This window comes from Bacillus sp. AR8-1 (genome assembly GCF_008042345.1).
GTDB lineage: Bacteria > Bacillota > Bacilli > Bacillales > Bacillaceae_G > Bacillus_A > Bacillus_A cereus.
Genome location: NZ_QNUB01000017.1, coordinates 56,446 through 114,116 on the forward strand (window position 1 = coordinate 56,446; position 57,671 = coordinate 114,116).

Consider the following 57,671-nt stretch of genomic DNA (forward strand, 5'->3'; position numbering starts at 1 on the left):
AGGACACGATGGAAAATGTGGATATTGATGGAGATTATATTAGTGATTTAGCGATGAGTAAAGAGATAATTGCTGAGTTAGAGGAACAAAAACAGCCAACATTTATTCATGCAGTTACGATGCAAAATCATTTTCCATTTACAGAAGGCCGATTTGGTGAAAACCTAATAGAAATTAGCGGTCTAGAAAATGAAGAATCAAAGGGAGAATTAGAGACGTATACAGAAGGATTAAGACGTTCAGATGAGGCCCTTCAATATTTAATAGAGCAACTAGATAATTTAGATAGACCTACATTATTAGTATTCTTTGGAGATCATCTTCCATCATTAGGAACAAATAAATCTTTTTATAAAGAAAATGGGTATATAACGAATGAAAAAACACCGAGCGAACGTTTAGCGATGGCACAAACTCCGTTATTAATGTATGCAAACTTTGATATGCCAAATGATAATTTAGGTTTAGTAAGCCCAATTCATTTTTCTAATCTTATTTTTGATTATGCAGGATTAAATAAATCCTTATTTTATCAATTTTTATCGGAACTTTACAAGGAAATACCAGTGCTTAGAGATGAATTAAAAGTTGATAAAAATGGAGAAGTAATCAATGATTTAACAAAGAAACAAAAAGAAATGTTAGAGCAATATAAAATGCTTCAATATGATTTACTCGTTGGAAATCAATATAGTAAAGATATCCTCTTTAAATAAAAGAAACAAAAAGAACTTGTATAACGATACAAGTTCTTTTTTCATAGTATTTAACGGGGTAACCAGACAAGCTGGGTTTAGGGAGTATTACTTGTACATTTAGTATATATGAAAATATAATCGTTTTATTTGTGTATTTGTGAGAAATGTGTGAATTTTATGTTTTATAAAAAACGATTATGTTAACATTCATTCTTATATTGCAGTTGTTATGTTTGTAAAAATTTTATCAGTTCTTTATTTAATTCATCCGCTTGATCGATTGGTGAACCATGACCACTATTTGTAAGAGCATGTAACTGAGAATTTTTAATTCGTTGTTGCGTAAGCTCAGCACTTTTGTAAGGAATTAGTTGGTCGTGAACGCCGTGGAAGATTTTTGTTGGGACGTTAATTTTATTTAAATCTTTCATTATATCTTCATTTGCAGCTGCTTGTAAAATTTTGATAAGGGCATAAGAAGCGGACTGCATACCGAGATAAGAAAACCATTCAAGGGTTGCAGCTCCTAAGTTTCTATTGAAAAAGGATAAAGATACATCATTTAAAAATTTTGGTAAATTAGCATACATTTGATTAATGAGAGCATCTGCTTGTTCTTTCGGTACACCGTAAGGGGACTCTTGATTTTTAACGAAAGAGGGAGAGACAGCGTCAATTAATGCGAGCTTAGAAATGCGGCGCCCATTATAGCGAGACATATATCGAATAGAAAGAGCACCACCAACTGAGAAACCGACTAACGTAGCGTTCTCTACTTGGAGTGCTTCTAGAACAATTGCGATATCATCGGCTAATCGATCATACGTGTAACCAGTCCATGGCTTATCAGATTGTCCATTCCCTCGTATATCCATGGCGATACAGCGAAAGCCATGCTCTGGTAAAACATTGAGTTGATATTGATACATTTGATGATTTAAAGGCCATCCGTGAACGAAGAAAACAGTCTTACTACCTGGACCAGGATTAACGTCTTGCACAAAAATATGCACATCTTTCTCGACAGTAATAAACATAAATTTCCCCCTGTTCTATCAATAGGCTCCATTCTAAAAGCTTTGTTTTACTTTTTAGGCCGTCTATATAAAACATCCTCCATAATATACGTATTAATGATCATAGATTTTATGCTCTGTATATAGTCTAAATATATTGCGTTTTTGGTACGATTTTCCTCAAATGTTCGATTTATCTTTGTTTGTCTATGAAAATCATTTATTATAATAAATGGTATTCTTCGAGATATTATTTTGAAGGGGTGTTGAAGTGAAAGAAAGTTTTCTATCATATAAAGAAGAAGAAAAGAATGCAAAAATCCTTTTATGGGTGTTATATGTCATTGTTATTGTATATCAAATTTTCTATGCAATCGTATTAGAAGATAAATCAATAATGGATAAGGGATACAACATAATATGGCAAGTTATTTGCGGAGTAGCAATACTGTGCGTGAATATATATTTAATGAAAAAAGAGAAGGCAAACCTTGTTAAATATGCATGGATATTTGCATACATAGCGATAGAAATCGCTAATATATTTGCATATGTTTTTTATAATAAAGCGGCGTTTGATGCGACAAATATAATAGAAATTATTCTCATTTTCTTTGTACCTATATTTTTAAATAAAAAATTCTATGTGTTTTTACTTTCCTCTATTGTAGGAAAATATTTAATTTATTTATTTGTATTAGAGGAAGTAAAAGCATTTATGTTCCTTATTATGTGTACGCTTATGTTAATAGCTGCATATATCATTTTAAATCGATTTTTACAATATCTTTCAGCCGTAAAGGAAAGTATTGCGATTGCTAGCGAATCACAGAAATTAGCAGTAATCGGAAAAATGGCAGCGACGGTTGGACATGAAATTAAAAATCCACTCGCTTCATTAAAAGGATTTACGCAATTACAACGAGAGAAGCATGAAGAGGATCCTATTTATAAACGTATGATTTTTGAAATAGAAAATATGAATAATATGATAAGTGAGTTAATGGAAGTTGCTACATGCAAACCTTCTATTTATAAGAAACATGATGTAGGAAAAATTGTATTACAAGTAATAACAAGTCTTCGCGAAAAAATGAATGAATTAAACGTACAGTTTATTTCTAATGTGGAAGAAAAAACAATAGAAGTTGAATGTGATGAACGAAAAATAAGAGGAGTCTTTTTATATACGATAAAAAATGCTTTAGAGGCAATGGAACAAGGTGGCATATTACATTTGCAATTAGAGAATAAAGGGAAAGAATATGTAATAATCAGCGTAATCGATAATGGTTATGGTATTAAGCAAGAAAACTTAACCCGTGTTACAGAGGCCTTTTATACAACGAAACAAGATAAAATTGGTCTGGGACTTACGGTAGCGAATCGAATTGTCGCCGAGCACCTTGGTGAGCTGCATATTTCAAGTGAAAGAGATACTGGAACGAGAATAGACATCATTCTCCCAAGGGAGTGTGGAAATACTGAAATCCAAGTGGAAGAAAAGCTAGGAGTTACCATATGAATAAAGGCTATATATTTAAAAATGAAGAAATAAAGGCGTTGAAAGTATTTTTAAGTTTATTTTTTATTATATTTTTTGTGTATGATCTTGCCTATGAATTTATCGTACCTTTAATCGCGGGAGAGCAAGAAGGCGTAGGAAAGTTTGAAGATGGTTTAGGTTTATGGCTTTACTTTTTGACGGTAGTATTGTTTTGCATTGGAATATACTTTATGAAATGGAAGAATGTTTTTGTGGTAAAGTATATTATTCTAATTGGCTATAATGTATTAGATTGTATCCATAACATTATGATTTATTATGGTAGCGATGCGGAATTTGACGGTGGAAATATAGTAGAAGTATTTTTTATTTTGTTCGCACCAATTTTTGTGAACAAAAGATATTTCTGGTTAGTTCCAGCGATACTTGTCGGGAAGTACGCTCTTACAGGAATCATTATTCAATCTTCTCTCGTTTTAATCCCAATGGCATTATATAGTGTATTTACTATCATATGTTGGATTATATTTTTGAGGGTTCAGTCTTACGTTCGTACGCTTGAGATGATGGACAAAGAAATAAAACAGACAGAAAAACTAGCAGCTGTTGGAAAAATGGCGACGGTTATTGGTTATAAGATTAGAAGACCTTTAGCAAACTTAAAAAAACTTGTGAATAAACAAGCAGACAAGCATCCAGAGGATAAAATTTATAGTGATATTATGAAACAAGAAGTAGATCGGATTCATATAATTGCTACAGAACTTAGTGGATTTGAGAAATCTAAATCACTAGAATCAGAAACTCATAACATACAAGAAATTATCTCTTATGTTATTCGAGTTATGGAAAAGCCTGCTTTAAAACAAGGAGTCTACATACAAGGTATTTACAGTAAAGACTTACCATCAATTACATGTGATGAAAAACGATTAAAACAGGTCTTTTTTAATTTAATTAAAAATGCAATTGAAGCAATGTCAGTTGGCGGAACAATTACGATTAAAGTTACTGTAAAAGATGGAATCATCATTCAAGTGAAAGATGAGGGATGCGGCATTCCGAAAGATAAAATTCCAAAGTTAAATGAAGCCTTTTATACAACGAAAGAAACAGGAACTGGTCTAGGTTTAGTAGTTACAGAAAAAATTATTAAAGACCACAACGGTAAAATGAATTTTGAAAGTGAAGTTGGGGTTGGAACGACGGTTGAGGTTATGTTACCACTGCATTAAATAGAAAAAACATCACTTCCAAATAAGTGATGTTTTTCTATTTTATCTTGCTATTTGTGGATAGTAAAAATTTCATTTTATCGATAAAGAAATGTATGATGTATTTCTAAGATCAAAATGTTTTTTTTAGTTTTTATTATGGATTTTTCGGTGTAAAATTTAGACTATAAAAATTAATTGTTTTTTTCTAAAAAAACTATTTTCTTTTTTGGGTTTTAATGGTATATTCAAAACACGATAAATAAATACTTATTTTTGGCACACTATTCGAAAGGATAGGTCGCAAAGCTAAGAGTCTAAAGTAATGAAAATTACTATGATAGTCTGGTTGCAGTTTGGATTTTCACACATAGTTGTATGTATGAAAATCGAAGAGGCAACCGGATTTTTTATTGTCTCAAAAAGAAAAAATAAATGGGCACACTATTCGAAAGGATAGGTCGCAAAGCTAAGAGTCTAAGGTAATGAAAATTACTATGATAGTCTGGTTGCAGTTTGGATTTTTACACATAGTTGTATGTATGAAAATCGAAGAGGCAATCGGATTTTTTATTGTCTCAAAAAGAAAAAATAAATGGGCACACTGTTCGAAAGGATAGGTCGCAAAGCTAAGAGTCTAAGGTAATGAAAATTACTATGATAGTCTGGTTGCAGTTTGGATTTTCACACATGTTGTGATGTATGAAAATCGAAAAGGCAACCAGGCTTTTTATTTTCTAGGAATACACATTATGATTGTAAATTTAGCTGAATAATAAATTTAATGTTCGAAATATTCGGTTCATAAGAAGTGAGGGAGGGAAGTACATTGCAAAATCAAATAGGTAAATTTGGGCGTATACTTCTCGCTGGAGGAATATTATTTACGCAAGTTGGTGTGCTAGATTACTCTGCAACGAAAGTTTATGCGGTTACAAACGACGAGCAAGGACGTTTTATCGTTCATATGGATAAACAAGAAATAAAAGTTGATGAAAATATAGTATTAAAGATTACAAATACAAATAAACAAGATGCTAATATCGAGCTGAAATTATCTAATGAACAGCTGTTCAATGAAGCAGAAACGAAAAAAATGAACGAAAACAATAAAGCGATTCAAAACATTTCAGTAACAGAAGATCACATTGTAAAAATTGAAAAGAATGAACAAAGTAATTTTATCGGTGACGTATATGTAGTCATTCAAATGAAAAAAGCTGGAGAGTACAAATTTGAACCGATAGTGAAGTTTGAAGGGAATGAAAAGAAAATTGAATCTCCTTCTCTACATGTTGTAGAGAAAAAAGAGGCTTTAAATGTAGCCATTTCTGATGAAAATCCAAAGGCTTCAGAGGAAGTTATGAAAAAAGAAATAAGTGAAAAAGTGAAAGTATCGGAAGAAAATAAAAAACAAGAAATAAGTTCTACTAATGCTGAAGTTCCAAAAGAAACGAAGACTTTAGCGAAAGAAAAGGTTAATGAAGAACTCGTACCAAAGGAAAATGAATTAAAAGAGAGCAATAGGATAAACGAAAATAATCAGGAATTACCTGCTATTCAAGCTGAGAAGGTATTAAAGAGCCAATCTCTACTAACTGCTAGTCCTGTTACAAGTATTCTTAAATATCCAAATGTAAAGGTAATAAATAATAGAACAGGTGAAGGGCCTTCTATCTCGGGTAAATATGCTTTTAGATTTGTTTGGAGCCCACAAGTAACATATGAGGTAAAGGGTAGTAGCAATGACAGAACTGGTCAAAGTCAATATACATTTAGAAATTCAAATAGAGAACAGTACGTATTAGTAAAAAAAGCTGGTGAATATCAAGGGAAATGGATTGATGTCCGTATTAATATTCACTCTATGACAGCTTCATCTGTAGATGTTAAAACACCAATAACTAAAGGTGATGCAAAAAACTTTTTACAATTATATGGGAACGGAAGGTCAGGACAAACTTATAATGCTTCCTTTGAATTTTATGAACACGGAACAAGTAAAAAAGTACCATTAACGGCAATGTGGAATTTCAAAAGGATAAATAGTTATAAAAATGTAACGTTACGTAATGATGGTAGTCATTTAACGAATTTATACGTGTATGATACGAGTTCAATTAGGTATCAAGACAAAGGGAATAATAAAATCGAGTTTTCTGGAACAGCAGGTCCAGTAGCTACTCCAGAAGCAGATATGACAATTACATTTGATAATTTAACAGAATTACCGCTAGAAGTTAGATTAAATGCTTCAGGTGTTAATGTATCATACGACCAATTAGCGATTGCACAAATTGAAATTCCAGCTCCAAGTGTAATAGGAGATATTGTGGAAGATAATTCCCGTCAACTTTCTTATAAGGTATATCAAAATATGCCTGCTCAATCGAAAGAGATTCACTATGCGAAATCTTTTGTATTAGAAAGTGAAGTGAATAAGGATTTTACTGTGAATGATGTTTCCATTCAAGATGTGGAGAGTGGAGATGATGTAAGTAGCTTCTTTGATATTAGCAGGACAAACAATAAAGTCACTGCGGTTGCGAAAGTAAATGCGCTAAAAACAGAAGAATTCAACGGGAAAATTTATGAAATGACAATTACAGGTTCTCCTGTAAAAGGTGCTAATGTAATGAAATATTACAAAGATGGTTATCTTGAAATACCGGTGTCAGCTAAAAATTATTTAGATGGCGATAAGAATGGACAAGATAGTAATCGAGATGGAATCGCAAAAATAAGGTATAAAGGTATTCCAACTGGGAAACCAGTCCCACAAAAAGTAGTGCAAGGAACAGATTTAACAAAAATGGATATTTCTAAATTTGTGACAGATTTATCTGTAGATACGAATTTGGATGTAGATAAACCAATATCAGTAGTGAAGTTAATCAATATTCCAGATACCAAAACAATAGGGAATCATACTGTAACGGTTGTAATTGAAACGAAGCAAGGTGTACAAGCGGAGATTCAAGTGCCGGTTACTGTCGTTGATGGGACTTTAAAGTTAGTAGACGTACCAAAAGAAATTACATTTGGAGATTTAACAATTCCATCGAAAACAACGACATACGCACCGAAGACGATTTCAAATCCTTTAAAGGTAACCGATGATCGTGTTAAAAAGCAAAAATGGAGTGTATATGTAAAGGAAATCACACCATTAACTTCAGCGCAAAATGACACATTGACAGGAGCATTGATTTACAAACGAAATGGAAAGGATACACCTTTAAGTACCTCTAGTATAGAAGCATTCTCGTATATTTCTAAAAACGACGAGGAGGTTTCACTAAATTGGAAGGAAAACGAAGGAATTCATTTACAAGTAAAACCAGGGCCGAATGTCAAAGCAAATACTAAATATGCTGGACAGCTAGAATGGACATTAACCGATGCTCCTCTCTAAAAATATATGAAATATATAAATTTTAGAAAGGAGAGAGTAATGAAAAAAATAGTTGGTATTATCGTTTCCACAGTTATATGTGTGCCGTTTCTTATGGCAAATGTAGTAACGGCTACAAGTACGAATTCAAAAGCGGGTATTACATTTTCGAATAGCTATACACCAAATACATCAACTGATCCGACAAAGATAAATACAAAAAAAGAGACAGTTGATAAAAATAAAAATGGAGATAAATATTTACCGAAAACAGGAGGCCAGACACGGGACTTCAAACAATATATAGGATTGTTTTCGATTGTTTTATCTCTATATGTATTCAAAAGAATTAGGGGAAAGCAAGTGTATTCAAAATAAAAAATAGATGAAAACAGAGAAAAGGGGAAGGTACATATGAAACTAGCAAAATTAGCATTAATCGGTGCAGTATCATTAACATCAGTTGCAGCAGTAGGAACTTCAGCATTTGCGGAAGAGAAAGCAAATATGAAATCAAAAACCGATGTAACGTTTATTGAAGATACAAGCACAACAGATCCAAACAATCCAGAAAATCCAAATGAAAAAGTTACACCAGAGAACCCTGGTGACCATGAAAAAGGAACAAAAGGTCCATTAAGTATTAACTACGTTTCTAACTTACACTTCGGCGAGCAAGTTATCTCTGGTAATGATCAAACATACTTTGCAAAATTGGATAAAGTGAAACAAGGGAGCAAAACAGTTGAAGTACCTAACTTCGTATCTGTAACAGATAACCGTGGTACAAATGCAGGATGGAAATTGAAAGTAAAGCAAAATGCACAATTTAAAAGTGGTAATAGTGAGTTAACAAATGCAGCTTTAAGCTTAAGTAACCCAGCTGTAAATTCTGTAACTGATGCACAATATGCACCTACAACATTTAAAAATAAAGTAACGCTAGCTCCAGGTGGAGATGCGGTGGAAATTACTACTGCCGCAAAGAATAAAGGTATGGGTGATTGGACGACTGCATTCGGTAAAGGAACAGAACAAGGTAAACAGAGTGTGAGCTTATTCGTACCAGGTACGACAGCGAAAGAAAAAGGTGCGAAATATTCAGCTGAGTTAACTTGGACTTTAGAAGATACACCAAACTAAGTTTATACAAGATTGAAAATTAAGAATGACTGAATTTTAAAAATGATCATAAAGGGGTATAAAACTATGAAACTAGCAAAAATAGCATTAATTGGAGCGGTAACATTATCATCAGTATCAGTAGGAACGTCTGCATTTGCAGCTGAGAAAGATGGCGGGAAATTAGACTCAAAAGCATTCATTAAATTCGAGAAAAATACAGATAAAATTGATGTTGTTAATCCAGAGAATCCAGATGAAACTGTAGATCCAGTTGATCCAGATAAAAAAGGTACAGATGGTCCACTAAGTATTGATTATGTATCTAACTTCAACTTTAAAACACAAAAAGCATCAGGGAATAACGAAATCTACTTTGCAGAATTAGATAAAGTAAAGAAAAAAGTAGACGGTTCTGTAATTGACGTGCCGAACTACGTTCAAGTAACAGATAATCGTGGTACAAATGCTGGATGGCATTTAACAGTAAAACAAAATGGTCAATTCAAAACTGCAGATGATAAAGCGTTGGATGGTGCGGCATTAACATTAAAAAATTCAGCTTTGAAATCAAATGCAGGTAGCGACGCACCAACAGCAGAACAATCTATCACATTAAATCCAAGTGGTGCAGCATCTGATTTAATCGATGCAAAAGAAAACCAAGGTATAGGTACATGGGTAAATACGTTTGGTAAAGATGCAACAGAAGCGAAACAAAGCGTAGAGTTATCTGTACCAGGTAAAACGAAAAAAGAACAAACACAATACACAACTTCACTAACTTGGGAACTAACAGACGCTCCTATGTAAGTAAGAGGAATTTTAAGATAAAAGAGGAAAATGAGAAGAGATAAGGGAATGGCTTTAACCTTGTCTCTTTCTTGTCTATAAAATGGATATGAAGGGGATTACATAAGAGATGGTAAAAAAACTATTTACTAGCTTACTATTAATTACATTCTTCATGGTAAACGCTTTTTCAGTATATGCAGCTGAAATGAAATTCGCTGTGACAGCAGTTATACCAGAAAATCAAATTGATAAAAATCAAACGTATTTTGATTTGAAAATGCAACCTGGACAAAAGCAAACAATTCAAGTCCAAATGAAAAATGATACGAATAAAGAAGTTGTGGTAGAATCGTTTGCTAATACAGCAATTACGAATAGCAATGGTATTACAGATTATAGTACAGTAGAACCAAAAACGGATTCTACTTTGAAATATCCGTTTTCTAAAATTGCTAAAATGCCAAAAGAAACGAAAGTCCCAGCTAACAGCATAGTGACAGTTGATATAAACCTAGAAATGCCAAGTGAGTCGTTTGATGGTGTTATTTTAGGTGGTTTATACTTTAAAGAAAAAGAAGATGAGAATGCAAAGAAAAAAGATGAAGGTGTGCAAATTGAAAATAAATATGCATACGCAATTGGTGTTGTTTTAAAAGAGACGGATGCTGAAGTAAAACCAGACATGAAATTAAACGAAGTAAAGCCAACACAAATTAACGGGCGTAACGTTGTTACTGCAAATTTACAAAACGTAAAGCCAGCAATGTTAAAAAATTTAAGTGTTGATGCAAAAGTATATAAAGAAAAAGGTAGAGACGTTTTATTTGAAGCGAAAAAAGAAAATTTAAGAATGGCGCCAAACTCAAACTTTGATTATGCTATTAGCTGGGAAAACAAAGCATTTGATCCAGGAACGTACCGAGTAGAAGTGAAAGCCACTGATGGCGATCAAAAATGGGAATGGACGAAGAAATTTACAATTGAAGGAAAGACAGCTGATAAGTTAAATGATACAGCGGTAGAAGCGAAAAAAGACTACACATTATATTACATTATCGGCGGAGTACTACTGTTAATTATATTATTAGTTCTTGTATTCTTCTTAGGTAGACGTTCTAAAAAAGAGGACGATAACGAAAAATAATATATTGATAGTGTAAAAAGAAATTAATGGATGTTTTACTACGAAAAATATATAATGGCTTTGTCTGTTATTTGTTGTAGTTCATTTATATTTCTATTTGTTGACCCGAATCTCGGGTCTTTTTTTATGAAATGAATTGCTATATGTTAGTAATTAGAAAAATAGAATATACAGCACTTGCAGTAATTCCAGGGGTAATATAAAGGGATATAGCATCTCCTCTTGCAACTGGGTTTCCAGTTGTAATGCTAGTCCAAGTTACAGTAGCGGGACCTACTGCCGGAGTAGGATTAAATACTTGAATTTGTTCTGATCCGCTATCCGTTGGTTTAATGGAAAATACCATAGTTCCGGTAATTTTGTCAGTAGTAGTTAAGGTAATAGTAGATAGGATGTAGCTAGAAGAAGGGGTTGTGAGGTTTGTTGGGACATTTCTGCAAATATTAATCGTATAAATAGCAGCAGGTAAATTATTTATATTTATAGACGCAGAAAAGCCGACAATACTACCGGCTCCAGCAGTGACATATGGAATAACATTGGAGTCAATTCCAGGAGAACCCGCTATACGTTGAAAACCAGCATTTGTTCCTTGAAAAACAATACTTTTTGCTGAAGCACTATCGGCAGATCCCGTAGGTCCAGTAATGCCAGTAGGCCCGGTGTTCCCCGTAGGGCCCCAGTAGGTCCGGTATTCCCCGTAGGGCCAGTGATGCCAGTAGGTCCGGTATTCCCCGTAGGGCCAGTGATGCCAGTAGGTCCGGTATTCCCCGCAGGCCCACAAATCCCACGGAAGGTCCAGTGTTCCCCGTAGGCCCAGTAATGCCAGTAGGTCCGGTGTTCCCTGTAGGCCCAGTAATGCCGGTAGGCCCAGTAATGCCAGTAGGTCCGGTGTTCCCCGTAGGGCCAGTGATGCCGGAAGGTCCGGTACTACCGGTAGGTCCACTTTCTACTAATACGATATAATCTGGAGATATATTAGGAAACCCTTGAGGTGCATCTTTTTTTACAACATAGCCGCTGCCCGTATAAGTGACAACTTGTCCTTTTTTATAGTTGGGAGCCGCTGCTAGACTGAAGGTGGTAGTACTTTGGAAACCCGCTCCGGAAGGTCCAGCATTACCAGTAGGTCCGGTGTTCCCCGTGGGCCCAGTGTTTCCGTTAGAACCGCTGTTGCGCCTGCCGTCGCAACTAAAATAATTACGTGGGTACATATATGTTCTCCTTTCTATATTTTCAAAATCTAGTTTTTAAAATAGAACTACTATATATATATTATGAATTCTATAATTTTGTGTGGCAGATCGTATTTTGTGTCTAGATTTCAAAAGATAGCGGGAGGAGAATTAAGTAGTGTTAGAGCCACCATTTCTTCTGCGGAAGCAAAATAACATCCACATCAAAATTCTCTTTAAACCAATCATACATCAATGTCTCTTTTACTAAATATTCAGAGGCAGAGTGTGACACGCCAATTAGAGACATATTCGTTTCTTTTACATAATCCATAATGAGCGAGTATTTATGTCGGCCGTAATCATTGTCGATATGGCAATGGATTTCTCCTGTAATATATGCTTCAGCACCTTTTTCTTCTGCTTCCTTCATTAAAGATACAACATCGCCACATCCAGCGATAATTGCGATTTTTTTGATGGAATCATGTCGTTTACCTTCGAAGTCTGTGTAAGGAATCTGGAAGAGTTGTTTTAGATGTTTTTGGAGTGCTTCTGTTGATGTTTCATCTATTTCACAAATAAGGCCAAATGGTTCTTGTTCTGGACCTCCATATGCAAAGTCGTCCACTACAGTAGCGTTTAATGCTTTTGCAATTGAAATACTCGTTCCATGTGTTTGATGAAAATCCATTGGTACGTGACATGTATATATAGAAAGTTGTTTTTCTTTTATTCCTTGCAAATATTTTTCAGGAATTGGTATGAAACCGCGGCCTGATCTTCCAAGCGGATCACCACACTCCATTACAAGGGGATGGTGCATAAAGAGTAAATCACCAGGTGTGGATTGTGAAATGAATGTTTCAAGAACGTCATCTGTAGGGAATACAGCTAAAAATACTTTGTTTACATTTTCAGATCCGTGCATCATAAGGCCGTTAAATAAATCTACAAAATTTGCTTCAAAAAATTGTTGCCAAGGAAATTTGATAGGATCATATACGGCTGGGATAAATCGACTAAAGGCACTATCTTTCCCGTATTTTTCAATTTGAAATAAGTAATCGAGTGATTGCTCTATTTTTTTTAAGGCTGGCATGTTTAATAATCCTCCTTAAGATGATTCTTGCTTTATGAGTTGTTTGTATTCTTCGTAGCAAAATAAGAAGCGGATAGGAAACAAATAAAACCTAGAATCCAGCCAATAGAAGGAGAATAGGGAAGTACATGCTGTAATAGCATTCCGCTAGAAATGAAGAAACTACTAAATAGACCTAATAACATAGGATATCGTTGTAGTTTGAACACAGATAGTAAACATCCTTTCTCCTGCATGAACTACTCATAAAAGCTCGATTGCTGAAACTTTATCACATACATTGTATATTAGTCTTAATTTTCTGTATATAACTTTTAAGAAAAATGGTGATACAATATATGAATGATAAGAGAAGAGAGGATGAAGATTAACATATGTACGTTACTGTAACAGAAGCAGCATATAAAAAGATTATGGATACGATTCCAAGCGAAGCGAAATATATAAAGTTATTTTACGATAATGAGGGTTGCGGTTGTGTCATGAGCGGAATCATCGATTTAGTAGCTGTAGCAGAAAAAGATGAGCGCGATGTGGATATTGAATCAAGCACAATGAATTTTATCGCTGATCGTACAAAGCTTGTATTTATGGACGATAAGTTAACGGTTGATTGGCATGAAGGTGGAGGAACTTTTCAGTTGAAGAGCCCAAGCCAGTTTTATAATCCAAATATGAAATTACACGTTCGAGTATAGTAAAGGAAATGTGAGTCCAAAATGTATTTTGGACTCACATTTTTTTATTTTATAAGTCGCTATTATTGTCGATATATTGAAAAAATCGCTGATATAAATGGAGTTGCGCCGATATATTCAGAAAATCGCCGATATAATTTCATTTACCAAAACGTCCCAATAGTAAAAAGATTTTTTCACATAATGAAATGTACATGTGATTGAATTTTCTGTATAATCTTCTTTGCGGAGGGGATACGCATGAGAAGATGGGGAATTGAGTTATTAATTTTAAGTGTTGTTATTATTTGGGGGATTAACTATACGATTGCAAAGTATGGATTTTTAGAATTTACAGCAATTGAATTTACTGCACTTCGTATGATGGCGGCGGCACCGCTCCTGTTACTTCTTACCTTTTTTATTGAAAAGTCGGTTTATATGGAGCGAAAGGATATACCTAGACTAATCATCGTTAGCGTTGTAGGTATTGTACTGTATCAAACGTTATTTATGGAAACTGTCAAATATACATCCGCTACAAATGCCTCTTTACTCATTTCTATTTCACCTATTTTTACAACTGTATTTGCGATTTTTCTGAAACAAGAAAATTTTTCTTCTCGAAAGTTAATCGGTTCTATGATTGCTTTTGTTGGTGCAGCATTAGTTTTAGTAGCAGGACATTCACTTACTAGTTCTTTTTATGGCAATGGAATTGGACTTATTACATCCATATGCTGGGGGCTTTATCCTGTTTTAGCAGGACCATTAATTAAAAAATATTCAGCATTACGTGTTACAGCATGGTCTGCATTAGTGGGTGCGATTCCGCTATTATTGTTAAGTGGTCCGTATGTGTTTGTCAGGCCATTTCACATTACTCACGGAATGACACTATTTGCTTTACTATATTCTATTTTCTTTGTCACAGTATTTGGTCTAGTAATGTGGTATGTTGGTGTTCAAAAAATTGGGGCGTCACATACGATGGTATATATGTATATAACGCCGCTTGTAGCTGTTTTATTTGCAGCTGTCTGGGCAAATGAATATGTATCGTTTCAACAAATCATCGGTGGAATTATCATTTTTGTCGGTCTATGGTTTGTGAAATCGGAGAAAGTAAAAGTTCATTCTATTGCAGGGGAACCTATATCAAAATAGGAAAACAGATCACCTATGATCTGCTTTCCTATTTTTTTATTTTTGGTAAGAAGATGAGAAATAAGATAGCAGTAATAAGTGGAATTAAGTTTAAAAATGGAATACGGAAGAGTGTAATAAGAATAATACCTGGAAGAAGAACACCGAGGACAGCGTAAAAAATGCTATGGTTTTTCGTGTACCAATACAATGAAAGTCCGATAAGTGCAGGGATAATGAGGTGAATGAGAGCCATTAAAAAATAAATCATTAGACGCCCCCTTTATTTGTGTGCTTATTACATCATATCCGTATGTTCATAGATTGATATCATTTTTTTCATAAATGGACGAAAAAAGTTTGAAAAACCGTCACAAAATATGAGAATATAATGTTTGAAATCTTGTATAATATTATTTTCTAAAAACATTTAAACAACATAAACATACTGTTTATGTTGTTTTTAATTTGAGTGAAATGGATGTAGGGAATATGAATTTGAAAGAAATTTTTTGTTGGATAGATAAGAACGAATGAAGAGAGGTACAGCATGATTAGTATGTCACTAAGATCATTTAAAATCCAATCGTATTATATACTAGGTATTTTGTTACTAGGTTGGATGTTAACACCGTTTTCAGCACACTTTTTAGGCGCTGGAATTGGGCTTATTGTAAGTATGTATTGCGTTTGGCTTCTAGGGAGAAGAATTGAGAAGCTTGGAGATAGTATTGTAAAGAAGACGAAAGCACCGACACTCGGTATGTTTAACCGTTTTGCAGCTGCCATTTTGGGTGCTATTATTATGTACGAAATTGAGCACCACATGGTTATGTGGGCATTTGCAGTAGGGATTATGGGTGGTTATTTCTTAATCGTTGTGAATTTAGGATACTATAGCATGAAAGATGAGAAAGAACTAACAAAGAGCTAAAAGAGATAAAAAGATAAAAGACTTCTTTTTAGATGGAATAGATGATCCAGCCACGAATAGAAGCGGTCAGGGCCTTTTTTAACCCCATACGATGTGAAACCCGAGAGATGTAGCGAGTAGGGATATAATGTATATATTCGAAGCTGTAATTTTATAATCTAGATCACAGATGAAGAGATTAGCATTTCACTTTATATAAGATATAGAAAGAAGCTTACGTTTTCACGTAAGCTTCTTTTTTATGTAAGTGTGTGTAACCGTTAAGCCGCATTGGGTTTTGTCGGTGAGTACGCGAAACTTTACGGTTACACACACTTATTCATATGAGTAAAGGGTTATTCCAACAGAAAGTTTTAATTTAAGCGATTGGACCGCCTAAGTTAATGATATCTTCAGAAACGCTTTCGAACTTTTTGAAGTTCTCTTTGAATTCATTTGCAAGCTCGATTGCTTTTGCTTTGTAAGCAGCTTTATCAGCCCAAGTTTGTTCAGGCATTAACACTTCGTCAGGTACACCTGGTACGTGAAGTGGAACTTCAAGACCGAAGATGTCATGTTTAGCTGTTTCAGTTTTTGCAAGTTCGCCGCTTAATGCTGCTTGAATCATTGCACGAGTATAACCTAAGTTCATACGTTTACCAACTCCGTACTCGCCGCCGGTCCAGCCAGTGTTTACTAGGAATACTTTCGCATCGTGTTTCTCGATTTTTTCACCAAGCATTTCAGCGTAGCGAGATGCATCAAGTGGTAAGAATGGTGAACCGAAGCAAGTTGAGAATGTAGCTTGCGGAGATGTAACGCCGCGCTCTGTTCCTGCTAGTTTACTAGTGTAACCACTTAAGAAATGATACATAGCTTGCTCTTTTGATAACTTACTGATTGGAGGCAATACGCCAGATGCATCAGCAGTTAAGAAAATAATTGTATTTGGGTGTCCAGCAACACTTGGCAGTACGATATTGTCGATCGCATGCATAGGGTATGCAGCACGAGTATTTTCTGTTAAAGTAGTATCGTTGTAGTCGGCGATACGCGTTTGGTCATTAATGATAACGTTTTCTAAAACAGATCCAAATTTGATTGCATCGAAAATTTGTGGTTCTTTCTCGTGAGAAAGGTTTACACATTTTGCATAGCAACCGCCTTCAATATTGAATACACCGTTATCAGACCAACCGTGCTCATCATCACCGATTAATTTACGGTTTGGATCAGCAGATAATGTTGTTTTACCTGTTCCAGATAAACCGAAGAATAGTGCTACGTCGCCTTCTTCACCTACGTTTGCAGAGCAATGCATAGAAAGGATATCTTGTTCAGGTAATAAGAAGTTCATAATAGAGAAGATTGATTTTTTCATTTCTCCAGCGTATTCTGTACCACCAATTAGTACGATACGTTTTTCGAATGAAACCATAATGAATGCTTCAGAGTTTGTACCGTCAACAGCTGGATCAGCTTTGAAATTCGGTGCAGAAACAATTGTGAACTCTGATTCATGAATTGTTAATTCTTCTTCAGTTGGACGAATGAATAATTGATGTACAAATAAATTGTGCCATGCATATTCGTTAATAACTTGAATTGGTAGGCGGTAATTGCGGTCAGCGCCTGCAAATCCTTTGAAGACGAATAACTCTTCTTTTTCTTTTAAGTATTCTAAAACTTTAGTATATAATTTATTAAAATGTTCTTCAGAAATCGGTTGGTTCACAGCTCCCCAAGCAATTTTGTCAGCAACCGATGCTTCTTTCACAATAAATTTATCTTTAGGAGAACGTCCTGTATATTTTCCAGTTGAAGCAGAAACGGCACCAGTCGAAGTTAATTTCCCTTCATTTCGCATTAATACTTTTTCCACTAATTGCGGAACACTTAGTTGAATCTGTGCATTGCTTCCGTTCAATAATTCGTGTAAACCAATTTGGACATTCACAGTACTCATATTTATATACCATCCTTTTCATTTAATGAAATATTTCTCGTAATCCCCAACAAGAGTATAACACAATTATATAAATAATGTATACTATTTATTTCTTTTTGTTTGTGTGAATGCATTATTTCCCTATTAATATTTCATTTCAGGCGTATTGAGAAAAACTTTCAGGAAAATGTGAATATTAATTGACAAATGAATATCATTTCTTTAGTATAGGTTGGGACGGATACTCTCTTATCCCGAGCTGGCGGAGGGACAGGCCCGATGAAGCCCAGCAACCTCACTTGTATTGATAAATGCAGGTGAATAGGTGCTAAAACCTGTGCGAGGCTACAGGTCTCGAACGATAAGAGCGAAGGGCAAAAAGCAGTATGCAAGTAGCAAATTAAACCTTTCCTCTATGTAAAGTAGGAAAGGTTTTTCTGTATGCTTGTGTGGGAGAATAAATGTATGTCGCAGTTTGTGGCAAATTAAGGATGAGTTCCGTACAATATATACAATTACTGTAGGGAGGTTTACCACATGACAAAAAAACGTCATCTGTTCACATCTGAGTCTGTAACTGAAGGACATCCAGATAAAATTTGTGACCAAATTTCTGATTCAATTTTAGATGCGATCTTATCAAAAGACGCAAATGCACGTGTAGCTTGTGAAACAACTGTAACAACTGGTTTAGTATTGGTAGCGGGGGAAATTACGACTTCTACTTACGTAGATATTCCAAAAATCGTTCGTGAAACAATTCAAGGCATTGGTTACACACGCGCAAAATACGGATTCGATGCAGAAACTTGTGCTGTTTTAACATCTATCGATGAGCAGTCTGCTGACATCGCTATGGGTGTTGACCAAGCGCTAGAAGCACGCGAAGGTCAAATGACTGACGCTGAGATTGAGGCAATTGGTGCAGGAGACCAAGGTTTAATGTTTGGTTTCGCATGTAATGAAACACAAGAGTTAATGCCACTTCCAATCTCGCTTGCTCACAAATTAGCTCGCCGTTTAACTGAAGTACGTAAAGATGATACATTATCATACTTACGTCCAGATGGAAAAACGCAAGTTACAGTTGAGTATGATGAAAATGGTAAACCAGTACGTGTTGATACTATCGTAATTTCTACACAACATCACCCAGATGTTACATGGGAAGAAATCGATCGCGACTTAAAAGAGCACGTAATTAAAGCTGTAGTACCAGCAGAATTAATGGATGGAGAAACGAAATTCTTCATTAATCCAACTGGCCGCTTCGTAATTGGTGGACCACAAGGTGATGCTGGTTTAACAGGACGTAAAATCATCGTTGATACTTACGGTGGATACGCTCGCCATGGCGGCGGTGCATTCTCTGGTAAAGATGCAACAAAAGTTGACCGTTCTGCAGCATATGCAGCTCGTTATGTTGCGAAAAACATCGTAGCAGCTGGTCTTGCTGACAAAGCAGAAGTACAACTTGCATACGCAATCGGTGTAGCACAACCAGTATCAATTTCAGTTGATACATTCGGCACAGGTAAAGTATCTGAAGACGTACTAGTAGAACTAGTTCGTAACAACTTCGATCTTCGCCCAGCTGGTATTATTAAAATGCTAGACTTACGTCGCCCAATTTACAAACAAACAGCAGCTTACGGCCACTTCGGACGTACTGATGTAGATCTTTCATGGGAACGTACAGACAAAGCTGCAGCTTTAAAAGAGCAAGCTGGTCTATAATATATGAAAAAAAGCTTTGCGCGGTGAGCGCAAAGCTTTTTTTATTTCGTTTTACTTACAATTTGAATGCATGATTTGCAATATACTTCGCCTTCTAGCTCAATATACTTTTTCGTATTAGTCATGCCTTTTCATACGTTTGTATTTCCTTTTTACATGATTTACAAAGGGGGGGTTTCTACTGGAACATATGCAATCAACCTTTCATTTGACGTGCTTTACCTGCGCAAAAGGCACTGCTTAGTAAAAATAGTGTCGCGAATATAATGCTTACTAATGTAGCGTATGGAATTGCACCTTTTAAGGAAAAGCCGACAGTGATTGAAGCGATGAATAAGAGGATGAATGTTGTTGTTAATTTTTTATAAAGTTCCATACTATGTAGACCTCCAATTTATTTTTTAGTACAAGTTTTAAAATTGAATTCTATTATGTAGAAAATATAAAGAGTAGCTAAAGATGTGTAGTCTAGGAGTATAAGAAAGTGCACTTTCCTTTTTGTGGGTTAGTATACTTATATTGTATCATGGCGCATTATTGGCTTCATACATAATTGTGTAAAGATATGTATGATAAAATGAAGAAAAGTCTTTAAGAAAGGAAAGATAAAAAATGAGTGTAACTGAACATAAAAAACAAGCTCCAAAAGAAGTGCGTTGCAAGATTGTTACGATTTCCGATACACGTACGGAAGAAACGGATAAGAGCGGACAACTATTACATGAATTGTTAAAAGAAGCGGGCCATATAGTAACCTCTTATGAAATTGTAAAAGATGATAAAGAAAGTATTCAGCAAGCAGTGTTAGCTGGTTATCATAGGGAAGATGTAGATGTTGTATTAACAAATGGCGGTACTGGTATTACGAAGCGTGATGTAACAATCGAAGCAGTGTCAGCTCTATTAGATAAAGAGATTGTCGGGTTTGGTGAGCTGTTCCGCATGATTAGTTATTTAGAAGATATCGGAAGCAGCGCAATGTTAAGTAGAGCAATTGGCGGTACAATTGGACGCAAAGTAGTTTTCTCGATGCCAGGGTCGAGCGGAGCGGTTCGTCTTGCGATGAATAAATTAATTTTACCGGAATTAGGCCATATTACATTTGAGCTGCATCGCCAATGAGTAAGTGGGCTGGAATTGTATTAGCGGGCGGTATGTCGAGTAGATTCGGTGAGCCAAAAGCTTTAGCGAGCTGGAAAAATAGTACTTTTATTGAGCATATTTTGAAAGAGATGACAAGTGCGCTCCAAGAAGTTGTAGTCATCAGTCACTCTGATATAAAAGAGCGAGTAGAGCAATTCGTACAAGTTCCTGTTATAGAAGATATTCCGCACTATAAAGGAAATGGACCGCTTGCCGGCATTGTATCAGGTATGGAATACATAGAAGCAGATTGGTACGCTATTATGCCTTGCGATGCGCCAAACGTTTCGCATGAATGGTTTACCATTTTACTAGAGCAAACGAGCAATGAATATGATGCGGTTGTACCTATTATTAATGGAAGAAAACAAACGCTACTTGCAGCGTATCATAACCGCGTGAAAGAAAAGATTTATGCTTTGCTTCAAGATGAAAAAAGAAGTATGGGGCAGCTTTTATCACAATGTAATGTGAAGTATGTTTCTGGAGAAGATGTACAAGCGAATGCGGATTGGTTTATAAATGTAAATACGAAAGAAGAATATGTGCAGGCTCAAAAAGACCTTTCAAATGAATGAAAGGTTTTTTGATATACAGAATTGGGGAACAATCGCTGTATAACCATATATTAATTTTTATGGGTTTTTATTACAAGTCTGTTTAGTTATGTTTATTTTTGTTATAATAAATATGGAAATAAATGATATTTCACCTTATGTATCATTCATTCAACTAAAATTTACAAGTGTGTAATAAACTCCCTTCGTTTTTTTGAAGGGAGTTTTTCTATTTAAGCAAGCAACTCTGATGCGTTATGCTGAAGTACTTCTTCATATTGGTTAAGCAAGCCACGAAAGATCTCATCCCAGCTCTTTGATTTCGCAAAAGATGAAGCTGCTATTCCCATCTGCTCAAGTTTTTCTTCATTTTGCAATAAAGAATAAATGGATGATAGAAATGCATCCTCATTTTTAGGGGGACAAAGAATTCCCGTTTTTCCATCTGTAATAATATTTTTAACCCCGCCACTATTTGCACCAATGACAGGTGTGCCACATGCGAGTGATTCAAGTACGACATTTCCGAATGTTTCAGTAGCTGATGGAAATACCATTATGTTAGAACAAGCATATGCTTCAGCTAAATCTGCACTTTGTAAATAGCCAGTAAAAGTGACATTTGTTTGTGGAACAGCTTCACGCAAATTTGTTGCTAGAGGTCCGTCTCCTGCGATGAGCCAATGAATGTCGTTTCGAGTATGCGATGTTTTAACGATAAGGTTTTGCAACGTATCAATATCTTTTTCAGGAGCAATTCGTCCTACATAGGAAAGAACGTACTTCGCTGTAATATTATATTTTTTTCGGAATAGGTCTGTATTGTAAGCTGGATGAAAGAGTGTGCAATCTACACCACGTCCCCAAATGGAGAGGGCCTGAAAGCCTTTATTTTTTAATTGATGTAATGTTTCAGAGGAGGGAACAAAATTTTTTTGCATATGACTATGAAACCATTTTAAATAGTTCCAAAGCATATTGGAGAGAAATTCAATTTTGTAATAGCGTAAATACGCATCGAAATCAGTATGATAAGAACCGACAACTGGGATGTTTAACTTTTTGGCGTAATACAGTCCACAAAGTCCCATGTTGAAAGGTGTGGCAATGTGAATAATGTCAGGTTTAAAGGAATGAAGTTCCCGTTTAATACGCGGAGTAGGAAAAGAAAAGCGACATTCTGGATATAATATTGTTAACGGGATACTTCTCATCTTGTTCACATTAGCTACGAAATTATCTTCAGCTGTATGCTGAGGGGCGAAAACAGAATAGGCGATCTGTTCTTTCTGAAAGTAACTTGTTAATCGTTCTAACGTTTTCGCAACCCCGTTAACTTGTGGCGTAAAAGTATCGGTAAAAATGGCGACTCTCATCATATCACTCCTTTATGTGAAAAGTGGGATGAATTGATAAAAAGAGATGATGCCAGAGCAAGTGCCAAGGCACATGCCGACGAACACATCTGACGGATAGTGAAGTCCTAAATAAATACGTGAAATACCGACGCATAATGCTAACGGTAATAGGAAAGCAAGTAAGCTTGGATTATAGCAAATAAATGGAATGAAGACAGAGAAAACGGCTGTTGTATGACCAGACGGGAAAGAGTGGTCTTTTAATGGATGGACTGGATATTTCGCATCCTGAATTGTTAAATAAGGACGTTTTCGTGGATACCACCTTTTTAATATTTGTACAGGAATATGGCTAATTGCTAAAGAAATAGCAGTAGCGATTGCTGCTTGGTGTAAAGTCCCTTTTGCAAAAATTAAAAAGAAAAGTGTAAGTGCAATGGAGAAAGTAGCACCACCGATATGGGTAATATTGCTGAAAAAGATGTTTAATGTTTTTTGATCAAAGTAGCGATTAATTCCTTTAAAAATGTAACATTCTATTTTATATAATCCACTGACCTTCATGAAAATTCTCCTCCCTCGTTTACATATATATGGAGATATTAGCTTTTATTTTAATAAGATTTTGTTGAGGGAGTAATAATGTTTTGTAAAGAAAAAGTTAGTTTTTATATAAAAAAGCTGCCAGTATTATGGCAGCAGTAAAATCATTTTTGTAGTGATTTATAATATTGACCTTTTTCAACATACTGCGTACGAATACGCTCCATATCTTTACGGTCTTCTTCTGTTAATTCACGAATGACTTTCGCGGGGCGACCGAAAGCTAACGTGTTTGGTGGAATTTTCTTTCCTTGTGAAACGAGGCTTCCAGCGCCGATAAAAGCTCCTTCGCCGATTTCAGCACCATCTAATATAATGGATCCCATTCCAATTAAAGCATCTTTTTTAATATGACAGCTATGTAAAATAACTTGATGCCCAACTGTAACATCATCTTCTAAAATAAGAGGATACTGAGGGCTTTGGTGGAGGGTACATTGGTCTTGTACATTTACTCGGTCTCCAATGATTGTTGGTGACACATCACCACGGATGACCGTATTAAACCAAATACTTGATTCCTCTCCAACGGAAACATCGCCTGTAATCGTAACATAGTCAGCGATAAAAGCACTACTCGCAATTTTCGGATTTTTTTCTTTGTAAGGATATATCATGTAAAGTCTTCCTTTCCTAGAGACTAGTTTTAGTGTATCAAATTATGAGAAAGAGCGAAATGGAGGAGGTCCGTATGTGGAATTATGAAGCAGAGGAAGCGAAAGCTGTCATTGTTATTGTGCACGGCGCAATGGAATATCACGGACGTTACGAAGCCGTTGCGGAAATGTGGAATCATATCGGCTACCACGTCGTGATGGGGGACCTTCCGTCACATGGAACGACTTCAAGAAATAGAGGACATATTGATTCATTTGATGAATACATAGAGGAAGTTAAATTATGGGTGAAAGAAGCAAGAAAGTATAGATTACCTATTTTTCTATTCGGTCATAGTATGGGTGGTCTTATTGTCATTCGTATGATGCAAGAAACGAAGAGAGAAGATGTCGAGGGTATTATTTTGAGTTCGCCTTGTTTAGGGGTAGTGACTGGACCCTCTGCTCCGCTTCAATTTGCTTCAAAAATATTAAATGTTGTGGCTCCAAAATTGCAATTTGCAACGAATCTTACGGTGGAAATGTCAACACGTAACCATGAAGTGAGAGATGCAATGGAGAATGATTCTTTGTTCTTGCGCAAAGTATCAGTACGTTGGTATAGTGAATTGATTAAGTCTATCGAAATTGCTCATAAAAAAATAGATGATTTTCCAGATGTTCCGCTCTTGCTAATGCAAGCATGTGAGGATAAACTTGTAGATAAAACACGTGTCCGCATGTGGTTTGATAATGTTAAAATAGGTGATAAGGCATATAGAGAATGGCCGAATTGTTATCACGAGTTATTAAATGAGTATGAGCGTGATGAAATTTTGAATTATATTCAGTCATTTACTGAAATACATGTCAATAATATAGTAAAAACAAACAAATAAATCATTATTTGTACATTTAATAGAGGAGATGAAGGAAGAAGTGAACGTACCGAGTAATCCCATAACGCTCATGGCGAAAGTATACCGTGATGTGTTTCCGGTTGTACACCATGAGCTAGCGATGTGGAAAGAGCGTGCCTACCATATTCCGAATGATGAGCTTCATAGTCAGGCAATCGCAAGTATTGAGCATAAAACGTTTCATTGTGAGGGCGGTGGCATTTTATCGCTGCTAGCAAATGAACACCGAGAGGAATGTATTCGTTTTATCGTAGCGTATCAAACGATCAGCGACTATTTAGATAATTTATGTGATCGCAGTACATCACTTGATCCAAATGATTTTGCCGCGCTACATGAATCAATGTTAATGGCACTATCACCTGAAGTGGAAGGTGGCGGTAATTATTATCGTTACCGTGATGATCAAGATGATGGTGGTTATTTAGATGAACTTGTTGAAACGTGCCAAGATGTTTTAAAGAAAACGAAGCACTATGACAAAATCGCTCCTGTTCTCCATGAACTTGCTTGTTATTATTGTGATTTACAAATTCATAAACACGTGAAGTTAGAAGAGAGAGAACCGCGCCTGAAAACATGGTTTGAAGCACATAAAGAAAACTTACCTGAGATGAGCTGGTTTGAATTTTCAGCATGTGCCGGTTCTACGCTTGGAATTTTCTGCCTTGTAGCATATGCATTTCATGATGAATTACATGATGAAGATATTGCGAAAATTAGACAAGGATACTTTCCTTACGTACAAGGACTTCATATCTTACTTGATTATTTCATCGATCAAGAAGAAGACCGCATAGGCGGAGATTTGAATTTCTGTAGTTATTATGAAAACGAGCAAGCTATATTAGATCGTATGAAACACTTTGTAGAAGAAGCAGAGAAGAGCATTGGTGATTTGCCTCATGCGAAGTTTCATCGTCTTATAAGCCGAGGATTACTTGGTATTTATTTATCAGATCAAAAAGTATCAGCACAAAAGAATATGCACAAAATGGCACGGCGCATTGTAAAGTACGGAGGCCTCACTTCAAGATTCTTCTATTGGAACGGGAAGATGTACCGAAAGAAAATGGCGCAGTGATGAAGAAAACCACTCATGTAGAGTGGTTTTCTTTTTATTATGATCGTATTTTTGAAAATACATATATGAGAAGTTCAATCGCAAAAATAACTAAAACAGATAGTCCGAATAAAGGCATGACAGCGCCTAATATAACCATCATGATAAAGAAAACGAGTACGCTTTTCTTATCTCTTTGCTTTGGAGGTGCTGCTAATTTTCCTTTCGGCTTTCTTGCTAACCACATTTTTATTCCGTAATAAATGAGAAGTAGTAGAGATAATGTCGTTAGTAAGCATAATATTTTATTTGGCCATCCGAATAAATGTCCTTCATGAAGCGGGATACCGTAAGTGAACCATTGTGCAAGTAATCCATAATCACGATAGTCCGTTTTTGAAATGAGCTCCCCGCTATATTGGTCAAAGTAAGCTGTTATCTCTTCATTTGGTGCAACATGCATCCCTGTAATACCAGAACCGCTCGATTTCGAAACAGTGAATACACCTTTCGGATCAGCTGGTAGTGAAATAACATATGGCTTCTTTATTTCAATTCCTTTTTGTAATTCATCGACAGAAATTGCTTTCGGTTCATTTGAATTCGATTCAGGAGGAGCTTCTTTTCTTGTTGCCCACGGCAATTCTTTTACCTTTGATTCAGGCGGTGCCATGTACAATTTTGGATATCCGAGTGATTCATTAGAAGATGCAATTTTATAAATTTGGTTCCCCATAAATCCTGACCATGGCAATCCAGATGCGATTAGCAGAAAGAGAGGAATTGTAAATATAATACCGATAATAGAATGACGTCTTTTTGCTTTTTCTCGCTTATTGGATGATGGTGTGTTTTTGAATTGGCGTATACTCATGTACAATCCGGTTACGATTAAAAAGATTGTCCAGCATGCTGCAAGTTCTACAGTATAGTTGACGACAGTGCCACCAACTAAAAGAGAACTATGTAATTCCCTCATTATATTGGCAAACGTTTCACTTGCGTTTTGATCCCCAACAATTTGATTATTACTATCTAAATACACATATTTTTGTTGCCCAGTATACTCATTTGCAATCGTAAGTCTCGTATTATAATCCCCATTAAACTCACTAATTTTCGCCACGCTATAATGTGGATATTTTTTCTCTGTTAAGGAAATAGAATCAGCCATCGAAATAGATTCTGTTTGAGCGCTCTTTCCAAAATATAAATCTTTATAGATGAAATCTTCAACTTCCTCCCGAAATAAATACCCAATTCCGCTCAGTGACAAAGTAATAAGAAGCGGCGTAATAAAAAGTCCAGCATAAAAATGCCAACGCCAAAAAATGTAATGAAGCGAACGATTTTGTTTCATACTTTCAGTTCCCCTAACCTTCCCTATATGAATAACTACTTATTTAATATAGCGAGATTAAGTGTGATTACTTTGAAAGAATTGTGAAGAAAGTTAAAAGTTTTTAGGGTTTTCAACGTTTATAAATGTTTCTTCTTATTTGATAAATACATTTCAACAACCGCTTCAGCAAGATATTGAGAGGAATCAACAAAATCCTCATTCGCCACCACATTCAAATCGGTACACGCGATAATTGCAGTATCTACTTCATCTCTCAGTTGTAAAACGAGCGCATTCCACAATTCGCGAGCTTCTTCAATCTCTCCAGATTTAATGCAAGTAATAATTTGATTAATGCTTTCCTGCCATTTTTCATGATGAATGTATTTTATATTACGCTTTGCAATCCCATCTTGGTAAATCCTAGCTTGAACAGTTGCTTCTGTTGCGAGAAGAGCGACTCTTTTTGTATTTTCAGGAATTGCTTGTAACGTTTCATCGACTATATTTAAAATCGGGATAGAAAGCGAACGCTGTAATTCTTCAAAATAAAGATGCGCCGTATTACACGGCATAGCAATAAAGCTTGCGCCAGTACTTTCAAGTTTTTGTGCTCCGTCAATAATTGCTTTTTTCATCGCTTCGTGATCAATAGGGCGATCCATGTAAAACGGTGTTGGGCACGAGTAAATCATCATATGAGGAAAGTCCATATCATACTTTGCTCCGTATATTGTTTGGCACCTTGCTACAACTGTATCGACGAATGGTCCAGTTGATTTTGGACCCATTCCTGCTAGTATTCCGATCATTGTTTAGTCCCCTTTAATATGTAATTAAAAACGTTTTTTGCGAACGATAAAAAGAAATAAAGTAAGTAATAAAAATGAATATACGATAGCCCAAGCTGTGAGCCATAGCGTGTGAGTAAGTATATTAAATTTATATTGGCCAAGCATTAGAAAGCTTTCGATAGGTGGTAAAAACCATAGTAACTCTTTTTTAAACCGGATGGAGGCAATCGTTATAAGTAATATAAATGTCAGGCTAAGCCAAGCTGTGCTTGCTTTTGGAATAATATTTCTAGTAAATAAAGTTGCAATTGAAATTCCTAGTATAGAGAAAGACATGTGAGCGAGAAATCCGACTAAAAATAAAGAAACAGTCATTTTTTCATTAAACATTTGCAAAATAATTGGATAGATTACGGATATAAAAGATAATACAGTACAAATGAGAAGAGCTGTAATATATTTACCAACGTATAATGCGGAAATATTATTTGTGTGAGAAATAGTAATTTGTTCTTGTACAGGGTCTTCAGTATGAAAAATTGTGACCGTAATCCAGGCAGATAATAAATAAAGCGCGAGAGCTGTTTCTAAATATGTCGGTACAATAGGAGTCGGTTTATATGTATATACAAAAAGCAAGCTCACAAAGTACATCGCAATAGGAGGGACATACTTATACGATTTTGTATAGTCGAGAAAATGGTAACGAATAAGCGCAAACATAATAAACCTTCTTTCGATTTAAAAGTTAGGTTGTAGCAGTGTGATAGATGCTTTTTTATGTAATAAAAACTGAAGTATTTCGTTTGTATATTCTTTTTCGATTTGTAATTGAATAAGATTTTGATTTGCATTGTGTGCAACGTGTATAAAACCGGATTGCTTTTGTAGTTCTATTGCTGAAAATGTGTCGTGAACGATTGCCTCAATATAGACCTGTTCTGCTACTTTTTGTGCAGAGGTATTTTCTGCAATTGTATGATTTGCTAACGTCACAATTCTATCGGCGAAGTTTTCTAATAGTTGTTTTTCGTGACATGTGAAGAGTATAGATATACCTTGTTGTTTTAATGAGAGTAAAATATGTTCTAATTCTTGCTGAGAGTTAGGATCGAGCCCAGAAAGCGGTTCATCTAAAATTAATAAATGGACGTCTGTAAGTAATGCTTGCATAATACTAGTTTTTTGTTTCATACCTTTTGAAAAGTTTCGTACAACAGAATGTCTTGCATGCTGTAAATGAAAAGATTCAAGAAGCATCGGGATTTTATCTTTTAAATATTTGGTTGATAAACCGTGAATGTGGCCGAGATGATATAAATAATCCTCTAATGTAAAACGAATCCCTTCAGGAAAATGTTCAGGTACATAGCCAATTTGTATATGTTCTTTTCTTTGAAGTGCCCCTGCCGTAGGTGAAACAAATCCTGCAATTATTTTGAGTAGAGTACTTTTTCCCGTCCCGTTTCCGCCAACAATGGCGAGTGCTTCTCCTTCTGGAAGGGATAAATCAATATTGTCTAGTATAAGTGATTTGCCGTACTTCTTTTGAATTCCCCGTAGTTCTACTAGCAAAGTTCTATCCTTCTTTCTTTAAATAGTCTATATATCCATTATATAGGAGAATAAAAAAAGACGTGCAGTGAATGCACGTCTTTTTTTGTTATGTTTTGTCGAACAATCGATATATCCCGAGTTACGATAGATATAATTGAAAAATCGTTGATATATTATCGCTTCTCAATCGCCACAATAAATGGCGGGTTATTTTGTTGGTTAATGAAGCCGTATCGCAGTACGTGTGCTTGTTTTTGGTCTAGTTCTTCAGCAAATGTAAGCACAGCGTCGCGTTCTACTTGTCCTTCTGGGTGTCCGTGGTAAATAACAAGGACGATGATACCTTCAGGTGCCATTACTTCTAATAATTGTTCGATCGCTGAGATTGTTGAGTTCGGTTTTGTAACGATATGCTTGTCTCCGCCTGGAAGGTAACCTAAGTTGAAAATTGCGCCTGTTACTTTTCCTTTTGCATCTTCCGGTAATACGGATAGAAGTGTATCGTGACTATCGTGAACTAAAACAGTGCGTTCGAAAAGTTCTTTTTCTTTTAGACGAGTTGTTGAGCTTTCAATTGCCTCTTTTTGAATATCAAATCCAAATACTTTTCCGTTATCTCCAACGATTTCAGCTAGGAAGCAAGTGTCATGCCCATTGCCGAGTGTTGCATCTACAGCGTAATCGCCTTCTTTTACTGCTGTTTGCAAGAGAGTGCGAGCAAACGGTAATACACGTTCTAATTTCATTTTTGTTTCTCCTCATTTGCATATTTTCCTTGCCAGCTTCCGCGGCGTACAAATTCTGCATCGATGGAATTTAATACTTCCCATTTATTTAAGCTCCACATTGGGCCAATCATTAAATCAGGTGGACCGTCACCTGTGATACGGTGCACAATTACGTCTTCTGGAATAATTTCAAGTTGGTCAACAACGAGACTTACGTAATCCTCAAGAGAAAGGAACTCGAGTTGTCCTTTTTCATATTGCTTCACCATTGGCGTTCCTTTTAATAAATGAAGTAAGTGGATTTTAATTCCTTGTACGTCAAGCTTCGCTACTTCACGTGCTGTTTCCATCATCATGTCGTAATCTTCAAGAGGAAGACCGTTAATAATATGAGAGCAAACTCGAATGCCATGCTTACGTAATTTATTTACACCTTCCACATAAGACGGATAATCGTGAGCGCGATTAATAAGATTTGCAGTACGTTCATGAACGGTCTGTAGTCCGAGTTCAACCCAAAGGTACGTGCGTTTATTTAAGTCCGCTAAATATTCAACAACATCGTCTGGTAAACAATCTGGACGAGTTGCGATAGAAAGACCGACAACGTCTTTTTCTGCTAGAAGCGGTTCGAATTTTTCTTTTAACACTTCAAGTGGTGCATGTGTATTTGTGTACGCCTGGAAATAAGCGATACATTTTCCATCTTTCCACTTTGAGCGCATTTTTTCTTTCATTTCATGATATTGCGTTATAACATCATCGCGGCGATCGCCAGCGAAGTCACCAGATCCAGCAGCACTGCAAAATGTACAACCGCCATAAGCAACTGTACCGTCACGGTTCGGGCAATCGAAGCCAGCATCTAATGAAACTTTAAAGATTTTTTCACCAAATTCATTTCGTAAATGATAATTCCATGTATGATAACGTTTATTGTCGTTTGTATATGGAAAAGGGTTTTGAACCTTCATTACTTTCCCTCCTAAGCCGAGTCAAAATAACACAAAATCCATTATAACATACTCATAAGGTTCATAAGGAAGGGACACACTAAAGGGGAATTGAAGCAAGGAGGGACAATTATGGCAGAGCGTCAATCACTTGAATCGTATATTACACAAGCGGAACAAGCGGTGGAATATGCGAAAGAACAATTAGACCAAGGTATGAGACAAGAGCATTATAATACGATGGAGTATTCGGATGCGCAGTTGCAATTAGAACAAGCATATAACGATTTACAAACGATGCAACAACATGCGAATGATGAGCAACGTGAGCAATTAAATAGAGCACGTATGGCAATTCGCCAATTGCAACATCAAATGATTATTACACCGCACTAATAAGGAGTGAATGTAATGGCGAAACGTTCAGATCAAAATAATCCAGAGCAAAAAACACAAAATGGACATAACGCTGAGTTTTCGAATGAACTTGATCCGATTGTTCAAGTAAAACAGCGTAATAGTAAAAAAGGACAACCTCAAAAATCAAAACAATCAGAGTAAACCAGGTCGAAATATGACCTGGTTTTATTTTGCTATATGACAATAATGTAAGATTTATGTAAGGTTTGTCGATAGTTGTGAGCAGCTTTCTCCAGTAGAGTAAGGAAGGATTAAATTTTATACAAGGAGTTGCTTTATGGGGAACAATATTACAAACAAGCGAATTGATGAGTTAGATTACATTCGTGGCTTTGCACTACTGGGAATTATTTTAGTAAATATTCTCGCATTACTTAACATTAAAATTCCAGATCCTAATACAGTGGATGCTAGCTATCAAAGATTTTTATACTTATTTGTAGAAGGTCGTTTCTTCTCAATCTTCTCATTCTTATTTGGAGTGGGATTCTATATCTTTATTTCAAGAGCGATTGCGAAAGGGAAAAATGGCTATGTTTTATTTTTACGTCGCTTAGTAGCATTATTTATTTTTGGTTTAATTCATCAAATGTTTCAGCCTGGAGAAGCACTAGCGTTATACGCAATTTGTGGGTTAATCGTTTTACCGTTTTATAAAGCGAAAAAAGAAGTGAATGTAGTAATTGGTCTTATTCTTACGATAGCTTTTAGTATTATGGCAGCTAAGGAATTATTACCATTAGGGTTAATTTTATTAGGTCTTGCTGCGGGGCAGTATAAAGTATTTGAAAATCTTTCAGCAAAAATTAAACAAGTCGCTATTTTTACAGGAATTATGTTTGTTTTAAGTGTTGTCGCGTTATGGTATCAATATGGACACGTTCCTGCCGAACCATTTGTAAATATGATGCTCATGAATGAGGATGGAACAGTGGACGCTGCAGGTCAATTCTTAAAAATTGGCATTACAGTTGGACCAATTATTTCAGCTTTCTATGTAGGAGCATTAATTTTATTACTTCAGTTAAAACCAGTTCAAACATTATTAGCACCATTGAAATATTATGGCCGCATGGCTTTAACGAATTATATTGGACAAACTGCAATGATTTTAATCGCAGGAAGTGTATTTAACTTTGCAGAAAACTTAACGTACATGCAGACTTTATATGTGTGTATTGCAATTTATGCAATTCAAATTGTCTTTAGCGTAATTTGGATGAAAATCTTTAAAATGGGTCCATTAGAATGGATTTGGCGAGTTGTTACGTATTGGACGGTAACACCTTTAAAGAAATAGAGAGAGAAATGGGCTATTCCTTTTGTGGAACAGCCCATTTTTATTTTCATTTTCATCTTTTTCGGAAAGTTGATATTCCTTCGCGAATCGCCGATATATTTGAGAAATCGCTAATAAAATTTCATTTATCAACGAACCTTACACACTTATCTTTTTTATATTACAAAAGTGTAAGGTAAATGTAATGTTAACAAATAGCAGTTCGCCTCTAAAAAGCGCAAAATAGGTAATGGAAAAACAAGCGTAGGAGGATATATATGACGAAACCAGTTGTAGACGTGAAAAACGTTCAAAAAGTGTACGGTAAAAAAGGTGAGAACCAATCACATGCATTAAAAGGTGTTTCATTCTCAATTCAAGAGGGTGAGTTTGTAGGGATTATGGGACCATCTGGTTCTGGTAAAACGACATTATTAAACGTAATTTCAACACTTGATAAAGCAACGGGCGGCGTTGTTGAAATTGCGGGTACGGATATTACGAAAATGAAGCAAGGTGAACTTTCTGATTTCCGTTCACAAAAATTAGGATTCATTTTCCAAGACTTTAACCTATTAGAGAACTTATCTATTTATGAAAACATCGCACTTCCATTATCTCTTCAAGGTGTCGCATCACGTAATATTGGACCGAAAGTAGAAAAAGTAGCGGATATGTTAGGGATTACAGAAATTCTTCAAAAGTATCCATCTGAAGTATCTGGTGGACAGAAACAACGTTCAGCAGCAGCGCGTGCACTTGTGCATGAGCCGGCAATTATTTTAGGGGACGAGCCAACAGGAGCGCTTGATTCTAAAAATGCAACGAGTTTACTTGATGCGATGACAAACTTAAATAAAGATCAAGGCGTATCGATTATGATGGTTACGCATGATCCATATAGTGCAAGTTACTGTCAGCGTATTTTATTCATTCAAGATGGTGAGCTATATAAAGAAATTCATCGCGGTGGTACGCGTGAAGAGTTCTACAAAGAAATTTTAGATGTACTTGCAGATTTAGGTACACAAAAGGCGTAAGAAAGGAGGTTCCAGTATGTTATTTAAACTTTCCATGTCGGGGCTGAAAAGTAAGCTGAAAGATTATATCGTCTTACTTGTTGGTCTTGTCATGTCGATTTCAATTTTTTACATGTTCCAAACGTTAGCACTGAATAAAGCATTTTTAGAATCTAATTCAGTGATTAAATCTATTGGATTCGTATTCCAAGCAGGATCATTTTTATTAGCAATTATAACGTTCTTCTACATTTTATATGCAAACTCTTTCTTATTATCTCTTCGTCAAAAAGAGTTCGGTATGTATATGATGTTAGGTGCGAAAAAACATAAAGTTACATTACTTATGTTTATTGAAACAATCGTATTAGGTGCTGCGTCTCTTGCAATCGGGATTGCAGTTGGAGTAGGACTTGCAGAAGGTATTGGACAGTTATTAATGAAACAGCTTGAATTTGCTGGTGAAGGGTATAAAGCATTTTATCTACCATCTATGACTGTTACTTGTATCTTCTTCTTTGCACTATTTGTATTATCAGCAATTATGAACAGTATTAAATTGTCACGTATTTCTGTATTGCAACTAGTACATGCAGATGCACAAACAGAGCGTGTTGCAGTAAAAGGTAAAAAGACAGTTGTAGTGGCATTCCTTGCTGTTATTTTATTAGGTATAGGTTATGCATCTATGATTTATATGGAAAAACTAAAAGAGATGGGAATCCTTATTGCATTAATTACAACGACAGCTGGTACTTACATGCTATTTGGCTCACTTCTTCCAGTCATTATTAAAAAGTTAAAAAGTAATAAAAAGCGTAGTGAAAAAGGACTTAATGCTTTTACATTTGCACAATTAAACTTCCGAATTAATAGTTTAACGAAAGTACTTGCAACAGTGGCAATGTTAGTTGCACTTGGAGCTGGTGCAATTTCAGGTGGTATGGCATTTAAAAATAACGTTATAAAAATGGTAGATGGTTTAGTAATATATGATTCAGTAGTTCATAATCCAACAGCTGAAGAAAAGAAAATTTTAGATGGTATTACATTTAAAGAGAAAAGCGAATATCGTTATAAAGTTGATGATAAATACGTTTACTATGTAAAAGAAGATTTAGAGAAAAATCGTCCTTTCGTAAAAGATATGGCAAAGATGAAGTCTATGAAGGATTTAGTAAATACGAAAAAAGTTTCAGAGGAACTACCGGTAGGTGCAGTTTCTAGAGAGATGAATCAAAAAGATGCGAATACTAAAGAACTTTCAGCGGAATGGACAGATGCTTTTAGTACAATCCATCCATATTATTTATACAATGATCATGCAATTAAAATTGTAGATCAAAAAATGTACGATGGGATAAATGGTAAAGAAGGTATAGCATTTATCGGAAAAACAGATGATTTTTTAACATATAAAAAAGAATGGAAAAAACTTGATGAGTTGCAGCTAGATAAATATAAAAATGTAAAAGCTGAACAAATGGATAGTAAATATCAAGCTTATAGTGGGTTCTATGGCATTGCGAGTGGAACAGTATTTATGGGATTCTTCCTTGGAATTGCGTTCTTAGCAATGATGGCAAGCTGCCTTATGTTTAAAATTCTTTCTGGTGCATCAAAAGATATTACGCGTTATCAAATGCTTCGTAAAATCGGTGTGCGCCGTGAGTTACTAACGAAATCGATTTATAAAGAGTTATTCTTAGTATTCTTATTCCCAGCAATTGTGGGTATCGCTCACGTATTAGTTGGTATGAATATTTTCGGATTTATTTTAATCGATCCGTACTTCCGTATTTGGGTACCAATTGTAATTTTCGTAGTTATTTATGCGATTTATTACTTCATTACCGTTCAATTGTATAAAGGAATTGTTCTTCCGAAAGAAGATTAATAATAAAAACCGAGCAAAAACGCTCGGTTTTTATTATTTTCAGAAAAAAACACTTTAATGTTACTGAAATGTATAATATAATGTAAGTAAGTAACGTAATATAAAAGTAGAAGTAGCTGTATAAGGAAAGGAGGAATCCAATCTGTAGAAAGAAGCTGAACTTTTATCCCCACATTTTTTTACCGCAACGTATTTATACAATCGTAAGTTTCCACATTGAAAGTTTTCAGAACCACCTGAGTATATTGTGAAAATAATGGATAACACATGGAAATCTCATAGCATGATAAGGTAAAATGGACAACATAATGAGAAAATTACCGTTCATAAGATGAGGAGAATACATGTATGGAAGTTGTAGAGGCATTAAAAGATATAAGCCAAATTGAGGCTATGAAAAAATATTTAAAAGAGCACTCCCAGCGAGATTATCTTTTATTTGTTATTGGAATTAACACAGGATTAAAAATTACAGAACTACTTAGCATGAAATTTGAAGATGTATTAAATGAAGACGGGACTGTTAAAGAGTTTTATGCTCTTCCTGTGAAAGATGAAAAATTTAAACAAGATATTTATTTAAATACAAAAGTAAAAGAAGCGCTTTTAGATTACGTACAATCTATTGGCGTTAAAAGAGAAAATTACGTATTTCAATCTAATAAAACGCCAAATTCAATTACGCGCCAACAAGCGTATCGTGTAATTCATAATGCTGCAGAAGCAGTTGGAGTTGTTGGTAAAATCGGAACGAATTCAATGCGAAAAACGTTCGGATTTCATGCGTACAAAAGAGGGATAGCGATTGCGCTATTGCAAAAACATTTTCATCACGCGACTCCATCAGAGACACTAAAGTATTTAGGTATCTCAAAGGATGAGACCTTTAAAACGGAGATTGATGTCGATTTATAAAAGCCGTAACTAAAAAATTAGGAGGCGGAAAATATGAATATTAGAGAGAGTGAACTGCCGGGTATTGGATGTAAGTTTGAAGTGATTACAAAAGGTAATGAAAAGATGGTTATCGTTATTCATGATGATGGCCGAAGAGAAATGTACCATTTTGATGCTGATCATGAAGAGAGTATTTCAAGTGTCTCTCTTCGTGATTCTGAAGCGAGACAAATTGCAGCTATATTGGGCGGAATGGTATATAGGCCACAAGCTTTAGATACGATTGAAATGGCTTTTGAGGGATTATCAATTGAGTGGTTTAAGGTGGAAAATAATGCACCAGTTGTACAAAAAACAATTGGTAGTTTACATGTTCGAAACACATATAACGTAACGATTATTGCCATTTTGAAAAAGAATATGAAGAAGTTCTTTAATCCAGGCCCAGATTCTATCATTGAAGCTGGCGATATGCTCGTATTATCAGGCGAAAGACATGAAGTAAAAAGAATTATTAATGAGTTGCTTTCAGTAGGAGGGGATTCATAATCGATGGATACTTTAATCTTTGAAGTTGGAACTGCGTTAGTATTAGTCGCTTTTGCAGCTATTCTCGCTGCAAAGTTAAAGTTCTCGATTATTCCGTTTCTCATTATACTCGGTATGCTAGTGGGACCACATGCCCCAGATTTAGGGCTTATCGATTTAAGATTTATTGAAAGTGGAGAAGTTATTTCCTTCCTCGGCCGTGTTGGCGTTATATTCCTCTTATTCTATTTAGGCTTAGAATTCTCAATTAAAAAATTAATTAAATCAGGAAAATCAATTGCTTTTGGGGGAACTGTTCATATATCGCTTAATTTTATATTAGGTTTACTTTACGGATATATAATGGGTTTCCCCTTATTAGAAACATTAATTATTGCTGGGATCATAACAATTTCATCGAGTGCAATTGTTGCGAAAGTAATTGTTGATTTAAGAAGATCTGGTAATAAAGAGACGGAGCTAATTTTAGGAATCATTATGTTTGATGATATCTTTTTAGCGGTATATTTATCAGTCGTTTCAGGATTAGTACTCGGAGGGGCAACGTCATTTGTAGGTGCTCTTACATCTATTTTAATCGCAGTAGGGTATATGCTACTATTCTTTGTAGTTGCTAGAAAAGCTACACGATTCTTAAATAAAATGTTAGATATTTCGTCCAATGAAATTTTTATTATCGTAATATTCGCTATTTTATTCTTTGTAGCAGGATTTTCAGAAACGATTCATGTTGCAGAGGCAATTGGAGCATTATTACTAGGACTCGTTTTTTCTGAAACAGAGCATAGTGATCGAATTGAACAGCTTGTCGTTCCGTTTCGTGATTTCTTTGGAGCTATATTCTTTTTCAGCTTCGGTTTAAGTATAGACCCATTTTCACTTGGCGGAGCAGTGTGGTTGGCATTAGGAGCAGTTTTCATTACTCTTATCGGTAATTTTACTGCTGGAATGGTTGCGGGGCGTAAAGCTGGGTTATCGCATAAGGCTTCTACGAATATCGGCTTAACACTTGTATCACGCGGAGAATTTTCCATTATCGTCGCGAATATTGGAATTGCGGGCGGTTTAATGGCAACGATTAAACCATTCTCAGCTTTGTATGTTTTAATATTAGCATCGTTAGGACCTTTGTTAACGAAAGAATCCGGAAGAATATATTCCTTACTAGATAAAATATTTAAATGGAGCGCTAAAGAACGTGCGAAGCGAGAAAAAGAAGTTGGATAATATAAATAAGGGTAGACTGCATGAAAATTTCATGCAGTCTACCCTTTTATATATTGTTACTGTTGTCACTTTTTGTCGGTAAGTCGATATATTTTAATAATCGCTGATATATTTTGAGTTGCGGTCGATATATTTCCAAAATCGCTGATATATTTTCAAGCAGGGATAAGTATAATTTCATTTACCGTCGAACCATTATCTGAATTTCATCAACTATTAATCAGTTGCCTTCCTATTTAAAAACGACTACAATTTTACTGTTATATATATGAACGAAAAAAATAGAATAGGAGGGGAAACTATGCCAAGGAAAGTATGGCTATTAGTAGCTGGGATGATTATTAATGTCACGGGTGCTTCTTTTTTATGGCCTTTTAATACAATTTATTTGCATGATCACCTAGGCAAATCTTTATCTGTGGCCGGAATGGTATTAATGATCAACTCGCTTACTGGTGTAATCGGAAACTTGCTCGGCGGTGTTTTATTTGATAAATGGGGCGGTTATAAATCAATTTTAGTAGGGATTGTCATTACACTTGTATCGATTTTAGGTCTTGTGTTCTTCCACGGTTGGCCGTTATATGTTGTGTGGCTAGCGTTAATCGGCTTCGGTTCTGGGATGGTCTTCCCATCGATGTACGCGATGGTTGGTACGGTTTGGCCAGAGGGCGGAAGACGAGCGTTTAATGCGATGTACGTTGGACAAAACGTTGGTATTGCGATTGGAACAGCGTGCGGTGGTTTAGTTGCTTCATATCGTTTTGATTATATTTTCTTAGCGAACTTTATTTTATACTTTGTTTTCTTCTTAATTGCTTTTATTGGATTCCGTGGTATGGAAGACAAGAAAGAGCCAGGAGTGCAAAAAGAAGTCGAGACGAAAAAAGGTTGGTCACTTACACCTGGATTCAAAGCACTTCTTATCGTATGTGTAGCATATGCTTTATGCTGGGTTACATACGTACAGTGGCAAGGAGCGATTGCAACACATATGCAAGAATTGAATATTAGCCTTCGCCACTATAGTTTATTATGGACGATAAACGGAGCGATGATCGTTTGTGCGCAGCCGTTAGTTAGTATGTTAATTCGCTGGATGAAGCGTTCTTTAAAGCAACAAATTATGATTGGAATTTTCATTTTTGCGGCGTCATTCATTGTGCTAAGTCAAGCGCAGCAATTTACGATGTTCCTCATTGCGATGGTAACATTAACAATTGGTGAGTTATTTGTATGGCCTGCGGTTCCAACGATTGCAAATATACTTGCACCAAAAGATAAATTAGGGTTTTATCAAGGGGTCGTAAATAGTGCGGCGACTGTAGGGAAAATGTTCGGGCCGGTCGTTGGCGGAGCAATTGTGGATTTATACAATATGGAAGTATTGTTTATAGCAATCATGGTAATGCTTGTAGTAGCGCTTATAGCAACGAGTATTTATGATAAACGAGTAAAAGTAGAAGAAGCAGTTGAAGAAAAAATTGCAGTTTAGTTTGACGGAACATGTTCACATGTTTTAGAATATATTTAAATAAAACAACCTTTAGAACAAGGGAGATAGCTCGGCTGTCTTAAGATGAATTCGTTAGTTATTAAGAGTAACGATTAACCGAGAAGTCCTCGCTTTAAGTAAGCTCTTAAGAGATACTAGATGAAGGATAGTTCACTTAACTTATATGTGTAATAACAGTGAGAAGGAGTAGTAGTAATAGAAGCTGGTTTAGAGAGTTGACGGTCGGTGCAAGTCAATCCACGTTTCGTTATGAACTCGCCTTTGAGTTGCAGTTGTGAAACTAATAGTAGCAATTGCCGTTAATCCACGTTACGGATCTAAGCGAATGTATATTTTTACATTAATTTAGGGTGGTACCGCGGGAATCTATAACCTCTCGTCCCTTTCTAGGGATGAGAGGTTTTTTGTATTTTGGGCGGTGAAAATAAATAGAATTTCAAGGAGGGTATCTCATGAGCTTTAATCATCAAGATATTGAGAAGAAGTGGCAAGGGTACTGGGAAGAGAATAAAACATTCCGTACGCCAGATGAGACAGAAAAACCAAAATTTTATGCACTAGATATGTTCCCATATCCATCAGGTGCAGGCCTACACGTAGGACATCCAGAAGGTTATACAGCGACAGATATTTTATCTCGTATGAAGCGTATGCAAGGGTATAACGTTCTTCATCCAATGGGATGGGATGCATTTGGTCTTCCAGCAGAGCAATATGCACTTGATACTGGAAACAGCCCAGCTGAATTTACAGAGCATAATATTAATACGTTCCGTAACCAAATTAAATCATTAGGTTTCTCTTATGATTGGGACCGTGAAGTAAATACAACAGATCCAAACTACTATAAGTGGACACAATGGATCTTCTTAAAACTATTTGAAAAAGGCTTAGCTTACGTTGATGAAGTACCTGTAAACTGGTGTCCAGCACTTGGTACAGTACTTGCAAACGAAGAAATCATTGACGGTAAGAGTGAGCGTGGTGGACATCCAGTTGAGCGTCGTCCGATGAGACAGTGGATGTTAAAAATTACAGCTTACGGAGATCGTCTATTAGAAGATCTAGATGAGCTTGATTGGCCTGAAAGTTTAAAAGATATGCAACGTAACTGGATCGGTCGTTCTGAAGGTGCAGAAGTACACTTCAACATCGACGGTACAGATGAGAAGTTCACAGTTTTCACAACGCGTCCTGATACACTATTTGGTGCAACATATTGTGTACTTGCTCCGGAACATGCACTTGTTGCAGAAATTACAACAGCAGAACAAAAAGAAGCGGTAGAAGCTTACATTAACGCTGTAAAAATGAAGAGTGACCTAGAGCGTACAGAACTTGCGAAAGAAAAAACTGGTGTATTCACTGGTGCTTACGCAGTTAACCCAGTAAACGGTGAGAAATTACCAATCTGGATTGCTGACTATGTTCTTGCAACTTACGGAACAGGTGCTGTAATGGCAGTTCCAGCTCACGATGAGCGTGATTATGAATTCGCATCAGTATTTAATCTTCCAATGAAGGAAGTTGTAAAAGGCGGAGATATTACGAAAGAAGTGTACACAGGTGATGGTGCACACGTAAACTCAGCATTCCTTGATGGATTAAATAAAGAAGAAGCAATCGCAAAAATGATTGAATGGCTTGAAGTAACGAGCGCAGGAAATCAAAAAGTAACGTACCGTCTACGTGACTGGTTATTCAGCCGTCAACGTTACTGGGGTGAGCCAATTCCAGTAATTCACTGGGAAGATGGTACAATGACAGCTGTGAAAGAAGAGGAATTACCATTAGTTCTTCCGAAAACAGAAAACATCCGTCCTTCAGGTACAGGTGAATCACCACTTGCTAACATTGACGAGTGGGTAAATGTTGTTGATCCTGAGACTGGTAAAAAAGGTCGTCGTGAAACAAATACAATGCCGCAATGGGCTGGTAGCTGTTGGTATTACCTACGTTACATCGATCCAAACAATAGCGAAGCACTTGTAGATCCTGAAAAAGTAAAACAATGGCTTCCAGTTGATATTTATATCGGTGGTGCAGAGCACGCTGTACTTCACTTACTATATGCTCGTTTCTGGCATAAAGTATTATACGATATCGGTGTAGTTCCAACGAAAGAACCGTTCCAACAATTATTCAACCAAGGTATGATTCTAGGTGAAAACAACGAGAAAATGAGTAAATCAAAAGGTAACGTTGTAAACCCTGATGATATCGTAGCAAGCCACGGTGCAGATACACTTCGTCTATACGAAATGTTCATGGGACCATTAGATGCTTCAATCGCTTGGTCTGAAAATGGTCTTGACGGAGCTCGTCGTTTCCTAGACCGCGTATGGCGTCTATTCGTTCAAGATAACGGTGAATTAAGTGAGAAAATTACTGACGCACCAAATAAAGAGCTTGAAAAAGCTTACCATCAAACAGTGAAGAAAGTAACAGAAGACTATGCAGAGCTTCGCTTCAACACAGCGATTTCTCAAATGATGGTATTCATCAACGATGCATACAAAGCTGAAACACTTCCAAGAGAATATGTAGAAGGTTTCGTAAAAATGATTGCACCAGTTGCACCTCATATCGGGGAAGAGCTATGGAGCAAACTTGGATACAATGAAACAATCACATATGCAAGCTGGCCAACATTTGATGAGTCTAAACTTGTAGAAGATGAAGTTGAAATCGTTGTTCAAGTTATGGGTAAAGTTCGCGCAAAACTAACAATGAGTAAAGACGCATCAAAAGAAGAAATGGAACAACTTGCACTTGAAGCAATTCAAGACCAAATTGAAGGGAAAACAGTTCGTAAAGTAATTGTTGTTCCTGGAAAACTTGTTAACGTTGTTGCAAACTAATTTATTCTAAATGAAAGCTCAGAGTATTTATACTCTGAGCTTTTTTGTGTAAAAAATAATCTTTGGATCACTTTTATATAAGTTTTTAATTTATAAAGAAGTTTACTTTAAAGGCGTTTTGCATCTTTTCCTTTAATTTGTTTGTTGAGGAATTCTTATAAAGACAAACACCTATTCTTCACTAGGAAATATGATAAAAAAGGTAGGTAAAATTGAGCAGAAGAGGTGAAAGGAATGAAAGGGATGGACAATAATGCACCACATGGTTTCTTCGGGGGTGGATCGGATAGTTATGAACAAATGATGTTAATGGGAGGAGGACAACAAGGATACGGTGGAATTCCGAGCTGGATGGGTGGAGCAGCAGGAGGATTTCCAACATCGGTAGCTGGCATGCAAACTGGAATGCCTACATTAATGGGAGGATTTTCGACATCAGGGGCTGGAATGCCTACAGTAACAGGAGGATTTCCAACATCAGTAGCTGGCGTACAGACAGGAATTCCAGTAGGGGGACCAACTACATTTCCTTCTTTCGTTGGAGGAGTGCAGACAGGATTCCCTGTACCGGGAGTAGGTGTAGTGGCAGGAGGAGTAGGTGGTTATCCACAGGGTGTTCACGATCATCATGTACATCACCATCACCAAGGCCACCACGGTCATCATGTACACCACCACCACCAAGGCCACCAAGGCCATCATGGTCATCATCACCATCAAGGCCAACATGGCCACCACGGTCATCATCACCATCAAGGTCACCAAGGCCATCATGGTCATCACCAACAACAAGTACATCATCAAGGTCACCACCACATTCATCCGCAAGCTGTTCTTTATCAAACTCACCAAGGCCAACATGGTCACCATGGACATCACCACCAAGGCCAACATCATGGACACCAAGGTCAACAGCACCAACATCATCAACAATATCAGCAATATCAACAACAGCAACAATCTTCTCCTTGGACAGGTGGAATTGGAGCAGGAGGAGCAGGGGCAGCAGCAGGAGCAGCTAGTATTAGTGGAGCAGCAGGACACGCAGGGCACGTGGGTCATTAATGATTGGCAGAAAAAAAGCCATAATAAAAAACTGCTAGGAAATCCTAGCAGTTTTTTTCAGCTTCTTGACGCTGACGTTCAATTTCAGCACGAAGTTGTGGTTCCGGTGCTTGCCAGCCTTCTGGCTTTAGAATCTTACCGTCGCCTTCACGGAATCGAGGCTTCCCATCAGGGAATAGTTTTGCCATGTTGGCGTTGTTTACAATTTCGAATCCTTTATCTGGACGTACGCCCATTTCTGCAAACGTTCCGAATGCAAAGTAAATAAGGTCAATCAGTGCATCGTATTGATCTTCAACAGTCGTTGCCTCTAGAAATTCTTCTAGTTCTTCCTGCATAAAACTTGCACGGATTTTTGCACGCTCTTCTGTTAATTTTGTTGGAGTATTTGTCACAGGATGTCCGAATACTTCATGCATTTTCGCAACAAGTTCGTATCCTTTATCTAAACCTTTTTCGTTTGTCATGTTGTTTCATCCTTTCTTACGTTATGCCGAAGTTTATTGTAACATAAGGTGATTATGAAATGAAAAGAACATCTTATCGAAATAAGATGTTCGCTCGTTATTCTTCTTTTTTTATTAAAAGCGATGAAATAAGATCGATGCCAAAAATACCGACGAGTAACATTGGTATAACGACAAGCAAGTAACGTGTGAAGGAAACATTTTTTAAGTATGTATGAGCAAATAAAAAGACGCCGAGAAATAAAATACCATTTAAAATAGGCTTTACTAATTTTTTAGACATAAGCTCCCCCATAAATATCTTCTCTCTCTATTTGATAATAAAAAACTCCTCTCTCCGTTGTATCATGCTGGAGAGAGGAGTTCAATCATTTCTCATTCAATGACACCAGAATTTGTAATATTTACGGTGTATTTTATATGAACCGGAACATCTTTATACATTTGTCTCCATTCTTCTAATTTGAATGGGCGATAATGTTGTTTATACTTTGCACCTAGTCCGAGAGGATCGACGCCTAAAGATTTAAATTGCTTAATTAACTTAGCAGCTTGTTTATCTAATTGTTTTTGGACATCTTTTTCAATGTTTTTTGTGTTCTTGTTATTTTCTAAGTTAATTTGTTTTGATAGTTCTTGAATACGTGCGTCAAGACGAACGTGAATGAAAAAAGAAGGCTTTCCGTTTTTAATTTTTATATCGTAAGTTGGAACAGAACGAATATTATTAATCATTACGTACGCAGAATCTGTTTTAAATTCATGTGAATCTAATTTATGTTTCTCTAATAGTCCTTTAAATATGAACATATCTTTTTCCGCAATTTTACCGATATATTTATCCTTTTTAAAAAGGCCAATTCCGGTAATTTTTATTTTATCACCATGCTTCTTTAGAATGGGAATATAGTAGTCTTTTCCTTCTTGATAATAGCGAAATGCTCCTATATGTAGATTATCCGCTGGTAAAGGTCCGGTCTCCATGTTATGTTCTAGCAATTTTTTTATATAAATTGCAACGTTGTATGAAGTCGAATATTTGCCTTTTAAAAGTTCAGTACCATTCCCATCTAATAAAGCAGCATATAAAGCGTTCCCTATATTCACATCTCGGAGTAATGTATCGAATGAAGTAGACATTCCTGTTTTGGCAAGTCTTATCGTATATAGAGCGACACGCATTTGTCCACTAGCAAAAGGTTGAGAAGACTCTAAAGATGTGTCTGCTTTTACTTGTTTTACCGCATTTGCACTGCCTTCAAAAACTTGAACTTTATTTCCTTTTTTTTGAATGGGACAAACGAATGTCACTTTTACTTTATTATCTTTTGCGACATCAAAAACGCTTCCTTGAATAAGTTGTACATCATCGATAATATTTTTTTGTAAACATCCAATTAGACTGAAGAATGTTATACAAGAAATAAGTATTAATTTGCTTGTGCTTTTGATTTTTTCCATTTTCTTTTCACCCACACAATAATAAATAGGATTGGGATGTATACATAAATGAGCCAAAAACTAACTTTTGATACATTACTAATAAAGTTATTAATATCGTGTCTGTTTGTTAAAAGTTGCGAAACAATGAGAGTGATAAAGATAAAAGCAATTAAAACACCCCTTTGTTTTACACGGAATATTTCATGAGTTCCTCTCATTGACGCCCATAAAGGGAGGATAAAACTTGAAATAATAACGAGTGCATAGCCTGAAATTGCAATATATTCGAGTCTTTCTATAAATGGTAATTGAATGACTTGGGTCATAGAAAGTTGTGCCCATATTGTTTTTAACAATTGCTTCTCACTAAAAAATGCAAAGGCTAAAAGGGTACTAAATAGATATAGAAGATTTGAAAATAGTGCTCCAAGCTGAGCGTATTTATGAGATTGCATAGGCTTTTTCACAAATGGATACACCATGAGGTAAATCTCAAAACCGGTCATACTGTAGATTGACAGTTGAGCGGATTTTAAAATGTCTGAAAAAGAATGTGTGAATATAGGTAGTAAATTATCCCAATGTGAATATTTCAAAACGAATAAGCTTAGAAATAAATATCCTAATGTACCACCAACAGAGATGACGCAAATACCGGTAATTACACGAAATCCAGAAGAGATAATGTAATAGCTAACTAAGCATAAAAAGAGTGTTAACATAAAGGTGGAAGCGGTAGGAAACATCCATACTTGAATAATTTCAACATATGTTCGGATGACTGAAATACTAACGATTAAAAAATAAGCCATAAAGATGATGCTAATGCCATTTCCTAGCCATTTTCCAAATGTTTGCCGATGTAAATCAACTAAATTCCCATTTGTTTCTTTTAATAAGACATACATCATCCATATAATAATATGGATGAAAATTCCCGTGATTATAACTCCCATCCAGCCGTCGTATCCAGCGGCTTTTGCGATAATTCGAGCGAATCCGAGAACTCCAGCACCGAACTGTGCACCGTGAATTAAGAAGAAAACAAAGACAGGAGATATTTGATATTTTTCTTGAACTTTACTCATCGAATGCACCTCATTTCTTAATCATCAAAGTCTGATCTATGTTTTGTTGAAATTCCTTTCGCTGCTTTTTTTACATGTTGTGGCCTTGCTTGTACATCTCTTGTATCAATCATTGTTAAAGGAAAACGAATCCAAGAATCTTTAACAGATTGTTGTCTTGTTGGATAAAACAAAGCGTATGGCTTGCGTAAAGAAGTAAGCCTGAATAGATGAGTAAATAAGAAGATAAATCCAAGAGAAATCCCGAACAATCCGCCTATTTCTGCAAACATAAGAAAAGGAAAGCGTAGTAATCGAACAGCGTTACCCATTTTATAAATAGGTGTAATAAAGGAAGCAAGTGCTGATAAGGCAACGATAATTAATAAAATATTGCTCGTTAAACCAGCTTGTACAGATGCTTGCCCGATTACGATACCGCCTACAATACCGAGCGTTTGACCAACTTTCATTGGTAACCTTGCGCCGGCTTCTCTTAATAAATCAATTGCAAGTTCTAAAAAGAGCGCTTCAATTAAAGGTGGGAATGGTACTTGTGCCCTTGATAAAATCAAAGTTTCAAGTAAATCACTTGGAATAAGTTCATAATGATAATTTAAAACTGCAACGTATAATGGTGTAGCGCAAATTGAAAATAGAACGGCAATTAATCTTAAAATCCTTGAAAATGTAGCGTACATCCAGGAGACGTTATAGTCTTCTGGTGAAATGAAAAAATCGAAATAGGATACAGGTGTTAGTAAAACACTTGGAGAACCATCAACGAAAATAGCGATTTTTCCATCAATTAGTGCTTTTGTAACTCTATCAGTTCGTTCTGTATTAATATAGAGAGGGAAGATCGATTTTTCACCCATCAATTCTTGTATATAAGCACTATCATTAATTTGATCATACTCAAGAGCGCGTAATGATTCTTCTAGAAAATCTACATTATCTTTTTCAGCGAGGTTGTCTAAATACATCATGACAACTTTTGTTTTGGAAAACTCGCCGATAATCATTTCTTTTGTTTGTAAATCCAAAACAGGAAGACGTTTTCGAACTAAATTAATGTTTGTATCAATATCCTCTACAAAACCTTCTTGCGGACCAATAACAGTTGATTCGTTTAAAGGAGGGGTTGGTGCACGATAATTATCAATTGCAATGTTTGCAAGCATACATTTTTGATCTTGCTGATTCAATTGAATAATCGCATGCCCCTTTAAAACCATATCCTCAATTTTTTGTAAGTCGTTCGTAATTGTAATGCCGCTCATCGGGATATGTTCCTTCAGCTCTTCTAGTGATGCGTTAGGTCGTTCTAAAAGAGTGGGCATTAAATACTTTTGTAATTTTTCTCCATCAAGTGAAGGTCGATAGTAAGAAATCCAATAAGGCATCGTTTCATCGTCGGATGTATGATAATTTACAAAATCACTAGACTTTTTCAGCTTCTCTATTAAATTTTGTAAAGAATGAATACGATCTTTTTCTGGTTTTGTAAAGTCATAAATACTATTACCTTTAGAGTTTTGCTGCTGTTGTCCTTGAGAAGATTTGTCTTGTTTAGCACTTTGTTGTTGATCCTGCTCGGAGTCGTTTTGCTTAGAATGTTGCTGTTGCCCTTGCTCCGAGTTGTCTTGCTTAGAGTGTTGTTGATTTTGCTCTGAGTTGTCTTGCTTAGAATGTTGCTGTTGTTCTTGAGAAGGTTCGTCTTGTTTAGCACTTTGTTGCTTACCTTGAGAGGAATCCTCTTGTTTAGCACTTTGTTGTTTATCTTGAGAGGAATCCTCTTGTTTAGCACTTTGTTGCTTACCTTGAGAGGAATCCTCTTGTTTAGCGCTTTGTTGTTTATCTTGAGACGAGTCCTCCTGTTTAGCACTTTGTTGCTTATCCTGAGAAGAATCTTTTTGCTCGTTATTTTTACCTTTATTATGTTTCATACTTCTAGTCTGTTCTTTGTTATCATCCTCTTGATTGTTAGAATGCTGCTCCCAGTTATCTGTTTCGTTTGCTTCTGGTGTATTTGATTTTTTTTTCTTACGTAACCAATTCCAAATCATATGTACGCCCTCTTTAATCTTGTAATATAGTGCTATTTTGTGGCTAATTTTGTATATTATTCATTTATTTATGAAAAGAAGAAGGAGATTAGTTTGCATAGAAAAAAATCTTTAGTAAGCAGTTCATACTATAACGGGGAGAGGGAGAGTCTGTGCAAATTGTAAAAAAGGAGAAGTTTGTTTTAAAAGAGTTTACGTTTGAAAATGGCAGGGAAATTCCTGTTCAAATGGGATACGAGACATATGGTACGTTGAATAGAGAAAGGTCAAATGTGATTTTGGTTTGTCATTATTTTAGTGCAACAAGTCATGCGGCAGGAAAATATACAGTGCATGATGAGGAGTCTGGTTGGTGGGATGGGCTCATTGGACCTGGGAAAGCAATTGATACAAATAAGTATTTTGTTATATGTACGGATAATCTTTGTAATGTGCAGGCGAGGAATCCATATGTGATTACAACAGGACCGAAATCGATTAATCCAGAAACTGGAGAAGAATATGCTATGGATTTTCCGGTTTTTACATTTCTTGATGTAGCTCGTATGCAATATGAGTTAATAAAAGGTATGGGAATTTCAAGGTTACACGCTGTAATCGGACCGTCGGCGGGGGGAATGATTGCACAACAATGGGCGGTTCACTATCCACATATGGTAGAGCGGATGATTGGCGTTATTACGAACCCACAAAATCCAATTATTACGTCTGTAAACGTAGCACAAAATGCGATTGAGGCAATTCAACTGGATCCAAGTTGGAAAGATGGAAAATACGGAGAAGAGCAGCCGATAAAAGGGCTTCATTTAGCAAATAGAATGATGTTTATGAACGCGTTTGATGAGCATTTTTATGAAATGGCATTTCCTCGTAATAGTATAGAGATAGAACCTTATAAAAAGTTTTCTACATTAACATCATTTGAAAAAGAGATAAATAAAGCGACATATAGAAGTATAGAGTTAGTAGATGCAAATTCATGGATGTATACTGCGAAGGCAGTTTTATTGCATGATATTGCACATGGGTTTTCTTCACTAGAAGAATCTCTTTCTAACATAGAAGCGAATGTACTTATGATTCCGTGTAAACAAGATTTGCTTCAGCCGTCTCGTTATAATTATAAAATGGTAGATATTTTGCAAAAACAAGGAAAATATGCGGAAGTGTATGAGATAGAAAGTATAAATGGGCATATGGCAGGAGCATTTGATATTCATTTATTTGAAAAGAAAGTTTATGAATTTTTGAATCGGAAAGTATCTAGTTTTGTGTAGAAGACAAATGATGGGGAAAAGGTGCAATGTTTGTAATAGGCACCTTTTTTTACATAATTTGTAGACGGAAAATATATGTAGCGATTGCTATACCGAAAAACGCTATGCTAAGCAATAGAAATAAGAATGACATTTCTTGTGGGGAGTTTATTTTTCTATTATTTTTCATACTAAGAGCAATAATTGCAGCGAGTAAGAACACAATGCCCATAATGAAAAGAAAAAGCGTCATTTTAATCGACTCCTTTCATAAAACAAGTATATTGAGGATACAATGTGCTAGTTATGTTTGTAAAGAATAAATTTTTAGAGAAAATTGAGAAATAGTTTTTCGATTCTTTGCGTTCTTTCTTTTGCGTGCTAAAATTGGTAGAGAATGTTTGTGAAAAAGAAACTAAAGGTTTTATTGTATATAAGGAGGAACTACATATGACAGAAGTTAATACAATTACTACAGAAGAGGTACAAGAGCGTTTAGAAAATGGAGAAACGTTATTTTTAGTAGATGTAAGAGAAGATGAAGAAGTAGCGGCAGGAAAGATTCCAGAAGCTGTACATATTAAAATGGGCGATATCCCACATAAAGTAGATTTCTTTAATAAAGAGAATGAATATATCTTTATTTGTCGTTCAGGAATGCGCAGTGAAAATGTATGTCATTATTTAAATGAGCAAGGATTTAAAACAGTGAATATGGTTGGCGGTATGCTTCAATATGAAGGTGAAACGAAATAGTTAATAGTTAAAAACTTGAAACGAGTCTGTTTCAAGTTTTTTTCTTTTGCATACAGTATAAAAAAGGAGGAGGGGTCAATGGGGATTAACTTGCGTAAAGTAAAAATTATTAATAATACAGGAGCTGTTAATGTCGGCGACTGTTATGATATCTCGCCTTTAGCTGTAGCAAAAGTATATGCAGGTGCTGGAGGGTCGAGTGCGGCTATTTTTTTAAATGGGAAAAGACAGCCAGAAGCAGTCATTAGAACATCAGTGTTTCTTCCGCCATTAGCAACGAGTACACGTACATTAGGTTCATAGAGGAAAGGTAGAGTGTAATTATGCCTGCTCATATAAAAGAATTTGTTATTGTGAATAACACTGGAAATATATTTACCGGTGATAATTTGAGTGATACTTCATTTACTGCTTCGAAATCATATAGTGGTTCAATGGGGTGCACTTGGATTGATGTTGTTACAGTAATAGGGACGGAGACAAAGCTTTGTTTACAGCCGGGTGATTCGGTGACGACAACATATACAAGAGGCACTCCTGCTGGTACTGTAACAGGAATAAATATGGGGCAAAGTGTAAATGCATCGGGTATAGCACAAGCTGTCCCTAATACAGATAATATGGATTCAGTTGCTGGACTCCCTTAAGGAATTAAGGGAGTTTTTATTATTTAAAATAAAAATAGTCTTGGAAATTATTTTTGTAAATAGATTAAGAAGAGGTTTATTTATTATGAAAAAGACGTTTTGTAGGTGGTGAAAGTGTGAAGAAACGTGATAATAATGGGGGGCAAAATTCGTTAAGCTCTAATTTTAGAATTCCCCCCGAACTTATTGGGCCTACTTTCCCTCCTGTTCCAACTGGATTTACAGGTATAGGGATTACTGGCCCAACAGGTCCACGGGGTCCAACTGGTCCTCAAGGACCGAGAGGGTTACAAGGTCCGATGGGGGAGATGGGCCCGACAGGACCTCAAGGTGTGCAAGGGATACAAGGATCAGTTGGGCCAATAGGTGCAACTGGACCAGAAGGACAGCAGGGGCCACAAGGATTGAGAGGACCACAAGGAGAAACTGGAGCGACAGGACCTCAAGGGGTGCAAGGGTTACAAGGTCCGATTGGTTCAACGGGAGCGACTGGGGCACAAGGTATACAAGGGATACAGGGATTACAGGGGCCAATTGGAGCGACGGGACCTGAGGGACCTCAAGGAATTCAAGGCGTCCAAGGGTTACCGGGTGCAACTGGTCCACAAGGAATACAAGGAGCACAAGGGATACAAGGAACACAAGGACCGAGTGGAAATACAGGTGCAACCGGAGCGACTGGTCAGGGGATAACAGGTCCGACGGGAGTAACCGGTCCAACAGGGATCACTGGCCCGTCAGGAGGACCTCCTGGTCCGACGGGGCCGACTGGTGCGACAGGTCCGGGTGGTGGACCAAGTGGAAGTACAGGTGCGACTGGAGCAACGGGGAATACTGGGGCTACAGGAAGTACAGGGGTAACAGGAGCAACGGGAAGTACAGGTCCGACTGGAAGCACGGGAGCACAGGGCTTGCAAGGAATCCAAGGGATTCAAGGGCCAATTGGGCCAACAGGTCCAGAAGGTCCGCAGGGTATTCAAGGTATTCCTGGTCCGACGGGAGTAACTGGTGAACAAGGAATACAAGGAGTTCAAGGTATTCAAGGGGCAACGGGAGCAACAGGGAATCAAGGTCCACAAGGAATACAGGGGGCTATAGGGCCTCAAGGGGCCACAGGAGCAACAGGAGATCAAGGTCCACAAGGAATCCAAGGAGTACCAGGGCCATCAGGAGCAACAGGCCCACAGGGAGTTCAAGGGATACAAGGTCCGATGGGTGATATAGGACCAACAGGTCCAGAAGGCCCAGAGGGACTTCAGGGCCCGCAAGGAATCCAAGGTGTGCCAGGGCCAGTTGGAGCAACGGGTCCAGAGGGTCCTCAGGGGATACAAGGTATTCAAGGACCGGTAGGAACAACAGGCCCACAAGGTCCACAAGGAATACAGGGAATACAAGGTGTGCAAGGGATAACGGGAGCAACTGGAGTACAAGGAGCAACTGGAATTCAAGGGATACAAGGGGAAATAGGAGCAACGGGTCCAGAGGGTCCCCAAGGAGTGCAAGGTGCTCAAGGGGAGATTGGTCCAACAGGTCCGATGGGTCCCCAAGGTGTGCAAGGAGTACAAGGAATTCAAGGAGCGACGGGCGCACAAGGAGTGCAAGGTCCACAGGGAATTCAAGGAATCCAAGGTCCGACGGGGGCAACAGGAGATACAGGAGCAATAGGTGCGACAGGGGAAGGCACTACAGGCCCAACAGGAGTAACCGGTCCAACAGGGGTAACAGGCCCATCTGGAGGACCAGCAGGACCGACCGGCCCAACGGGGCCATCAGGTCCGGCGGGAGTAACTGGTCCATCTGGTGGACCACCTGGCCCGACAGGAGCAACAGGTGCGACAGGAGTAACAGGAGATACTGGGGCGACAGGCTCAACTGGAGTGACAGGAGCGACAGGAGAAACGGGAGCAACCGGAGTGACGGGTTTGCAAGGTCCGCAAGGAATCCAAGGTGTGCAGGGAGAGATAGGTCCGACGGGTCCCCAAGGTGTTCAAGGTCCCCAAGGAATTCAAGGAGTAACGGGGGCCACTGGAGATCAAGGTCCGCAAGGGATTCAAGGCCCACAAGGCGACATAGGTCCAACCGGCCCACAAGGAATTCAAGGCCCACAAGGTTCTCAAGGAATCCAAGGAGCGACAGGGGGAACAGGAGCACAAGGTCCACAGGGAATCCAAGGTCCGCAAGGTGACATAGGTCCGACTGGGCCACAAGGTCCAACTGGAATCCAAGGGATACAAGGAGAGATAGGTCCAACAGGTCCAGAAGGCCCAGAGGGACTTCAGGGCCCGCAAGGAATCCAAGGTGTGCCAGGGCCAGTTGGAGCAACGGGTCCAGAGGGTCCTCAGGGGATACAAGGCATTCAAGGACCGGTAGGAGCAACAGGCCCACAAGGTCCACAAGGAATACAGGGAATCCAAGGTGTGCAAGGGATAACGGGAGCAACTGGAGCACAAGGAGCAACTGGAATTCAAGGGATACAAGGGGAAATAGGAGCAACGGGTCCAGAGGGTCCCCAAGGAGTGCAAGGTATACAAGGGGCGATTGGTCCAACAGGTCCGATGGGCGCACAAGGAGTGCAAGGAATACAAGGGATTCAAGGAGCAACAGGTGCACAAGGAGTGCAAGGCCCACAAGGGATTCAAGGGATACAAGGTCCGACGGGAGCAACAGGAGATACGGGGGCAACCGGAGCGACGGGAGAAGGAACTACCGGTCCAACAGGAGTAACCGGTCCAACAGGGGTGACTGGCCCGTCAGGAGGACCAGCAGGACCGACCGGCCCAACGGGGCCATCAGGTCCGGCAGGAGTGACAGGTCCATCAGGTGGACCACCTGGCCCGACAGGAGCAACAGGTACGACAGGAGTAACAGGAGATACCGGGGCGACAGGCTCAACTGGAGTGACAGGAGCGACAGGAGCAACGGGAGCAACCGGAGTGACGGGTTTACAGGGTCCGCAAGGAATCCAAGGTGTTCAAGGAGAGATAGGTCCAACCGGTCCACAGGGTATTCAAGGTCCCCAAGGAATCCAAGGAGTAACGGGGGCAACTGGAGCACAAGGTCCCCAAGGAATTCAAGGCCCACAAGGCGACATAGGTCCAACCGGCCCACAAGGAATTCAAGGTCCACAAGGTCCTCAAGGAATCCAAGGAGCGACGGGGGCAACTGGGGCACAAGGCCCACAGGGAATCCAAGGTCCGCAAGGTGACATAGGCCCGACCGGCCCACAAGGCCCCCAAGGAATTCAAGGCCCGCAAGGAATTCAAGGTCCAACGGGAGCTACAGGAGCAACCGGAGCGACAGGTCTCCAAGGAATTCAAGGCCCACAAGGAATCCAAGGCCCGCAAGGAATTCAAGGTCCAACGGGAGCAACAGGAGCAACCGGAGCGACAGGTCCACAAGGAATTCAAGGTCCACAAGGAATCCAAGGCCCACAAGGAATTCAAGGCCCAACGGGAGCTACAGGAGCAACCGGAGCGACAGGTCCACAAGGAATCCAAGGTCCAGCGGGGGCAACTGGAGCAACGGGTTCACAAGGTCCAACTGGAGATACAGGTCCAACAGGTTCACAAGGGATTCAAGGTCCAACTGGTCCAACAGGAGCTGGAGCAACCGGAGCCACAGGAGCGACTGGAGTTAGTACAACTGCAACGTATGCGTTTGCGAATAATACATCAGGAACCGCTATTTCCGTTTTATTAGGTGGTACGAACGTACCATTACCGAACAATCAAAATATTGGCCCAGGAATAACCGTTAGTGGTGGAAATACTGTATTTACAGTTGCGAATGCAGGAAACTATTATATAGCCTATACAATTAATTTAACGGCAGGTTTACTTGTAAGTTCTCGTATAACTGTAAATGGCAGTCCGCTTGCGGGAACGATAAATGCCCCGACAGTCGCTACTGGTTCATTTAGTGCAACAATAATCACTAACTTGCCTGCTGGAGCTGCTGTTAGCTTACAGTTATTTGGAGTAGTTGCAGTAGCTACATTATCTACGGCAACGCCAGGGGCTACTCTAACTATTATTAGATTAAGTTAATAAGCAGAAAACCTTGAAACTTTTATGTTTCAAGGTTTTTTATCCTTGTATTTGTAAGTAAACCTCGTTAACCAGGGGGAGTGGATACCCTCTAATTATTTAAAGTTTCACTTTATTCACTTGAGCAAAAACATCGCAGTTCGAAAATATATTATAATAGAATGAAAAGAAAGAAATTTGGCAGAAAGGGAGGGTGGCGATGCAGGAGATGGTTAAAGATTTTTTTGGACGCCCACTTCAAGATTTACGTATATCTGTCATTGATCGTTGCAATTTTAGATGTACATATTGTATGCCAGCGGAAATATTTGGGCCAGAATATGCTTTTTTGAAAGACGAGTTTTTACTAACTTTTGATGAAATTGAGCGTTTGGCAAAATTATTTGTTAGCATCGGTGTACGGAAAATTAGACTTACTGGCGGTGAGCCACTGCTTCGTAAAGATTTAACAAAACTTATTGCACGTCTTGTGAAAATTGATGGGCTAATAGATATAGGGTTAACGACAAATGCTATTCATTTAACGAAACAAGCGAAGGCATTAAAAGAAGCTGGATTACATAGAGTGAATGTTAGTTTAGATGCGATAGATGATGACATATTTAAGAATATTAATGGTCGAAATATTAATACGAAACCGGTAATTAAGGGAATTATAGCAGCTAAAGAGGCGGGACTGGAAGTAAAGGTAAATATGGTTGTGAAAAAAGGGATGAACGATCATCAAGTACTTCCGATGGCTGCGTATTTTAAAGAGCAAGGAATCACGCTTCGGTTTATTGAGTTTATGGATGTTGGTAGTACAAATGGGTGGAATTTTGATCAAGTCGTTACAAAACGAGAATTAATTGAGATGATTCATAAGGTGTATCCGCTTGAGCCGGCTGAAGCGCATTACTTTGGTGAAGTTGCGAAGCGATATCGGTATGTTGGAACAAATGTTGAAGTTGGTTTTATTACATCTGTCTCTGAGTCATTTTGTGCCTCTTGTACGAGGGCGAGAATTTCGGCAGATGGAAAGTTTTATACGTGCTTATTTGCGACAGAGGGTTTGGATGTAAGAGAACTTCTTAGAGGAAATCTTTCGGATGAGGAGTTATTAAGTGTTATACAAGATGTATGGATGAATAGAAAAGATAGGTATTCGGATGAACGAACAGAAGAAAGTGCAAAAAATCGTCCGAAAATCGAAATGTCTTATATAGGAGGATAAGAAAGGGGGCTATCGCATGCAGGAGCGATATTCAAGACAAATATTATTTTCTGGTGTTGGAGAAGAAGGACAGAGAAAAATAAGAGAGAAGCATGTGCTTATTATTGGTGCTGGTGCTCTCGGTGCGGCAAATGCAGAAGCGATTGTTAGAGCAGGGGTTGGAAAAGTAACGATTGCTGATCGGGATTATGTAGAATGGAGTAATTTACAAAGACAACAACTATATACGGAAGAAGATGCAAAGCAGTATAAACCGAAGGCGATAGCGGCTGCAGAACATTTACAAGCGATTAATTCTGAGGTGGAAATAAATCCTGTTGTGACAGATGTAACGGTGCAAGAAATGGAAGAATTAGTGAATGATGTAGATTTAATATTAGATGCGACAGATAATTTTGAAACGCGTCTTCTCATTAATGATATTTCACAAAAGTATAATATTCCGTGGATATATGGTGGGTGCGTCGGGAGTTACGGAGTAACGTATACAATTTTACCAGGGAAAACACCGTGTTTTCGCTGTTTAATGGAGCATCCGGCGAGCGGAGCAACATGTGACACAGCTGGTATTATACAACCGGCAGTACAATTAGTAGTTGCGCATCAAACTACGGAAGCGCTGAAAATATTAGTAGAAGACTACGGAGCGCTTCGTGAAACGATGTTATCGTTTGATCTTTGGAATAATCAACAGATGGCATTTAAAGTGAATAGGCAGAAAAAAGATACCTGTTTATCTTGCGGAAGGTTACGTACATATCCGAGTTTAACATTT

55 protein-coding genes, 1 pseudogene, 4 riboswitches and 1 other annotated feature (2 of these 61 only partly in view) are annotated in these 57,671 nt (G+C 37.3%); of the genes and pseudogenes, 34 read left to right on the plus strand and 22 right to left on the minus strand.

The features are described 5' to 3' along the window. Positions 1-716, plus strand: the 3' end of a protein-coding gene (locus DN400_RS11505) for an LTA synthase family protein (RefSeq protein ID WP_147801684.1). It extends 1,354 nt beyond the left edge of the window; the window shows 716 of its 2,070 coding nt (coding positions 1,355-2,070); its start codon lies beyond the left edge, outside the window; the stop codon is at positions 714-716. 209 nt (positions 717-925) lie between these two features. Here DN400_RS11505 and DN400_RS11510 read toward each other — a convergent pair whose 3' ends face one another. After that, entirely contained in the window at positions 926-1,735 is an 810-nt protein-coding gene (locus DN400_RS11510; protein WP_097997152.1) for an alpha/beta fold hydrolase, read from the minus strand. A 250-nt stretch (positions 1,736-1,985) separates the two neighbouring features. Between DN400_RS11510 and DN400_RS11515 the strand changes: the two genes are divergently transcribed. The 7 genes from DN400_RS11515 (at position 1,986) to DN400_RS11545 (ending at position 10,890) form a co-directional block, all read left to right on the plus strand. After that, positions 1,986-3,239, plus strand: coding sequence for an ATP-binding protein (locus tag DN400_RS11515; protein WP_000664861.1), 1,254 nt, complete (start codon positions 1,986-1,988; stop codon positions 3,237-3,239). Then, positions 3,236-4,456 carry an ATP-binding protein gene (locus DN400_RS11520; RefSeq protein WP_001032635.1) on the plus strand — a complete coding sequence of 407 codons (1,221 nt, stop codon included), beginning with the start codon at positions 3,236-3,238 and terminating at the stop codon, positions 4,454-4,456. The genes DN400_RS11515 and DN400_RS11520 overlap by 4 nt, the downstream gene beginning before the upstream one ends. A gap of 247 nt (positions 4,457-4,703) precedes the next feature. Next, positions 4,704-4,792: riboswitch (cyclic di-GMP riboswitch) on the plus strand. A gap of 71 nt (positions 4,793-4,863) precedes the next feature. After that, a riboswitch (cyclic di-GMP riboswitch) is annotated at positions 4,864-4,952 on the plus strand. Positions 4,953-5,023: 71 nt separating this feature from the next. Beyond that, positions 5,024-5,112, plus strand: a riboswitch (cyclic di-GMP riboswitch). Between the two features lie 152 nt (positions 5,113-5,264). Further along, positions 5,265-7,850 carry a WxL domain-containing protein gene (locus tag DN400_RS11525; protein WP_147801685.1) on the plus strand — a complete coding sequence of 862 codons (2,586 nt, stop codon included), beginning with the start codon at positions 5,265-5,267 and terminating at the stop codon, positions 7,848-7,850. Between the two features lie 39 nt (positions 7,851-7,889). After that, positions 7,890-8,207, plus strand: a complete 318-nt coding sequence (locus tag DN400_RS11530; protein WP_000724871.1) for an EF2685/EF0750 family sortase-dependent surface protein — start codon at positions 7,890-7,892, stop codon at positions 8,205-8,207. A gap of 36 nt (positions 8,208-8,243) precedes the next feature. Next, the gene (locus DN400_RS11535) at positions 8,244-8,972 is read left to right on the plus strand and encodes a WxL domain-containing protein (RefSeq protein WP_071713469.1); all 729 of its coding nucleotides are present in this window, start codon (positions 8,244-8,246) and stop codon (positions 8,970-8,972) included. A 66-nt stretch (positions 8,973-9,038) separates the two neighbouring features. Then, a complete protein-coding gene (locus DN400_RS11540; RefSeq protein WP_000761505.1) occupies positions 9,039-9,764 on the plus strand; it encodes a WxL domain-containing protein in 726 nt (241 codons plus the stop codon). Between the two features lie 109 nt (positions 9,765-9,873). Next, complete coding sequence (locus DN400_RS11545; protein WP_072941209.1) at positions 9,874-10,890, plus strand: WxLIP family cell surface protein; 1,017 nt, start codon at positions 9,874-9,876, stop codon at positions 10,888-10,890. A gap of 139 nt (positions 10,891-11,029) precedes the next feature. On the opposite strand, the pseudogene DN400_RS30090 reads toward DN400_RS11545, so the two are convergent. The 3 genes and pseudogenes from DN400_RS30090 to DN400_RS29420 all read right to left on the minus strand — a co-directional run bounded on the left by DN400_RS30090 (position 11,030) and on the right by DN400_RS29420 (position 13,376). Further along, a pseudogene (locus DN400_RS30090) lies at positions 11,030-12,104 on the minus strand (collagen-like protein). Positions 12,105-12,246: 142 nt separating this feature from the next. Further along, on the minus strand, positions 12,247-13,167 hold the full coding sequence (locus tag DN400_RS11555; protein WP_097997154.1) for a Nif3-like dinuclear metal center hexameric protein: 921 nt from the start codon (positions 13,165-13,167) through the stop codon (positions 12,247-12,249). 32 nt (positions 13,168-13,199) lie between these two features. Then, complete coding sequence (locus DN400_RS29420; RefSeq protein ID WP_015406513.1) at positions 13,200-13,376, minus strand: hypothetical protein; 177 nt, start codon at positions 13,374-13,376, stop codon at positions 13,200-13,202. A 165-nt stretch (positions 13,377-13,541) separates the two neighbouring features. On the opposite strand from DN400_RS29420, the gene DN400_RS11560 reads away from it, so the two are divergent. Both DN400_RS11560 and DN400_RS11565 read left to right on the plus strand, forming a co-directional pair. After that, positions 13,542-13,865, plus strand: a complete 324-nt coding sequence (locus DN400_RS11560; RefSeq protein ID WP_000289570.1) for an iron-sulfur cluster biosynthesis family protein — start codon at positions 13,542-13,544, stop codon at positions 13,863-13,865. Positions 13,866-14,105: 240 nt separating this feature from the next. After that, the gene (locus DN400_RS11565) at positions 14,106-15,011 is read left to right on the plus strand and encodes a DMT family transporter (RefSeq protein WP_071713463.1); all 906 of its coding nucleotides are present in this window, start codon (positions 14,106-14,108) and stop codon (positions 15,009-15,011) included. Positions 15,012-15,039: 28 nt separating this feature from the next. On the opposite strand, the gene DN400_RS11570 is transcribed toward DN400_RS11565, so the two are convergent. Continuing rightward, positions 15,040-15,261, minus strand: a complete 222-nt coding sequence (locus DN400_RS11570) for a hypothetical protein (protein WP_000639042.1) — start codon at positions 15,259-15,261, stop codon at positions 15,040-15,042. Between the two features lie 279 nt (positions 15,262-15,540). Between DN400_RS11570 and DN400_RS11575 the strand changes: the two genes are divergently transcribed. Further along, on the plus strand, positions 15,541-15,924 hold the full coding sequence (locus DN400_RS11575) for an ATP synthase subunit I (RefSeq protein ID WP_000624926.1): 384 nt from the start codon (positions 15,541-15,543) through the stop codon (positions 15,922-15,924). Positions 15,925-16,282: 358 nt separating this feature from the next. Here DN400_RS11575 and pckA read toward each other — a convergent pair whose 3' ends face one another. Next, entirely contained in the window at positions 16,283-17,869 is a 1,587-nt protein-coding gene (gene pckA, locus DN400_RS11580) for a phosphoenolpyruvate carboxykinase (ATP) (RefSeq protein WP_097997156.1), read from the minus strand. Between the two features lie 228 nt (positions 17,870-18,097). Then, positions 18,098-18,219: riboswitch (SAM riboswitch) on the plus strand. A 169-nt stretch (positions 18,220-18,388) separates the two neighbouring features. Between pckA and metK the strand changes: the two genes are divergently transcribed. Further along, on the plus strand, positions 18,389-19,588 hold the full coding sequence (gene metK / locus DN400_RS11585) for a methionine adenosyltransferase (protein ID WP_000163117.1): 1,200 nt from the start codon (positions 18,389-18,391) through the stop codon (positions 19,586-19,588). A 196-nt stretch (positions 19,589-19,784) separates the two neighbouring features. Here metK and DN400_RS11590 read toward each other — a convergent pair whose 3' ends face one another. Continuing rightward, positions 19,785-19,964, minus strand: coding sequence for a hypothetical protein (locus DN400_RS11590; protein WP_000424797.1), 180 nt, complete (start codon positions 19,962-19,964; stop codon positions 19,785-19,787). 236 nt (positions 19,965-20,200) lie between these two features. Between DN400_RS11590 and DN400_RS11595 the strand changes: the two genes are divergently transcribed. Both DN400_RS11595 and DN400_RS11600 read left to right on the plus strand, forming a co-directional pair. Beyond that, a complete protein-coding gene (locus tag DN400_RS11595; protein WP_078400712.1) occupies positions 20,201-20,710 on the plus strand; it encodes a MogA/MoaB family molybdenum cofactor biosynthesis protein in 510 nt (169 codons plus the stop codon). Then, entirely contained in the window at positions 20,707-21,309 is a 603-nt protein-coding gene (locus DN400_RS11600) for a molybdenum cofactor guanylyltransferase (RefSeq protein ID WP_025118651.1), read from the plus strand. The genes DN400_RS11595 and DN400_RS11600 overlap by 4 nt, the downstream gene beginning before the upstream one ends. Before the next feature lie 212 nt (positions 21,310-21,521). On the opposite strand, the gene DN400_RS11605 is transcribed toward DN400_RS11600, so the two are convergent. The 3 genes from DN400_RS11605 to DN400_RS11615 all read right to left on the minus strand — a co-directional run bounded on the left by DN400_RS11605 (position 21,522) and on the right by DN400_RS11615 (position 23,866). Next, on the minus strand, positions 21,522-22,664 hold the full coding sequence (locus tag DN400_RS11605; protein ID WP_097997157.1) for a glycosyltransferase family 4 protein: 1,143 nt from the start codon (positions 22,662-22,664) through the stop codon (positions 21,522-21,524). Positions 22,665-22,676: 12 nt separating this feature from the next. Next, the gene (locus DN400_RS11610) at positions 22,677-23,210 is read right to left on the minus strand and encodes a phosphatase PAP2 family protein (protein WP_000868582.1); all 534 of its coding nucleotides are present in this window, start codon (positions 23,208-23,210) and stop codon (positions 22,677-22,679) included. A gap of 143 nt (positions 23,211-23,353) precedes the next feature. Further along, positions 23,354-23,866, minus strand: coding sequence for a gamma carbonic anhydrase (locus DN400_RS11615; protein WP_000640208.1), 513 nt, complete (start codon positions 23,864-23,866; stop codon positions 23,354-23,356). 74 nt (positions 23,867-23,940) lie between these two features. On the opposite strand from DN400_RS11615, the gene DN400_RS11620 reads away from it, so the two are divergent. Together DN400_RS11620 and DN400_RS11625 are read left to right on the plus strand one after the other, a co-directional pair. After that, the gene (locus DN400_RS11620) at positions 23,941-24,744 is read left to right on the plus strand and encodes an alpha/beta hydrolase (RefSeq protein ID WP_098312888.1); all 804 of its coding nucleotides are present in this window, start codon (positions 23,941-23,943) and stop codon (positions 24,742-24,744) included. 40 nt (positions 24,745-24,784) lie between these two features. Beyond that, entirely contained in the window at positions 24,785-25,849 is a 1,065-nt protein-coding gene (locus DN400_RS11625; RefSeq protein WP_001102475.1) for a tetraprenyl-beta-curcumene synthase family protein, read from the plus strand. Positions 25,850-25,886: 37 nt separating this feature from the next. Here the strand turns inward: DN400_RS11625 and DN400_RS11630 are convergent, their stop codons facing one another. The 6 genes from DN400_RS11630 to mnmL all read right to left on the minus strand — a co-directional run bounded on the left by DN400_RS11630 (position 25,887) and on the right by mnmL (position 31,223). After that, positions 25,887-27,188 (minus strand): PepSY-associated TM helix domain-containing protein, encoded by a 1,302-nt coding sequence (locus DN400_RS11630; RefSeq protein WP_000812665.1) that lies wholly within the window; start codon positions 27,186-27,188, stop codon positions 25,887-25,889. 119 nt (positions 27,189-27,307) lie between these two features. Beyond that, the gene (locus tag DN400_RS11640; protein WP_000579349.1) at positions 27,308-27,982 is read right to left on the minus strand and encodes an aspartate/glutamate racemase family protein; all 675 of its coding nucleotides are present in this window, start codon (positions 27,980-27,982) and stop codon (positions 27,308-27,310) included. 24 nt (positions 27,983-28,006) lie between these two features. After that, on the minus strand, positions 28,007-28,687 hold the full coding sequence (locus DN400_RS11645; protein ID WP_065229462.1) for an ABC transporter permease: 681 nt from the start codon (positions 28,685-28,687) through the stop codon (positions 28,007-28,009). An 18-nt stretch (positions 28,688-28,705) separates the two neighbouring features. Continuing rightward, positions 28,706-29,539 (minus strand): ABC transporter ATP-binding protein, encoded by an 834-nt coding sequence (locus DN400_RS11650; protein WP_025118656.1) that lies wholly within the window; start codon positions 29,537-29,539, stop codon positions 28,706-28,708. A gap of 155 nt (positions 29,540-29,694) precedes the next feature. Then, on the minus strand, positions 29,695-30,267 hold the full coding sequence (mnmM, locus tag DN400_RS11655; RefSeq protein WP_000764492.1) for a tRNA 5-(aminomethyl)-2-thiouridylate-methyltransferase MnmM: 573 nt from the start codon (positions 30,265-30,267) through the stop codon (positions 29,695-29,697). After that, a complete protein-coding gene (mnmL, locus tag DN400_RS11660) occupies positions 30,264-31,223 on the minus strand; it encodes a tRNA modification radical SAM protein MnmL/YtqA (protein WP_000868033.1) in 960 nt (319 codons plus the stop codon). Before mnmL ends, mnmM begins: the two co-directional genes overlap by 4 nt. 111 nt (positions 31,224-31,334) lie before the next feature. Between mnmL and DN400_RS11665 the strand changes: the two genes are divergently transcribed. The 11 genes from DN400_RS11665 to DN400_RS11720 all read left to right on the plus strand — a co-directional run bounded on the left by DN400_RS11665 (position 31,335) and on the right by DN400_RS11720 (position 43,932). After that, the gene (locus DN400_RS11665; protein WP_000840869.1) at positions 31,335-31,598 is read left to right on the plus strand and encodes a YtzC family protein; all 264 of its coding nucleotides are present in this window, start codon (positions 31,335-31,337) and stop codon (positions 31,596-31,598) included. Between the two features lie 15 nt (positions 31,599-31,613). Then, entirely contained in the window at positions 31,614-31,763 is a 150-nt protein-coding gene (locus DN400_RS11670) for a hypothetical protein (protein WP_001129340.1), read from the plus strand. A 136-nt stretch (positions 31,764-31,899) separates the two neighbouring features. Next, on the plus strand, positions 31,900-32,922 hold the full coding sequence (locus tag DN400_RS11675; protein ID WP_065229460.1) for a DUF418 domain-containing protein: 1,023 nt from the start codon (positions 31,900-31,902) through the stop codon (positions 32,920-32,922). A gap of 257 nt (positions 32,923-33,179) precedes the next feature. Then, on the plus strand, positions 33,180-33,941 hold the full coding sequence (locus DN400_RS11680) for an ABC transporter ATP-binding protein (RefSeq protein WP_000165837.1): 762 nt from the start codon (positions 33,180-33,182) through the stop codon (positions 33,939-33,941). 16 nt (positions 33,942-33,957) lie between these two features. Then, positions 33,958-35,817 (plus strand): FtsX-like permease family protein, encoded by a 1,860-nt coding sequence (locus DN400_RS11685; RefSeq protein ID WP_050822136.1) that lies wholly within the window; start codon positions 33,958-33,960, stop codon positions 35,815-35,817. Positions 35,818-36,165: 348 nt separating this feature from the next. After that, a complete protein-coding gene (locus DN400_RS11695) occupies positions 36,166-36,732 on the plus strand; it encodes a tyrosine-type recombinase/integrase (protein ID WP_000454206.1) in 567 nt (188 codons plus the stop codon). 33 nt (positions 36,733-36,765) lie between these two features. After that, positions 36,766-37,263, plus strand: coding sequence for a cation:proton antiporter regulatory subunit (locus DN400_RS11700; RefSeq protein ID WP_001026053.1), 498 nt, complete (start codon positions 36,766-36,768; stop codon positions 37,261-37,263). Between the two features lie 3 nt (positions 37,264-37,266). After that, the gene (locus DN400_RS11705; RefSeq protein ID WP_043935251.1) at positions 37,267-38,490 is read left to right on the plus strand and encodes a cation:proton antiporter; all 1,224 of its coding nucleotides are present in this window, start codon (positions 37,267-37,269) and stop codon (positions 38,488-38,490) included. Positions 38,491-38,791: 301 nt separating this feature from the next. Next, positions 38,792-39,985 carry an MDR family MFS transporter gene (locus tag DN400_RS11710; RefSeq protein ID WP_001137537.1) on the plus strand — a complete coding sequence of 398 codons (1,194 nt, stop codon included), beginning with the start codon at positions 38,792-38,794 and terminating at the stop codon, positions 39,983-39,985. A 188-nt stretch (positions 39,986-40,173) separates the two neighbouring features. Beyond that, positions 40,174-40,393: a binding site (T-box leader), on the plus strand. A 65-nt stretch (positions 40,394-40,458) separates the two neighbouring features. After that, positions 40,459-42,867 (plus strand): leucine--tRNA ligase, encoded by a 2,409-nt coding sequence (gene leuS, locus DN400_RS11715; protein WP_000009442.1) that lies wholly within the window; start codon positions 40,459-40,461, stop codon positions 42,865-42,867. 234 nt (positions 42,868-43,101) lie between these two features. Further along, positions 43,102-43,932 (plus strand): hypothetical protein, encoded by an 831-nt coding sequence (locus tag DN400_RS11720; protein ID WP_147801686.1) that lies wholly within the window; start codon positions 43,102-43,104, stop codon positions 43,930-43,932. A gap of 44 nt (positions 43,933-43,976) precedes the next feature. Here the strand turns inward: DN400_RS11720 and DN400_RS11725 are convergent, their stop codons facing one another. From DN400_RS11725 to DN400_RS11745, 5 genes are all read right to left on the minus strand, one after another. Beyond that, positions 43,977-44,399: a pyrophosphohydrolase domain-containing protein gene (locus tag DN400_RS11725; protein WP_000180554.1), complete on the minus strand. Its 423-nt coding sequence runs from the start codon at positions 44,397-44,399 to the stop codon at positions 43,977-43,979. Between the two features lie 97 nt (positions 44,400-44,496). Next, positions 44,497-44,682: a hypothetical protein gene (locus DN400_RS11730; RefSeq protein ID WP_000038781.1), complete on the minus strand. Its 186-nt coding sequence runs from the start codon at positions 44,680-44,682 to the stop codon at positions 44,497-44,499. Positions 44,683-44,774: 92 nt separating this feature from the next. Next, positions 44,775-45,860 (minus strand): spore germination protein GerHC, encoded by a 1,086-nt coding sequence (gene gerHC, locus DN400_RS11735; protein WP_000411387.1) that lies wholly within the window; start codon positions 45,858-45,860, stop codon positions 44,775-44,777. Next, positions 45,830-46,930, minus strand: a complete 1,101-nt coding sequence (locus tag DN400_RS11740) for a spore germination protein (RefSeq protein WP_000049081.1) — start codon at positions 46,928-46,930, stop codon at positions 45,830-45,832. Before DN400_RS11740 ends, gerHC begins: the two co-directional genes overlap by 31 nt. Positions 46,931-46,947: 17 nt before the next feature. After that, positions 46,948-48,978, minus strand: coding sequence for a spore germination protein (locus tag DN400_RS11745; protein ID WP_000638086.1), 2,031 nt, complete (start codon positions 48,976-48,978; stop codon positions 46,948-46,950). Between the two features lie 152 nt (positions 48,979-49,130). Here DN400_RS11745 and DN400_RS11750 point away from each other — a divergent pair, with 152 nt between their 5' ends. After that, positions 49,131-50,255 (plus strand): homoserine O-acetyltransferase family protein, encoded by a 1,125-nt coding sequence (locus tag DN400_RS11750; protein WP_001167624.1) that lies wholly within the window; start codon positions 49,131-49,133, stop codon positions 50,253-50,255. Positions 50,256-50,304: 49 nt separating this feature from the next. Here the strand turns inward: DN400_RS11750 and DN400_RS11755 are convergent, their stop codons facing one another. Then, positions 50,305-50,487 (minus strand): hypothetical protein, encoded by a 183-nt coding sequence (locus DN400_RS11755; RefSeq protein WP_000171889.1) that lies wholly within the window; start codon positions 50,485-50,487, stop codon positions 50,305-50,307. A gap of 197 nt (positions 50,488-50,684) precedes the next feature. Here DN400_RS11755 and DN400_RS11760 point away from each other — a divergent pair, with 197 nt between their 5' ends. The 6 genes from DN400_RS11760 to DN400_RS11790 all read left to right on the plus strand — a co-directional run. After that, the gene (locus DN400_RS11760; protein WP_000141254.1) at positions 50,685-50,990 is read left to right on the plus strand and encodes a rhodanese-like domain-containing protein; all 306 of its coding nucleotides are present in this window, start codon (positions 50,685-50,687) and stop codon (positions 50,988-50,990) included. 78 nt (positions 50,991-51,068) lie between these two features. Beyond that, entirely contained in the window at positions 51,069-51,293 is a 225-nt protein-coding gene (locus tag DN400_RS11765) for a spore germination protein (RefSeq protein WP_000512463.1), read from the plus strand. Positions 51,294-51,313: 20 nt separating this feature from the next. Continuing rightward, positions 51,314-51,637 carry a hypothetical protein gene (locus tag DN400_RS11770; protein ID WP_001110850.1) on the plus strand — a complete coding sequence of 108 codons (324 nt, stop codon included), beginning with the start codon at positions 51,314-51,316 and terminating at the stop codon, positions 51,635-51,637. 116 nt (positions 51,638-51,753) lie between these two features. Further along, positions 51,754-55,683 (plus strand): BclA-related collagen-like exosporium protein, encoded by a 3,930-nt coding sequence (locus DN400_RS11775; RefSeq protein ID WP_098312884.1) that lies wholly within the window; start codon positions 51,754-51,756, stop codon positions 55,681-55,683. Between the two features lie 199 nt (positions 55,684-55,882). Then, a complete protein-coding gene (gene moaA, locus DN400_RS11785; protein WP_001157116.1) occupies positions 55,883-56,896 on the plus strand; it encodes a GTP 3',8-cyclase MoaA in 1,014 nt (337 codons plus the stop codon). A 16-nt stretch (positions 56,897-56,912) separates the two neighbouring features. Beyond that, positions 56,913-57,671, plus strand: partial view of a molybdopterin-synthase adenylyltransferase MoeB gene (locus tag DN400_RS11790; protein WP_001158101.1) — the 5' portion only. The gene runs 255 nt beyond the window's last position; 759 of the gene's 1,014 nt are visible here — the first part of the coding sequence; it begins with the start codon at positions 56,913-56,915; its stop codon lies off the right edge, out of view.

Excerpts from the sequence above, each read along its gene's own strand:
- mnmM (WP_000764492.1), bottom strand. The coding sequence starts at position 30,267 with ATGAAATTAGAACGTGTATTACCGTTTGCTCGCACTCTCTTGCAAACA.
- DN400_RS11705 (WP_043935251.1), top strand. The coding sequence starts at position 37,267 with ATGGATACTTTAATCTTTGAAGTTGGAACTGCGTTAGTATTAGTCGCT.
- DN400_RS11545 (WP_072941209.1), top strand. The coding sequence starts at position 9,874 with ATGGTAAAAAAACTATTTACTAGCTTACTATTAATTACATTCTTCATG.
- DN400_RS11575 (WP_000624926.1), top strand. The coding sequence starts at position 15,541 with ATGATTAGTATGTCACTAAGATCATTTAAAATCCAATCGTATTATATA.
- DN400_RS11710 (WP_001137537.1), top strand. The coding sequence starts at position 38,792 with ATGCCAAGGAAAGTATGGCTATTAGTAGCTGGGATGATTATTAATGTC.
- DN400_RS11745 (WP_000638086.1), bottom strand. The coding sequence starts at position 48,978 with ATGATTTGGAATTGGTTACGTAAGAAAAAAAAATCAAATACACCAGAA.
- DN400_RS11620 (WP_098312888.1), top strand. The coding sequence starts at position 23,941 with ATGTGGAATTATGAAGCAGAGGAAGCGAAAGCTGTCATTGTTATTGTG.
- DN400_RS11540 (WP_000761505.1), top strand. The coding sequence starts at position 9,039 with ATGAAACTAGCAAAAATAGCATTAATTGGAGCGGTAACATTATCATCA.
- DN400_RS11630 (WP_000812665.1), bottom strand. The coding sequence starts at position 27,188 with ATGAAACAAAATCGTTCGCTTCATTACATTTTTTGGCGTTGGCATTTT.
- DN400_RS11570 (WP_000639042.1), bottom strand. The coding sequence starts at position 15,261 with ATGATTTATTTTTTAATGGCTCTCATTCACCTCATTATCCCTGCACTT.
- DN400_RS11565 (WP_071713463.1), top strand. The coding sequence starts at position 14,106 with ATGAGAAGATGGGGAATTGAGTTATTAATTTTAAGTGTTGTTATTATT.
- DN400_RS11520 (WP_001032635.1), top strand. The coding sequence starts at position 3,236 with ATGAATAAAGGCTATATATTTAAAAATGAAGAAATAAAGGCGTTGAAA.
- DN400_RS11670 (WP_001129340.1), top strand. The coding sequence starts at position 31,614 with ATGGCGAAACGTTCAGATCAAAATAATCCAGAGCAAAAAACACAAAAT.
- DN400_RS11720 (WP_147801686.1), top strand. The coding sequence starts at position 43,102 with ATGAAAGGGATGGACAATAATGCACCACATGGTTTCTTCGGGGGTGGA.
- pckA (WP_097997156.1), bottom strand. The coding sequence starts at position 17,869 with ATGAGTACTGTGAATGTCCAAATTGGTTTACACGAATTATTGAACGGA.
- DN400_RS11510 (WP_097997152.1), bottom strand. The coding sequence starts at position 1,735 with ATGTTTATTACTGTCGAGAAAGATGTGCATATTTTTGTGCAAGACGTT.
- DN400_RS11730 (WP_000038781.1), bottom strand. The coding sequence starts at position 44,682 with ATGTCTAAAAAATTAGTAAAGCCTATTTTAAATGGTATTTTATTTCTC.
- metK (WP_000163117.1), top strand. The coding sequence starts at position 18,389 with ATGACAAAAAAACGTCATCTGTTCACATCTGAGTCTGTAACTGAAGGA.
- DN400_RS11740 (WP_000049081.1), bottom strand. The coding sequence starts at position 46,930 with ATGAGTAAAGTTCAAGAAAAATATCAAATATCTCCTGTCTTTGTTTTC.
- DN400_RS11530 (WP_000724871.1), top strand. The coding sequence starts at position 7,890 with ATGAAAAAAATAGTTGGTATTATCGTTTCCACAGTTATATGTGTGCCG.
- DN400_RS11680 (WP_000165837.1), top strand. The coding sequence starts at position 33,180 with ATGACGAAACCAGTTGTAGACGTGAAAAACGTTCAAAAAGTGTACGGT.
- DN400_RS11555 (WP_097997154.1), bottom strand. The coding sequence starts at position 13,167 with ATGCCAGCCTTAAAAAAAATAGAGCAATCACTCGATTACTTATTTCAA.
- DN400_RS11605 (WP_097997157.1), bottom strand. The coding sequence starts at position 22,664 with ATGAGAGTCGCCATTTTTACCGATACTTTTACGCCACAAGTTAACGGG.
- DN400_RS11665 (WP_000840869.1), top strand. The coding sequence starts at position 31,335 with ATGGCAGAGCGTCAATCACTTGAATCGTATATTACACAAGCGGAACAA.
- DN400_RS11595 (WP_078400712.1), top strand. The coding sequence starts at position 20,201 with ATGAGTGTAACTGAACATAAAAAACAAGCTCCAAAAGAAGTGCGTTGC.
- DN400_RS11695 (WP_000454206.1), top strand. The coding sequence starts at position 36,166 with ATGGAAGTTGTAGAGGCATTAAAAGATATAAGCCAAATTGAGGCTATG.
- gerHC (WP_000411387.1), bottom strand. The coding sequence starts at position 45,860 with ATGGAAAAAATCAAAAGCACAAGCAAATTAATACTTATTTCTTGTATA.
- DN400_RS11615 (WP_000640208.1), bottom strand. The coding sequence starts at position 23,866 with ATGATATATCCTTACAAAGAAAAAAATCCGAAAATTGCGAGTAGTGCT.
- DN400_RS11600 (WP_025118651.1), top strand. The coding sequence starts at position 20,707 with ATGAGTAAGTGGGCTGGAATTGTATTAGCGGGCGGTATGTCGAGTAGA.
- DN400_RS11725 (WP_000180554.1), bottom strand. The coding sequence starts at position 44,399 with ATGACAAACGAAAAAGGTTTAGATAAAGGATACGAACTTGTTGCGAAA.
- DN400_RS11535 (WP_071713469.1), top strand. The coding sequence starts at position 8,244 with ATGAAACTAGCAAAATTAGCATTAATCGGTGCAGTATCATTAACATCA.
- DN400_RS11700 (WP_001026053.1), top strand. The coding sequence starts at position 36,766 with ATGAATATTAGAGAGAGTGAACTGCCGGGTATTGGATGTAAGTTTGAA.
- DN400_RS11675 (WP_065229460.1), top strand. The coding sequence starts at position 31,900 with ATGGGGAACAATATTACAAACAAGCGAATTGATGAGTTAGATTACATT.
- DN400_RS11645 (WP_065229462.1), bottom strand. The coding sequence starts at position 28,687 with ATGTTTGCGCTTATTCGTTACCATTTTCTCGACTATACAAAATCGTAT.
- DN400_RS11560 (WP_000289570.1), top strand. The coding sequence starts at position 13,542 with ATGTACGTTACTGTAACAGAAGCAGCATATAAAAAGATTATGGATACG.
- DN400_RS11640 (WP_000579349.1), bottom strand. The coding sequence starts at position 27,982 with ATGATCGGAATACTAGCAGGAATGGGTCCAAAATCAACTGGACCATTC.
- DN400_RS11760 (WP_000141254.1), top strand. The coding sequence starts at position 50,685 with ATGACAGAAGTTAATACAATTACTACAGAAGAGGTACAAGAGCGTTTA.
- DN400_RS11770 (WP_001110850.1), top strand. The coding sequence starts at position 51,314 with ATGCCTGCTCATATAAAAGAATTTGTTATTGTGAATAACACTGGAAAT.
- DN400_RS11765 (WP_000512463.1), top strand. The coding sequence starts at position 51,069 with ATGGGGATTAACTTGCGTAAAGTAAAAATTATTAATAATACAGGAGCT.
- DN400_RS11590 (WP_000424797.1), bottom strand. The coding sequence starts at position 19,964 with ATGGAACTTTATAAAAAATTAACAACAACATTCATCCTCTTATTCATC.
- mnmL (WP_000868033.1), bottom strand. The coding sequence starts at position 31,223 with ATGAAGGTTCAAAACCCTTTTCCATATACAAACGACAATAAACGTTAT.
- DN400_RS11755 (WP_000171889.1), bottom strand. The coding sequence starts at position 50,487 with ATGACGCTTTTTCTTTTCATTATGGGCATTGTGTTCTTACTCGCTGCA.
- leuS (WP_000009442.1), top strand. The coding sequence starts at position 40,459 with ATGAGCTTTAATCATCAAGATATTGAGAAGAAGTGGCAAGGGTACTGG.
- DN400_RS11610 (WP_000868582.1), bottom strand. The coding sequence starts at position 23,210 with ATGAAGGTCAGTGGATTATATAAAATAGAATGTTACATTTTTAAAGGA.
- moaA (WP_001157116.1), top strand. The coding sequence starts at position 55,883 with ATGCAGGAGATGGTTAAAGATTTTTTTGGACGCCCACTTCAAGATTTA.
- DN400_RS11685 (WP_050822136.1), top strand. The coding sequence starts at position 33,958 with ATGTTATTTAAACTTTCCATGTCGGGGCTGAAAAGTAAGCTGAAAGAT.